This window comes from Catenibacillus scindens (assembly GCF_014202115.1).
Classification (GTDB): Bacteria; Bacillota; Clostridia; order Lachnospirales; family Lachnospiraceae; genus Catenibacillus; species Catenibacillus scindens.
The window spans coordinates 57,672-114,326 of sequence record NZ_JACHFW010000011.1; the positions used below are offsets into that span (position 1 = coordinate 57,672).

General features: G+C 49.2%; 58 protein-coding genes and 1 pseudogene (1 of these 59 cut by a window edge). 43 read left to right on the forward strand and 16 right to left on the reverse strand.

Features of this window, described 5'->3' with window-relative positions:
• The 10 genes from HNP82_RS18680 to HNP82_RS12780 form a co-directional block, all read left to right on the forward strand.
• Positions 1-1,512, forward strand: the 3' portion of a protein-coding gene (locus tag HNP82_RS18680; protein WP_408609661.1) for a VirB4-like conjugal transfer ATPase, CD1110 family. Its footprint begins 1,191 nt before the window's first position; 1,512 of the gene's 2,703 nt are visible here — the last part of the coding sequence; the start codon falls outside the window, past its left edge; its stop codon occupies positions 1,510-1,512.
• 33 nt (positions 1,513-1,545) lie between these two features.
• Positions 1,546-4,062, forward strand: a complete 2,517-nt coding sequence (locus tag HNP82_RS12740; RefSeq protein WP_183775349.1) for a CD1108 family mobile element protein — start codon at positions 1,546-1,548, stop codon at positions 4,060-4,062.
• A gap of 17 nt (positions 4,063-4,079) precedes the next feature.
• Positions 4,080-4,337, forward strand: a complete 258-nt coding sequence (locus tag HNP82_RS12745) for a DUF4315 family protein (protein WP_183775351.1) — start codon at positions 4,080-4,082, stop codon at positions 4,335-4,337.
• Positions 4,327-5,499, forward strand: coding sequence for a DUF4366 domain-containing protein (locus HNP82_RS12750; protein ID WP_183775354.1), 1,173 nt, complete (start codon positions 4,327-4,329; stop codon positions 5,497-5,499). The genes HNP82_RS12745 and HNP82_RS12750 overlap by 11 nt, the downstream gene beginning before the upstream one ends.
• A 51-nt stretch (positions 5,500-5,550) precedes the next feature.
• Positions 5,551-10,512, forward strand: coding sequence for a class B sortase (srtB, locus tag HNP82_RS12755; protein ID WP_330599590.1), 4,962 nt, complete (start codon positions 5,551-5,553; stop codon positions 10,510-10,512).
• A 69-nt stretch (positions 10,513-10,581) separates the two neighbouring features.
• The gene (locus tag HNP82_RS12760) at positions 10,582-11,064 is read left to right on the forward strand and encodes a hypothetical protein (RefSeq protein ID WP_183775355.1); all 483 of its coding nucleotides are present in this window, start codon (positions 10,582-10,584) and stop codon (positions 11,062-11,064) included.
• Between the two features lie 357 nt (positions 11,065-11,421).
• On the forward strand, positions 11,422-12,762 hold the full coding sequence (locus tag HNP82_RS12765; RefSeq protein WP_183775414.1) for an RNA-binding domain-containing protein: 1,341 nt from the start codon (positions 11,422-11,424) through the stop codon (positions 12,760-12,762).
• Between the two features lie 200 nt (positions 12,763-12,962).
• On the forward strand, positions 12,963-13,157 hold the full coding sequence (locus HNP82_RS12770) for a hypothetical protein (protein ID WP_243164763.1): 195 nt from the start codon (positions 12,963-12,965) through the stop codon (positions 13,155-13,157).
• A complete protein-coding gene (locus tag HNP82_RS12775; RefSeq protein WP_316521547.1) occupies positions 13,144-13,911 on the forward strand; it encodes an FAD-dependent thymidylate synthase in 768 nt (255 codons plus the stop codon). The genes HNP82_RS12770 and HNP82_RS12775 overlap by 14 nt, the downstream gene beginning before the upstream one ends.
• Positions 13,908-14,321, forward strand: a complete 414-nt coding sequence (locus tag HNP82_RS12780; protein WP_008394486.1) for a dUTP diphosphatase — start codon at positions 13,908-13,910, stop codon at positions 14,319-14,321. Before HNP82_RS12775 ends, HNP82_RS12780 begins: the two co-directional genes overlap by 4 nt.
• A gap of 182 nt (positions 14,322-14,503) precedes the next feature.
• Here the strand turns inward: HNP82_RS12780 and HNP82_RS12785 are convergent, their stop codons facing one another.
• On the reverse strand, positions 14,504-14,818 hold the full coding sequence (locus tag HNP82_RS12785; protein WP_087219096.1) for a helix-turn-helix domain-containing protein: 315 nt from the start codon (positions 14,816-14,818) through the stop codon (positions 14,504-14,506).
• Between the two features lie 154 nt (positions 14,819-14,972).
• On the opposite strand from HNP82_RS12785, the gene HNP82_RS12790 reads away from it, so the two are divergent.
• From HNP82_RS12790 to HNP82_RS12935, 31 genes and pseudogenes are all read left to right on the forward strand, one after another.
• Entirely contained in the window at positions 14,973-15,500 is a 528-nt protein-coding gene (locus tag HNP82_RS12790; protein ID WP_183775359.1) for an SLOG family protein, read from the forward strand.
• A 92-nt stretch (positions 15,501-15,592) separates the two neighbouring features.
• A complete protein-coding gene (locus HNP82_RS12795) occupies positions 15,593-16,060 on the forward strand; it encodes a hypothetical protein (RefSeq protein WP_183775361.1) in 468 nt (155 codons plus the stop codon).
• A 148-nt stretch (positions 16,061-16,208) separates the two neighbouring features.
• Positions 16,209-16,352, forward strand: coding sequence for a DUF3789 domain-containing protein (locus tag HNP82_RS12800; protein WP_087242977.1), 144 nt, complete (start codon positions 16,209-16,211; stop codon positions 16,350-16,352).
• Positions 16,349-18,457 carry a type IA DNA topoisomerase gene (locus HNP82_RS12805; RefSeq protein ID WP_183775363.1) on the forward strand — a complete coding sequence of 703 codons (2,109 nt, stop codon included), beginning with the start codon at positions 16,349-16,351 and terminating at the stop codon, positions 18,455-18,457. Before HNP82_RS12800 ends, HNP82_RS12805 begins: the two co-directional genes overlap by 4 nt.
• On the forward strand, positions 18,454-18,828 hold the full coding sequence (locus tag HNP82_RS12810; protein WP_183775366.1) for a cysteine-rich VLP protein: 375 nt from the start codon (positions 18,454-18,456) through the stop codon (positions 18,826-18,828). The genes HNP82_RS12805 and HNP82_RS12810 overlap by 4 nt, the downstream gene beginning before the upstream one ends.
• 166 nt (positions 18,829-18,994) lie before the next feature.
• Positions 18,995-19,828 (forward strand): radical SAM protein, encoded by an 834-nt coding sequence (locus HNP82_RS12815; RefSeq protein ID WP_207720622.1) that lies wholly within the window; start codon positions 18,995-18,997, stop codon positions 19,826-19,828.
• 46 nt (positions 19,829-19,874) lie between these two features.
• Positions 19,875-20,933, forward strand: a complete 1,059-nt coding sequence (locus tag HNP82_RS18885; RefSeq protein ID WP_330599594.1) for a hypothetical protein — start codon at positions 19,875-19,877, stop codon at positions 20,931-20,933.
• A gap of 12 nt (positions 20,934-20,945) precedes the next feature.
• Entirely contained in the window at positions 20,946-21,872 is a 927-nt protein-coding gene (locus tag HNP82_RS12825) for a DUF4316 domain-containing protein (protein ID WP_183775369.1), read from the forward strand.
• A 3-nt stretch (positions 21,873-21,875) separates the two neighbouring features.
• Positions 21,876-22,580 carry a hypothetical protein gene (locus HNP82_RS12830; protein ID WP_087180084.1) on the forward strand — a complete coding sequence of 235 codons (705 nt, stop codon included), beginning with the start codon at positions 21,876-21,878 and terminating at the stop codon, positions 22,578-22,580.
• Positions 22,577-22,921 carry a plasmid mobilization protein gene (locus HNP82_RS12835; RefSeq protein WP_183775370.1) on the forward strand — a complete coding sequence of 115 codons (345 nt, stop codon included), beginning with the start codon at positions 22,577-22,579 and terminating at the stop codon, positions 22,919-22,921. Before HNP82_RS12830 ends, HNP82_RS12835 begins: the two co-directional genes overlap by 4 nt.
• Positions 22,922-23,012: 91 nt before the next feature.
• A complete protein-coding gene (locus HNP82_RS12840) occupies positions 23,013-23,414 on the forward strand; it encodes a hypothetical protein (protein WP_183775372.1) in 402 nt (133 codons plus the stop codon).
• A gap of 93 nt (positions 23,415-23,507) precedes the next feature.
• Complete coding sequence (locus tag HNP82_RS12845; RefSeq protein ID WP_183775374.1) at positions 23,508-24,911, forward strand: relaxase/mobilization nuclease domain-containing protein; 1,404 nt, start codon at positions 23,508-23,510, stop codon at positions 24,909-24,911.
• A gap of 72 nt (positions 24,912-24,983) precedes the next feature.
• Positions 24,984-25,199 carry an AbrB/MazE/SpoVT family DNA-binding domain-containing protein gene (locus HNP82_RS12850; RefSeq protein WP_082669688.1) on the forward strand — a complete coding sequence of 72 codons (216 nt, stop codon included), beginning with the start codon at positions 24,984-24,986 and terminating at the stop codon, positions 25,197-25,199.
• Between the two features lie 163 nt (positions 25,200-25,362).
• Entirely contained in the window at positions 25,363-25,596 is a 234-nt protein-coding gene (locus HNP82_RS12855; protein ID WP_058966928.1) for an AbrB/MazE/SpoVT family DNA-binding domain-containing protein, read from the forward strand.
• A gap of 17 nt (positions 25,597-25,613) precedes the next feature.
• Positions 25,614-26,357 carry an ABC transporter ATP-binding protein gene (locus HNP82_RS12860; RefSeq protein WP_058966926.1) on the forward strand — a complete coding sequence of 248 codons (744 nt, stop codon included), beginning with the start codon at positions 25,614-25,616 and terminating at the stop codon, positions 26,355-26,357.
• Entirely contained in the window at positions 26,350-26,991 is a 642-nt protein-coding gene (locus HNP82_RS12865; protein WP_183775376.1) for an ABC-2 transporter permease, read from the forward strand. Before HNP82_RS12860 ends, HNP82_RS12865 begins: the two co-directional genes overlap by 8 nt.
• A 303-nt stretch (positions 26,992-27,294) precedes the next feature.
• The gene (locus HNP82_RS18455) at positions 27,295-27,576 is read left to right on the forward strand and encodes a winged helix-turn-helix domain-containing protein (RefSeq protein WP_330599596.1); all 282 of its coding nucleotides are present in this window, start codon (positions 27,295-27,297) and stop codon (positions 27,574-27,576) included.
• Positions 27,577-27,893: 317 nt separating this feature from the next.
• A complete protein-coding gene (locus HNP82_RS12875) occupies positions 27,894-28,277 on the forward strand; it encodes a GntR family transcriptional regulator (RefSeq protein WP_044940691.1) in 384 nt (127 codons plus the stop codon).
• On the forward strand, positions 28,270-29,130 hold the full coding sequence (locus HNP82_RS12880; RefSeq protein WP_183775378.1) for an ABC transporter ATP-binding protein: 861 nt from the start codon (positions 28,270-28,272) through the stop codon (positions 29,128-29,130). Before HNP82_RS12875 ends, HNP82_RS12880 begins: the two co-directional genes overlap by 8 nt.
• Entirely contained in the window at positions 29,123-29,770 is a 648-nt protein-coding gene (locus tag HNP82_RS12885) for an ABC-2 transporter permease (RefSeq protein ID WP_004056007.1), read from the forward strand. Before HNP82_RS12880 ends, HNP82_RS12885 begins: the two co-directional genes overlap by 8 nt.
• A 10-nt stretch (positions 29,771-29,780) precedes the next feature.
• Positions 29,781-29,903: a hypothetical protein gene (locus HNP82_RS18260; protein ID WP_279288923.1), complete on the forward strand. Its 123-nt coding sequence runs from the start codon at positions 29,781-29,783 to the stop codon at positions 29,901-29,903.
• 23 nt (positions 29,904-29,926) lie between these two features.
• Positions 29,927-30,595: a response regulator transcription factor gene (locus HNP82_RS12890; RefSeq protein WP_183775379.1), complete on the forward strand. Its 669-nt coding sequence runs from the start codon at positions 29,927-29,929 to the stop codon at positions 30,593-30,595.
• Positions 30,592-31,604 (forward strand): annotated as a pseudogene (locus HNP82_RS12895) (sensor histidine kinase). Before HNP82_RS12890 ends, HNP82_RS12895 begins: the two are co-directional and overlap by 4 nt.
• A 109-nt stretch (positions 31,605-31,713) precedes the next feature.
• Positions 31,714-32,481 carry an ABC transporter ATP-binding protein gene (locus HNP82_RS12900; protein ID WP_183775380.1) on the forward strand — a complete coding sequence of 256 codons (768 nt, stop codon included), beginning with the start codon at positions 31,714-31,716 and terminating at the stop codon, positions 32,479-32,481.
• Positions 32,482-32,509: 28 nt separating this feature from the next.
• Positions 32,510-34,435, forward strand: coding sequence for an ABC transporter permease (locus tag HNP82_RS12905; protein ID WP_243164764.1), 1,926 nt, complete (start codon positions 32,510-32,512; stop codon positions 34,433-34,435).
• A 189-nt stretch (positions 34,436-34,624) separates the two neighbouring features.
• The gene (locus HNP82_RS12910; protein ID WP_178042300.1) at positions 34,625-35,113 is read left to right on the forward strand and encodes a winged helix-turn-helix domain-containing protein; all 489 of its coding nucleotides are present in this window, start codon (positions 34,625-34,627) and stop codon (positions 35,111-35,113) included.
• 512 nt (positions 35,114-35,625) lie between these two features.
• On the forward strand, positions 35,626-36,069 hold the full coding sequence (locus tag HNP82_RS12915; RefSeq protein ID WP_178042301.1) for a sigma-70 family RNA polymerase sigma factor: 444 nt from the start codon (positions 35,626-35,628) through the stop codon (positions 36,067-36,069).
• A gap of 628 nt (positions 36,070-36,697) precedes the next feature.
• Positions 36,698-36,928, forward strand: a complete 231-nt coding sequence (locus HNP82_RS12920) for a DUF6870 family protein (RefSeq protein ID WP_004052581.1) — start codon at positions 36,698-36,700, stop codon at positions 36,926-36,928.
• A 144-nt stretch (positions 36,929-37,072) separates the two neighbouring features.
• Entirely contained in the window at positions 37,073-38,692 is a 1,620-nt protein-coding gene (locus HNP82_RS12925) for a recombinase family protein (protein WP_087372193.1), read from the forward strand.
• A 1-nt stretch (position 38,693) separates the two neighbouring features.
• Positions 38,694-40,331 carry a recombinase family protein gene (locus HNP82_RS12930; RefSeq protein WP_183775382.1) on the forward strand — a complete coding sequence of 546 codons (1,638 nt, stop codon included), beginning with the start codon at positions 38,694-38,696 and terminating at the stop codon, positions 40,329-40,331.
• The gene (locus HNP82_RS12935) at positions 40,328-41,860 is read left to right on the forward strand and encodes a recombinase family protein (protein WP_183775383.1); all 1,533 of its coding nucleotides are present in this window, start codon (positions 40,328-40,330) and stop codon (positions 41,858-41,860) included. Before HNP82_RS12930 ends, HNP82_RS12935 begins: the two co-directional genes overlap by 4 nt.
• A gap of 139 nt (positions 41,861-41,999) precedes the next feature.
• Here the strand turns inward: HNP82_RS12935 and HNP82_RS18465 are convergent, their stop codons facing one another.
• Complete coding sequence (locus HNP82_RS18465) at positions 42,000-42,701, reverse strand: site-specific integrase (protein WP_330599602.1); 702 nt, start codon at positions 42,699-42,701, stop codon at positions 42,000-42,002.
• A gap of 159 nt (positions 42,702-42,860) precedes the next feature.
• Here HNP82_RS18465 and HNP82_RS12950 point away from each other — a divergent pair, with 159 nt between their 5' ends.
• Positions 42,861-43,118, forward strand: coding sequence for a hypothetical protein (locus HNP82_RS12950; protein ID WP_183775386.1), 258 nt, complete (start codon positions 42,861-42,863; stop codon positions 43,116-43,118).
• A 43-nt stretch (positions 43,119-43,161) separates the two neighbouring features.
• Here the strand turns inward: HNP82_RS12950 and HNP82_RS12955 are convergent, their stop codons facing one another.
• The 13 genes from HNP82_RS12955 to HNP82_RS13015 form a co-directional block, all read right to left on the reverse strand.
• On the reverse strand, positions 43,162-43,386 hold the full coding sequence (locus tag HNP82_RS12955) for a hypothetical protein (RefSeq protein ID WP_183775388.1): 225 nt from the start codon (positions 43,384-43,386) through the stop codon (positions 43,162-43,164).
• Between the two features lie 42 nt (positions 43,387-43,428).
• On the reverse strand, positions 43,429-44,436 hold the full coding sequence (locus HNP82_RS12960; protein WP_408609660.1) for an NAD(P)H-dependent glycerol-3-phosphate dehydrogenase: 1,008 nt from the start codon (positions 44,434-44,436) through the stop codon (positions 43,429-43,431).
• Positions 44,433-45,059 (reverse strand): glycerol-3-phosphate 1-O-acyltransferase PlsY, encoded by a 627-nt coding sequence (gene plsY / locus HNP82_RS12965; RefSeq protein WP_183775391.1) that lies wholly within the window; start codon positions 45,057-45,059, stop codon positions 44,433-44,435. Before plsY ends, HNP82_RS12960 begins: the two co-directional genes overlap by 4 nt.
• Before the next feature lie 6 nt (positions 45,060-45,065).
• Positions 45,066-46,391, reverse strand: a complete 1,326-nt coding sequence (gene der / locus HNP82_RS12970) for a ribosome biogenesis GTPase Der (protein ID WP_183775392.1) — start codon at positions 46,389-46,391, stop codon at positions 45,066-45,068.
• Between the two features lie 13 nt (positions 46,392-46,404).
• Entirely contained in the window at positions 46,405-47,721 is a 1,317-nt protein-coding gene (locus HNP82_RS12975) for a DUF512 domain-containing protein (RefSeq protein ID WP_183775393.1), read from the reverse strand.
• Complete coding sequence (pgeF, locus tag HNP82_RS12980; protein ID WP_183775394.1) at positions 47,718-48,590, reverse strand: peptidoglycan editing factor PgeF; 873 nt, start codon at positions 48,588-48,590, stop codon at positions 47,718-47,720. The genes HNP82_RS12975 and pgeF overlap by 4 nt, the downstream gene beginning before the upstream one ends.
• Before the next feature lie 7 nt (positions 48,591-48,597).
• Positions 48,598-49,026 carry a YraN family protein gene (locus tag HNP82_RS12985; protein ID WP_330599603.1) on the reverse strand — a complete coding sequence of 143 codons (429 nt, stop codon included), beginning with the start codon at positions 49,024-49,026 and terminating at the stop codon, positions 48,598-48,600.
• Positions 48,984-49,742, reverse strand: coding sequence for a ribonuclease HII (locus HNP82_RS12990; protein WP_183775395.1), 759 nt, complete (start codon positions 49,740-49,742; stop codon positions 48,984-48,986). Before HNP82_RS12990 ends, HNP82_RS12985 begins: the two co-directional genes overlap by 43 nt.
• Before the next feature lie 112 nt (positions 49,743-49,854).
• Positions 49,855-50,493, reverse strand: coding sequence for a signal peptidase I (gene lepB, locus HNP82_RS12995; RefSeq protein WP_183775397.1), 639 nt, complete (start codon positions 50,491-50,493; stop codon positions 49,855-49,857).
• A gap of 308 nt (positions 50,494-50,801) precedes the next feature.
• Positions 50,802-51,644, reverse strand: a complete 843-nt coding sequence (gene ylqF, locus HNP82_RS13000) for a ribosome biogenesis GTPase YlqF (RefSeq protein ID WP_183775399.1) — start codon at positions 51,642-51,644, stop codon at positions 50,802-50,804.
• 2 nt (positions 51,645-51,646) lie between these two features.
• The gene (gene lepB / locus HNP82_RS13005; RefSeq protein WP_183775401.1) at positions 51,647-52,201 is read right to left on the reverse strand and encodes a signal peptidase I; all 555 of its coding nucleotides are present in this window, start codon (positions 52,199-52,201) and stop codon (positions 51,647-51,649) included.
• A 230-nt stretch (positions 52,202-52,431) separates the two neighbouring features.
• Positions 52,432-52,779 carry a 50S ribosomal protein L19 gene (rplS, locus tag HNP82_RS13010; RefSeq protein ID WP_183775404.1) on the reverse strand — a complete coding sequence of 116 codons (348 nt, stop codon included), beginning with the start codon at positions 52,777-52,779 and terminating at the stop codon, positions 52,432-52,434.
• A gap of 91 nt (positions 52,780-52,870) precedes the next feature.
• The gene (locus HNP82_RS13015) at positions 52,871-54,325 is read right to left on the reverse strand and encodes a hypothetical protein (RefSeq protein WP_183775406.1); all 1,455 of its coding nucleotides are present in this window, start codon (positions 54,323-54,325) and stop codon (positions 52,871-52,873) included.
• A gap of 120 nt (positions 54,326-54,445) precedes the next feature.
• Here HNP82_RS13015 and HNP82_RS13020 point away from each other — a divergent pair, with 120 nt between their 5' ends.
• Positions 54,446-56,074, forward strand: a complete 1,629-nt coding sequence (locus HNP82_RS13020; RefSeq protein WP_183775408.1) for an IS1182 family transposase — start codon at positions 54,446-54,448, stop codon at positions 56,072-56,074.
• A gap of 239 nt (positions 56,075-56,313) precedes the next feature.
• On the opposite strand, the gene HNP82_RS13025 is transcribed toward HNP82_RS13020, so the two are convergent.
• Positions 56,314-56,655: hypothetical protein (locus HNP82_RS13025; RefSeq protein WP_207720623.1), on the reverse strand; the 342-nt coding region annotated here is incomplete at its 5' end.

The following is a 56,655-nucleotide window of genomic DNA, read 5'->3' on the forward strand; positions in this document are numbered from 1 at the left end:
CTCAACGCCATTTCCTCAAACCTGATTATGGCGAACCGCAAGCTGCTGAAAAACCCCAATGGACTGTTTCTTGGCACGCCCGGCTGCTTTGCCGGTGATACCCGGATTCTTTTGGCAGACGGCAGCGCTGCCTCCTTTGAGGAACTGCTGGCGCGCGGTGTAGAGGAAATCGAGGTCAAGACTTTTGATGATGAAACCGGCCGGGTTATCACCGCCATGGCGCGGGATATTCGCGTTGAAAAATACGCGGATGTCTTAAAGCAGATCACGTTGGAGGACGGCACCACTTTCCGCTGTACGGAAAGCCATCTCATTATGGATGACGCCGGGGAATACATGCAGGCGGTGGATGTGAAGGAAGGCCAGAAATTGAGCGGCGGCCATACGGCAGTGCGGGTATCGGTGCTGAAACTGCCAAAGAAAGTGCCGGTGTATGACCTTACCGTACCCCGCTATATGAATTTCCTGCTGGAAAACGGCCTGGTCGTCCACAACAGCGGCAAATCATTCAGCGCCAAGCGTGAGATCGTCAATGTATTCCTGCTGACGGATGATTCTATCATCATCGCGGACCCGGAAAATGAATATGGCCCGCTGGTAAAACGCTTTGGAAAACAGGGGCAGGTCATTGACCTTTCGCCCACTTCTTCCAACTATATCAATCCGTTGGACATTAACCTGGATTACAGCGATGACGAGAACCCCATTACATTAAAGAGCGATTTTGTCCTCTCTTTGTGTGACCTGATTATCGGCGGCAAGGATGGGCTTACCCCTATCGAGAAAACCATCATTGACCGCTGCACCCGCCTGGTGTACCGGGATTACCTGCAGGACCCCCGCCCGGAGAATATGCCAATCCTGGGGGACCTGTATGAGCTGCTTCGCAAACAGAGCGAGCCGGAGGCCCAGAATATCGCCACTGCCCTTGAAATCTATGTCAACGGCAGCTTAAATGTGTTCAACCACAGGAGCAATATCGACATGGACAGCCACCGCGTCCTGTGTTTCCAGCTTAAATCCCTGGGCAAAGCCTTAAAAGAGATCGGGCTGCTTATCATGCAGGATGCCGTGTGGAACCGCGTTACGGCCAACCGGGAGAAGCATAAAACGACCTGGTTCTATATTGATGAATTTCATCTCCTTCTCAAAGGCCAGACCGGTGCTTTTTCCGTTGAGATCTGGAAGCGTTTCAGAAAATGGGGCGGGATTCCAAGCGGCCTGACGCAGAACGTGAAGGATCTGCTGGCCTCCCGTGAGATCGAGAACATCTTTGAAAACTCGGATTTCATCTACATGCTGAACCAGGCCCAGGGCGACAGGCAGATTTTGGCGAAACAGCTTGGGATCAGCCCGACGCAGCTTTCCTATGTGACCCACAGCGGCCCCGGCGAGGGCCTTTTGTTTTTCGGAAATGTGATTATCCCCTTTGTCGATCACTTCCCGAAGGACACCAGTTTGTATCAGATCATGACGACCCGCCCGGAGGAAGTCGCGGAGGCCGGGACGTGATAACCTTCTTCACCGCCTGGCGTATGGGAGGTGATGCAGTTGCCAAGAGATGAAGAATTTAGGGCAAAGGAAAAGAAATTTCACAAGATGACCCGTGACGGGCTGGTGGAACGGGGCGCCGCTTCCGGCGAGGAAACCCGTATCAGCGGCCGGGAGCAGGATTTTGATTTGAGGCAGGCAAGGGATTCTCCTGACTCTTTGGAGGACCTTTCGGCCAAAGCCCGCCATACCCGGCAGCAAAAACAAAAAGCCGGGGATAACCCGCAGGCGGAGTCGGTGGAAAATGGGGAGGCTTCCCCTTTGGAGGATTCGCAGCCCCAGGCCCATGAGGACGCCCCGCGGGAGGAACCACGGGAAAAGCCCGGAAGCCGGCGTTCTCGGCATCAGCAGAAATTTTCCGAGTCCAGCAGCGCCAGTGAAGCGGCCGCCGAGCAGCCCCGCACCTCGAAACTTCAATTTGCCGAGGACGAACTGCCGCCGGACGCCCCCGGCAAAAAGCTGGTGAAAGCCCGGCAGAAGGCGGAACGGACCGCCCGGAAGCTGGAACAGGCCGAAGGCAATCTTCCGGCCAGGCGGAAACTGCGGCTGGAGGTGGAGCCGGACGCTGCCACCGGCAATGCCAAACGGCGCTTAAAATTTGAAAAAGAAGTGATCTCCCAACCGGAACACATAAAAGGCGCCAAGCCTCTGCGCCCGGTAAAAAAAGGCGCAAACGCGGCCATCGGATATGCCCATAAGAAAATCTATGAGAATGAACATGAAAACGTGGGCATTGAGGCGGCCCATCGCACAGAGCTGGTGGCGGAGGGAGGGCTTCGCGCCCTGAACCACCGCCGGAAAACCTCCCCTTACCGCAAAGTGGCCCGGCTGCAGAAAAAGACGGTGAAAACCCGCGCAAGGGCGGCTTACCAGCAGGCCCTTCACGATAACCCCAAGCTGCAGAGCAATGTGTTTTCCCGCATGTGGCAGAAGCACCGCTTAAAAAGGGAGTACGCCAAGGCCGCCAGGACCGCCCGGCGCACCGGGCAGGCTGCCGGGAAAACGGCCGCTGTCACGAAAAAAGCCGGAGGCGCGGTTGGGCGTTTTGCCAGCCGCCACCCGGCCCTCTGCCTGATGGCGGCGCTCCTGTTTTTGATCGTTGTCCTGATTTTTTCCCTTTTTTCTTCCTGTTCCAGCATAGGGACAGGCGGTGCCGGCGCGATTGCGGCGTCCAGCTATACCGCGGAAGATCAGGACATCAACAATGCCGAGCTGGTTTATACGGAGTGGGAAACCGACCTGCAGATGCAGATTGACAATGCCGAAGCGGACCACCCCGGCTACGATGAATACCGCTACCATGTGGGCAATATCGGGCACAACCCCTTTGAGCTGATGGGATTTCTCACCGCGTCCTATCAAGCCTTCCAGTATGAGGATATTGAGGTGGTGCTGCAGGAGATCTTTGCCGAGCAGTATTCCCTCGAATTTGTGGAGGAAGTGGAGACCCGCACCCGCACGGAAACCCGGACGGACCCCAGTACCGGCGAGACTTATGAGGTAGAAGTGACCTACGAGTGGCGGATTCTCAATATCAACCTGACGGCCAAATCCTTTACGGACGTGATCGCCGCCCGTATGGACACGGAACAGGCCCAGCTTTTTAATATCCTGATGATGACGAAGGGCAACCGCCAGTATGTCTCTAACGTGTTTGGCGATACCAACTGGCTCCCTTATGTCACAAGCTACTATGGCTACCGCGTCCACCCCATCAGCGGAGAAAAGAACTATCATAAGGCGGTGGATATTGGGATGCCCCAGGGCACGGAGATTTTGGCCGGGCATGACGGCGTGGTAACGCAGGCCGGGGAAGCAGGCAGCTACGGGCTGATCGTAGTGCTGGAGGGTGCCATGGAGGACGGGCGGACCCTTACCACAAAATACGCCCACTGCTCGGAACTTCTGGTGTCTGCCGGGCAGGAAGTCAAACAAGGGGATGTCATTGCCAAAGTGGGCAGCACCGGTGATTCCACCGGGCCGCACCTTCACCTGGAAGTGCTGGTGGATGGGCAGTACCTTAATCCCCTGTATTTTACCGATACCGGCGACCATACCGGGACCAGCCTGATCCCTGGAAGCGCGGGCGGGCCGGAAATCCCCGCATATCCCGGCGCTCCTATGGGTGATGGCGATTATGCGGCGCTGATTACGGAGGCGCAGAAACATCTCGGAAAGCCTTATGTGTTCGGCGCTTCGGGACCAAACAGCTTTGATTGCAGCGGCTTTGTTTCCTATGTCCTCAATCAGAGCGGTGTTGCCAGTGTGGGACGCTCCACAGCCCAGGGGCTTTTCAACATGAGCACCCCTGTTTCCAGAGAGAACGCCCAGCCGGGAGACCTGATTTTCTTCACCGGCACCTACTCGGCGGGCACGCCTGTAACCCATGTAGGGATCTATATCGGCAACGGGCAGATGATCCATGCCGGGGACCCGGTGCAGTATGCCAATATCAATACATCCTACTGGACCGAACATTTTTACGCATTTGGGCGTATCTCAACCAATTAAAGATCGGAGGTAATAAATTGAATCCCAAAATTGACAAACTCGCAAGGGATATTGAAAAAACGGAAAAGAAAATCGCAGACCTGCAAAAAAAGCTGGAGCTTTTCAAAGAGGAAAAGACCCGGCTGGAGAACGAGGATTACGGCGATATTGGCCGTGATTTCCACCTGACCCCGAAGGAGCTGGCGGAATTTTTGAAGGCGCACAGGGCTGGGACCCTTACGGTCCCGGAGGCCGCCCCTCCTGCGGGAGAACAGGAGGCCGGCCATGAAGAATAAAGTGAGGAATGTTCTGGCGGCGCTTGTGCTTTGCATGAGCGCCGTTGCCCTGCCTGTCACCGCTTACGCTTCCACGGGCAGCGATACCACGCCGCCCACCCTTACCGCGGCCTTAAAGGACGATAAGCTGGCGGTGGAGGCCAGCGATGATATGTCCGGCGTGGAGGCGGTGTATGTGGACGGGACCCGGATCAACAGACTTGTCAACGGCAAGGGTACCGTGGCCTTGAAGGATTATGCCGGGGACGGCAAGGAAGTGACGGTTTACGCGGTGGACTATTCCGGCAACCGCTCCAAAGAGGTAAAGCTGGATAACCCTTATTATGAGGAACCGGCGCAGACCCAGGCGGCTTCCTCTGCCGCGCCCCAATCTTCCAGTGGGGAAACGCAGGCTGCGCCTTCCATGACCCCCGCACCTTCTCCTTCGGCAAACAATGCGTCCAGCAGTTCAAGCAATTCGGAAAGCAGCCAGGCCGCCGGGACCCCTTCGACCTCCCAGGCAGAAACAGAGGCTTCTTCTGAAAGCCCTGCCGCGGAGGACGAAACGGAGTCGGCTGTGCCGGAAGGGGCCTTTACCCCGGAAGGCACCGGCACGGTCCTGGACTCAGCCACCGAGCAGGAAGATGATAAGCAGTTTTATACCATCACCACCGCAGACGGAAATGTGTTTTACCTTATCATTGACGGGAAGCGGGATTCGGAAAACGTCTACTTCTTAAATGGCGTTACGGAGGAAGATCTGCTCTCCCTGGCCCAGCAGGATAATGGCGGCGAAAGCGCCATTGAGGTTGTCACCTGCAACTGTACGGAAAAATGCGAGGCGGGCGCGGTGAATACCGATTGCCCGGTCTGCAAAAATGACCTGAACGGCTGCCTGGGCAAAGTGACGGAAGAACCGGTGCCGGAAGAAACCGAACAGCCGGAAGCAGAGCCGGAGAAATCCGGTGGCAATACCGGCATGATTATCTTCCTGGTGATCGCTCTTGCGGCCGCTGGCGGGCTGGGCTACTACTTCAAGATCGTGCGCCCGAAACAGCAGGCGGCTATGGATGAGGACGAGTTCGAGGATGACGGTTACGGTGAAGATTATGAACAGGATTCTGCGTACAGCGATGAGCTCCCTTATGACGAGGACGAAGAATCCACAAAGGACGGCAGATAATGCCGTCCTTCTTGTTTCCCGAAGAAATTTTATGAAAGTGAGGATTACAGCTTGAATACAAAATCTATGCGCGGCCATGGCCTTTCCCGGCTTTTGGCCGGTTTCCTTTGTCTGCTGCTTTTGGTGGGGATCTTACCGGTCAGCGCGTTTGCAGCTTCGGAAGGCCAGCAGGCCAGCTCCGCTTATGGCGATACGGTCATTGGCTCAGACGGGCAGCCCTATTATTCCCCATCTGGCTATTACACGATGACCTACCACGACGATGGTTCCACTTCCTATGTGTATCATGGCGGGAATGTGGCCTACCGTCATTTCGTGCTGAACACGGATGGCGGCGGATTCCGCTGGGTGTACTGCATTGAGAGCGGCATCCGGTTCGGTGATTCAGACGATGGCTATTATTCCGAACAGACGGATAACAGCCAGTATTTCAACCAGTTGCCGGAGGCTTCCCGTCGCGGGATCATGCTGGCCTCCCTGTATGGCTGGCAGCCTGGGGCTTCCCTCCCCATGGCTGGTATCAACGCTGATGACTGGTACATGGCAGCGCAGTGTATCATTTGGGAATACCAGCAGCAGCTCCGCAGCGACGCTGCCAGCCGCCACGACAATGGAAGTGTTGCGGAAAATACTTTCTTCCGCATTGTGCAGGGACGCCCTGCCGAGCAGGTCTATTACTGGATTCTGGAGCAGATCGCTTCCCATTCCACTATCCCTTCCTTTGCCGGGGCAACCGCGGAAAGCGCCCCGGTGCATGAACTGAAATGGGATTCCAATGCCAAGGTTTATACCCTGACTCTGACCGATGCCAACAATTTAAATATCGACCTGGAGGCCCTTACTGCAAGCGGGATCTCCGTGACCCGCAGCGGCAACAGCTATACCTTCACCAGTAAAGAAATGCTGGAATCCCCGGTGGCGCTTCAATTCCGCAAAAATGTGCCTATCGGCGAGGCCATGCTGATCTGGGGGCGCGAGGGCTGGCAGACCATGATGACGGGCGCCAAAGACCCCGTTTCCTTCTATATGCAGATCAAGACGGAAACTTATGGCAAGGCAAAGATCGTAAAGACCAGCGAGGACGGTATTGTTGAGGGGATTCCCTTTACCATCAGTGGCAACGGCGTGGAGGAATCGGTTGTCACCGGCGCGGACGGCACGGTGTCTCTGGATCTTCTGCCCGGCACCTATCTTGTAACAGAGCAGCCCATTGACCGCTATGTGACGCCTGCCGCACAGTATATCACCATTGAGAGCGGCCAGACCGCCAGCGTCCAGTTTTCCAATATCCTGAAGAAGTTCCGCGTGGAAGGCCACAAGGTAGATGCGGAAACCGGCGAGGCCCAGGGGGACGCTTCCCTTGCGGGAGCCGTCTATGGCCTGTATAAAGGCGGGGAGCTTGTAGATACCTTTACCACCGGGCCGGACGGCAGCTTTGTCACCGGCTACTATCCTTGCGGGGATGACTGGACCTTGCAGGAGATTTCCCCAAGCCCCGGCTACCTGCTGGATGAAACGGTGCATGAGGTGGGCGCTTCTCCTTCCCTTTATGAAATCGAGCTGAATACCACGGAAAATACGCTGCCGGAAACGGTGATCCGCGGCAATATCCAGCTTGTGAAGCATACCGATGACCCGGACCCGGATGTATCGGACGAGGAACACAGTGACGACGCCAATGCCGGTATGGTGGAAAAGCCGGAGGAAGGCGCTGTTTTTGAAGTTTATCTGACAAGCGCAGGCAGTTATGAAAACGCCAAAGAAAGCGAGCGGGACATCCTGACGACAGATGCGGACGGCTTTGCCGCCTCCAAGGATATGCCCTATGGCCGCTATACCGTCCATCAGACCGCAGGTGAGGACGATAAAGCCTTTGTGCCGGATTTCACGGTATTTATCAGCGAGAACGGAAAGACCTACTCCTATATCCTGAACAATGACGCCATTACTGCAAGGGTGCGTGTGGAAAAACGAGACGCAGAAACCGGTGAGATCATTCCTATGGCCGGTACGGGCTTCCGTATTAAAGACCTTACCACCGGCGAATTTATCAGCCAGGAGATCTACTATCCCAACCCTGAAACCATTGACGTATTTTACACTTCGGATGAAGGCTGGCTGATGCTGCCGGAGCCGCTGCCCGCCCATGCGTTTGAGCTTTATGAGGTGACAGCCCCGGAAGGGTACGTCCTTTCTGATGAGCCGGTGCCTTTCACAGTAGATGCTTCCGAGGCGGTTGTTACCGTCGTACAGTACAACCAGCCGCAGAAAGCCCAGCTCACCATCAGCAAATCCGGCGAGGTTTTTGCCAGCGTGCAGGAAAACGATGGCCTCTATCAGCCGGTGTACGAGGTCCAGGGACTTCCCGGCGCGGTCTATGATGTGATTGCCGATGAAGATATTTATACCGGGGACGGCACCCTGCGGGCGGCAAAAGACACGGTGGTAGAAACACTGACTACCGGCGAGGATGGAACTGCCCAGAGCGGGCTCCTGTATCTGGGCCGCTACCGTCTGGAAGAACGCCAGGCGCCGGAGGGCATGGTGCTAAATTCACAGCCGGAATATGTGGAGCTGACCTATGCCGGGGAAACGGTGGACGTGACCCAGAGCGCAGCCGGACTTTACGATGAACGCCAGAAGGTCGATGTGACCCTGTTCAAAGCACTGGAAACGGATGAAGTTTTCGGGTTAGGCATGAATGAAGAATACAAGGATATTTCCTTTGGGCTTTATGCTTCTGCGGACCTGACAGCGGCGGACGGCAGCGTGATTCCCGCGGGCGGGCTTCTGGAAGTCGTGGCGGTTGCGCCGGTGGAGGACGCGCCCGGTCAGTATTCGGCTGCCTTTGCCTCCGATCTGCCTTTTGGCAGCTTCTATGTCCAGGAACGCACCACCAATGAAGCGTTCGTGCTTTCCGATCAGCAGTACCCGGTGGACTTCGCGTATGCCGGGCAGGAAACAGCTCTGGTTACGATTGCGGTCAATGACGGCGAGGCCATTTCCAATGAGATGATCCGCGGGCGCATTGACGGCGTGAAATACGGCGAGGACCCCGAAGGCGGTGAGGACCTTACCCTGGAGGGCGCGCTGATCGGCCTGTTTGCTCCCGGCACGGAAGAATTTACCGAGGAAAATGCCCTGCTGGTGACGACTTCCGGGGAAAACGGAGCCTTCTCCTTTGAGGACGTGCCTTTCGGCCATTGGATCATCAAGGAGATTGCCAGCCCTTCGGCCCTGTACTCCATCAGCCCGGAACAGCACCATGTCTATATCGGCACCGATGGGCAGGCCGTTGAAATCGAGATTGACAATACCCTGATCCACGGTACGGTGCAGATTATCAAGACTGAGGCTGTGGACGAATTGAAGTCTATCCAGGAGGACGGGGAAACCCCTTCTGAAAGTGAGGCTGGTGAGACGGCAGAAAGCGCCGATGATGATACCGGCGAGGACACTGCGGGCAATCCATTCCTCCACCGGCTGCCCGGCGCTGTCTTTGAGCTTTACGAGGACACAAACGGCGATAAGGCATTTGATGAAAGCGACGCCCTGATCGGGGAACTGACCGAAACCGATGAAGGGTTCCATGAAATGAGCGGCCTCTTGGCAAAGGGCTATTTTATCAAAGAGAAAATTGCCCCGGAAGGCCACAAGCTGGACCCCAACGCCTACTATTTTGAGATCACCACGGACGGGCAGGTTGTCGTTGTGGAAAATGGTGAGGCTGGCCGCGGCTTCGTGAATGAGGCGTACCGCGGAAACCTGAAAATCACGAAGGATTCCAGTGATGGCCGCAAGGACGGCTTTGCCTTTGAGGTGAAAAGTGAGGATGGCACCTACTGTGAGACTTTCACAAGCCCGGAGGATGGTATCATCCTGATCGAAGGGCTGCGCGTGGGCAAATACACTGTGACCGAGGTGAAAAATAAGGCCAGCGAGGACTATATCATCCCGGATGGGGCCACGGTGGAGATCAAGGCCGATGAAACTGCCGAGGTGAGCTTCTTCAATGAAAAGCCGGAGGAAGAAACCCCGGAAACGCCTGATACGCCGGAAACCCCGGATAACCCGAAAACGCCTTCCAATCCTTCCAAGCCGGTCCCGCAGACAGGCGACGATTATAACCTGTATATCTGGATCGGCGTGCTGGGCGCGGCGGTGATCGGCAGCGGTGTTGCCCTTTTCCTGTGCGCTTACAAGAAAAAGGGACAGAAGGCCAGCCCCGGACGCCGCAAAGCGGCAACCGGCGTGCTTCTGATCTGCATTGCCATGGCAGTGGGCAGCGGCTTTATGCTGGCGCGGGAAATCGGCCAGTACAAGGAAAGCGCCGATACCTATGCCGGGCTTTCGGAATATGTCACCCCGGCTGAAACGGACGGGGAAAATGGGAACGCGGAGGCGCCGGAGAAAACCGGCGCTTCCTCCATTTCTCTGCCCACGGTGGACTTTGAAAGCCTGCTGGCCCAGGGGCCGGATGTCAAGGCATGGCTGGAGCTTCCCGGCACGGTCATTCAGTACCCGGTGGCCCAGGGCGAGGATAACAGCTACTACCTGAAACACTTGTATGACGGTACGGCAAACAAGGTGGGCAGCCTGTTCATCGACTATGAAAACGCGGAGGATTTTTCCGATAACAACACGATTATCTATGGGCACAACATGCGGGACGGCTCCATGTTCTCCACGCTGGTGGAATACAAAGCGCAGGCTTACTATGACGAACACCCGGAAATGTACCTGGTAACGCCGGAGGGCGGCTATGTGGTCGAGGTGTTTTCCGCATTTGTGGCAAGCCCGGAGGAATCCGGCAGCGAAACTTCTCCCTGGGCGCTGGAATGGAAAGACAGCGGCGCTTATACGACCTGGCTTTCAGCGATGCAGGAGCGTTCTGTGATCGAAACGGGCGTTTCCGTCACTTCCAGTGACAAGGTACTGACCCTTTCCACCTGTACCAATGGCGGCGCTGACCGCTTTATCGTCATGGGCAGGCTGGTAGCTGTAACTGAATAACAGATTTTAAGAAGATGGCGCGGGATGACGGTTGCTCCCGCGCCCATCTCTATATATGGAGGATTTGCAATGGTAAATAACATTGTTCCCATTCCCGGATATGTCCATCTCTACCGCTCCATGCTGCGGTTTTACGATATGCCCAGCGCGGAGCTGAAAGAAATGCTCTACCTTCTGAATACCGCAAACCTGGACAGCTACGGCTTCCACCACCCGGAGGCGCATGTGGTCGAGAGCGGCCCGGTGGCCTTCTGCGGCTGGCTGGATCATCGGTATGCCCGCCCTTACCGGACGGAAGTGCAGCTTTATAAATCTCTGCTGGCCCTGAAACGCAGTATTGACCGGGATTGCATTGTCACCTCCCAGCGGGAGGCCCTTCAAATGCTCCGGTGCGTGATCTCCAACCTGGAATACCGGTTTTATAAAGCCTACAACATGGAATTTGAGGATAAGCGCACGGTGTATTCCGATTGCGCCTTCCGGCTGATCCCGCGGGAGGACGAACCCAGTGTGTGCCTGATGCACGATTGGGTGTACCTGCCGAGCGCATAAAACACAACGAATACCGTATTGAATCCGTTGAATGATATTTGTGATTTGTCCCGAATGTTATTTATTATTCGGGACAAATCAACAGCACGCAATTTCGATATGGTTCTTATGGTGTTATTTATCGGTTCAATCGTGTCACTGCCTGGTTAGAAAACTGAATAGAAATGATTGGATATGACAATATTATAAGCGAAAAGGCACCTTTTTTGTGTAAAAAGGCTGCTACAATGCACCCGTTTTCGTGAATCCCATAAAAGTATCGGTTCATAATCGGTTCACAATCGGTTCAGGCTCGTTGACACGATTGAACCGATTTGCTATAATAGGAGCGTTAATATGAATGAAGGAGATGGCAGTATGCTTTTTCGGGAAAGTGAGACCATAGAACTGAAAGAAGTTGTTGTGGACGAAATCAAAAAAGAAATCATTGCTTTTGCTAACTGTGACGGAGGAAAACTGTATATTGGCGTCCAGGATGACGGCACGGTAGTCGGAGTGGATGACCCGGACGGTGTATCTTTGCAAATCAGCAATATGGTACGGGATGCCATCAAACCGGATGTAACAATGTTCGTGCATTACAAGACTATCGAAGAAAATGGAAAAGAAATTGTTGCTGTGGATATTCAGCGCGGAACAGACCGGCCTTATTATCTTGCAAAAAAGGGGATGCGTCCAGAAGGCGTATATGTCAGGCAGGGTTATTCCTCGGTTCCGGCCACCGATACGGCAATCCGCCGTATGATTAAAGAAACGGATGGGGACCGCTTTGAAGCCATGCGCTCTCTGAACCAGGAACTCACATTTGAAGCTGCGAAAAAAGAATTTGATCTTCGGAATGTAGAATTTGGCCCGCAGCAAATGCGTACTTTGAAACTGGTCGATCAGGATAACCTTTATAGCAATTTAGGGCTGCTTCTGTCCGACCAATGCGTCCATACGATTAAAGTTGCCGTTTTCCAGGGGACAGACCAAACGGTATTTAAGGACCGCCGGGAATTTAGCGGGTCGCTGCTGCGCCAGATGAACGAAGTGTATGATTTTATTGACTTTCGCAATCAGACCCGTGCAACCATAGAGAAACTGCTAAGGATTGATGTCCGGGATTACCCTGAAATCGCTGTCAGGGAAGCATTGCTGAATCTGCTGGTTCATCGAGATTATTCCTTTAGTGCCAGCGCATTTATCAGTATTTATGCGGACAGGATTGAATTTGTGTCCATTGGCGGCTTGATGCCGGGAATTGACCTGGAAGATATTATGGTAGGTATTTCCGTATGCCGGAACCAGGACCTTGCGAATGTGTTTTATCGTTTACATTTGATTGAGGCTTATGGTACCGGAATGGGAAAAATTATGAAGGCATACGAAGGCATGGTGGAAAAGCCTGTGATTGAAACCACAAAAAACGCCTTTAAGATCATACTGCCGAATATTAACGCCAAATATGAAAAAGGCGCTGAATCTGTTCTTCCAGCAGAGCCATCCGCACATACTCCTGTTGGCACGCCATTAAGTGCCGGAGAAGAAAAAGTGTTGGAATATGCCCGGACACATGGTGCTGTTACAAGAAATGAAGTCATGGGACTGCTCGAAGTGAGTATCTCTACTGCTGCCAGAGTCCTGAAAAAGCTGGTAAAAAGCAATCTGCTAAAGCAGAATGGAAAAGGCAGAGGCACCAACTATATACCATTATAAATAAACGATATGCTGCACAGCCGATTGGAAAAATCCAGTCGGCTGTTTTTAGTTAGGAGGGATGCTATATTACACAAACAGAAGTCAACGCCGTATTTGACGAGCAGGTGAGGCTTTGTGCTGACACGCTGCAGAAGAAAACCAAGGAATATACCGGGGATGATACGGACCGGCTGGGGGCATTTAAGGCGGCTGCTGCTTTGCAGCACGCAACACCCCAGCGGGCGCTTGCCGGTATGATGGCAAAGCACATCATCTCCATTTATGATATGTGCTTTTCAGACCGGAAAACTTTTGAGCTGGCTGTCTGGGAGGAAAAGATCACCGACAGCCTCAACTATCTGTTCTTACTAAAAGCTGTGATAAAGGAGGAATTGGAACATCAACCAGATTGAAACAAAAATTTTGAACTGCACTGCGGTACAGGAAGCGGAGAAAAACATGGTGTTTGCGGCCAGGCTCACCCAGCGGGGCCATAAGATCCATTCTATGGATGACCTTCTGGCTCTTTATGAGAAAGGCTATACTTCCGAAACGGTCAAACGGATTGCCTCTCTGCCTCATCCTGCCGTACAGAAGTTTTCGGTTATCACGGTGGCGGTTGTGGGCGCCAGCAGGCGTTTTCTGGCGCAGATCACCCGGCACCAAAATGAAGTCAAATTTATCAGCGCGTCCCTGCAATACAGCAATTACGCGGGGCAGGCCGATTTTGTGGTGCCTTATGAAATCCTTACGGCCAGCCAGTGGGTGCATGATTTTTACCTGAAAAAATGCCGGGCTGCCATGGAGCATTACGCGGATATAGGAGCCTGTGGGATTTCCAGGGACGCCGCGGGGTACCTTGCCCCGCAGAGCCTCCGCAATGTGCTGATCATCAGCGCCACGCCTTACCAGTGGAAGCACATGATCGGCCAGCGGACTTGCCGCCGCAATACGGATGAAACACGCTTTGTCCTGCTGAAAATATGGGCGGACCTGTATGCGCTGGACCCGGAACTATTTAGCCCGGAACTTGCCGGTCCCTTCTGCCAGCGGGAGGGATGTCTGGAAAAAGATATGTCCTGCGGCTGCCCGTGTGAAAAAGGGGCGCTGCCTCTTGACCTGCTGCGCCAGGACTATCCTGCCGCACTGGAAGGAGGCCGCCAGTGAAAATCAGGATCATTGATTTCGGGCTGCCGGAGAACCACCGTCCCCTCCGCTCCCACGCCAATGACGCCGGGGCGGATGTCTATATGCCATTTGACTGTACCCTGGAGCCTGGCGGGATCGCTAAAATCCCGCTGGGCTTTGGCCTGGAGGTGCCGGACGGCTATGCTGCCTATGTGTTCCCAAGGAGCAGCCTTGCGGCAAAAGGGGTGGTCTGTGAGCTGCCCCCTGTGGATTCCGGCTACCGGGGCGAAATCCATGCCATTGTCAGCAATGTGGGAAATGAGGCCCGGACGCTTCCGAAAGATTCCAGGATCGGGCAGCTTATCATCATGCCCGTGGTGATCGCGGACTTTGTAAATGACCTGGGCGGCGAACGCGGCAAGGGTGCTTTCGGCAGCACGGGGAAATAACTTTTGTCTTTGTATAAATATTTTCTGTGTGGATAACTTAAAAATAGGGCCAGGTACTATACAGATGTAACCAATCCTATATAATATTGGTTATATCCGGGAGCAAAATACGATTTTAAACCGTTTTATTCCTTGCAAAGAATAGAAAGTGGCCAGCCTCCCTTTTATGTGACTGACCACTTCTATTTTTTACTATTCAGTTCTTTCATAATGCCGAGGATGTAAGACATTGTTTTGGAATCCAGCTTCTTTGCCTCTGTGATAAATTCCTTTAAAGCGGCGGGATTCGGATTGCCTTCATCGAAAAATTCCTGTGGTGTTACGCCCAGGTATTCACAGATATAAAAGAAGGACTGCATAGAAGGAAGCGTTTTCTTGTTCTCCACGTTGTTGATATAGTTGTTGGCCTGTCCAAGCGACAGCGACATATCCCGTGCTGAAACACCCTTCTGCATCCTCAGTTTTGCCAGCCTTTCCGGGACAAAATCTTCGTACACCATAGTCACCTCCCATTCTGTAATAGATTGTACCTTACAGGCTGGCTCTATTCGCTAAATGAAAAGGGGTATTTCTGTTGACACGCTAAATGCAACCTACTAAAATAAGAAATACAGTAGTTTTTAACTATCAGCCATAAGGGAGGCAGGTATCATGGAACAAAAAATATGCGGAGTAACCGGGCACCGGGAGATCCCCGCTGAATATATGGAGCAGGCAGAGCAAGGTCTGCGGGGCGAAATCGAAAAAGCTATTACGGACGGCTATACCTATTTTATTTCCGGCTTTGCTGACGGCGCCGATCAGCTATTTGCCCGGATTGTTCTGGAAAAGGCAAAAGAAAATCCGGCGCTGCGCCTGGAGGCAGCAATTCCTTACCGCAACCGCTATAAGCGGCTGATGGAGGATGGGCAGACCAAAGCCATGCTGGAGGCATGTGCGAAGGTTGCAGTTATCAGCGAGGAATGGGCTTCCAATGTCTATATGAAGCGCAACCGTTATATGGTAAGCCAGGCAGACCGGGTGATCGCTGTCTATGATGGACGGGAAAAAGGCGGCACGGTGTCCACGATCCGCATGGTCCACGCCCAGAGAAAAGAAATGCGGGAGGTCCCTGTGGGGCCTTATCTTCCTGAAAACATGATAAATCTTGGATATTTCAGGAACGCTTCGGGTAGATAAGGATTTGCCAGTGTGGTAAAATAAGAAACATAAGTGGACAAATTGGAATTTGAGGCGAAAATTAACAATAGTAAAGAGAGGAGTATAACGCAATGAGAAAAATGATTGTTGGTACATTGCTAGTCGTTTTTCTTTTGTCTGGATGTTCAAATGCTATGGCAGATATTTATGACAATGAAAGCAAAATAACCAGTGATACAAATTCCTTTAACCTTGATGGAATTGAGCAAGAAATTGAGGGCAATAGTTATAATGCTACAATAGAAAAAATGGAAGGCATGGATACTGTATGGACGCTGGATACAGAAGAAGAAACAACTGTTGACATTTCGTATGATATAACCTTGTATAACGGGAAAATTAAAGTGGCATTGATTTATCCAGATGGAGAATTAACTACTTTAGCGGAGTGTAAATCTAATCAGGATAACAGTAGTAATAGCACTTCGCTTACTTTGCCACAAGGTGAATATCGAATAAAAATAATTGCCGGAGAAAATACAAAATTTGATATATCATTATCAATTACAGATGGTTCATTTCACGAATTAGGATTATGACAAATCCTAAGTTGTCAAACAAAAACTAAATACTATGAATTTACGCCGCAGATCCTTTCTGCGGCGTTTTCTATATAGCCCCGGCGCAAAGGTGTCCTTATCCCTTTGCGCTTTTTTCATAATTCAAAATTTAAAGGAGGTGCGGCACATGTGGGGCGCAGTATCACATTTTCTGTCTTTCACGCTTGGCACAATCGCAGGCGTAACTTTAATGTGTCTGCTGCAGGCCGGAAGGCAGGCAGACGAGCAGTTTACAAAATTCTTTGATAAAGAGGGAGGTTCGGACGAATGAAACTTGTGGTAGCCGAGAAACCCAGCGTGGCCCAATCTTTGGCTGCGGTGCTGGGGGCAAAAGAGAAAAAGGACGGGTATCTGGAAGGCGGCGGCTGGCTGGTGTCCTGGTGCGTGGGCCATCTGGTGGAGCTGGCCCAGCCGGAAGCCTATGGGGAGCAGTACGCCAAATGGCGGTATGCGGATCTGCCCATCCTTCCCGCCCATTGGAAATATGATGTGGCAAAGGATAAGAAAAAGCAGCTTGGCGTCCTGCGCCGTTTGATGGAGGATAAACGTGTAGACGCTGTGGTGTGCGCTACTGATGCCGGCCGGGAAGGGGAACTGATCTTCCGGCTGGTCTATCAGCAGGCCGGGTGCAGCAAACCCATTCTCCGGCTTTGGATCAGCTCTATGGAGGACGCCGCTATCCGTGATGGATTTGAACACCTGCGGCCTGGTGCGGACTATGACTTGCTTTACCAGGCGGCGCTCTGCCGGGCTGGTGCAGACTGGATCGTGGGGATCAACGCCACCCGGCTTTTCTCTGTCCTGTATGGCGACACCCTGAATGTGGGCCGGGTAATGACGCCGACGCTGGCGCTGATCGTCCAGCGGGAAGATGCGATCCGTTCTTTTAGGAGCAAGCCCTTCTATGTGCCGGAACTCGCCTGCGGAGGATTTACCGCTGCCGGGGAAAAGCTGGAGGACAAGGCGGCTGCGGAAGCGATACGGGCAGATTGTGACGGAAAGCCTGCCGTGGTCCGCAAAGTGGAGCGGCAGAAAAAGACTGTCCAGCCGCCCCGCCTTTATGATTTAACTACCTTGCAACGGGAGTGCAACCGCTTGTATGGCTTTACTGCCCAACAGACTCTTGATTATCTGCAAAGCCTGTATGAGAAAAAGCTGGCGACCTATCCGCGAACAGACAGCCAGTATATCACAGCGGATATGCAGGCCACGGTTGGTTCTCTGGCCCTTTGGCTGTGGCAGAATATGCCTTTTGGCAAGGACAGCACCACGGCGCCGGAGCTGGAAGGGATCATTGATGACAGCAAGGTAACGGACCACCATGCCATTCTCCCCACGGTGGAGATGGCCCGCACCGACCTGTCTGCTTTGCCTGCCGGTGAGCGGGATGTCCTGATGCTCCTTGCCTGCCGCCTTCTCTGTGCTACCGCCCAGCCCCACCGCTTTGAGGCGGTGCTGGCAGTTTTGGAGTCCGAGGGCCACACATTTACCGCCAAAGGGAAAACAATTCTGCATGAGGGATGGAAAGGCATTGAACAGGCTTTCCGTGCCAGTCTGAAACAGAAACAGCCGGAGGACGGCGATGAAAATACGGCCCGCCTGCCGGAGCTGAAAAAAGGACAGAGCTTTGAAAAGGCTGCCGCCACGATCCGGGAAGGCAAAACCAGCCCACCTAAGCACTACACAGAAGATTCTCTGCTCGCAGCTATGGAGACAGCCGGCGCGGAGGATATGCCAGAGGACGCCGAGCGGAAAGGACTGGGCACTTCGGCCACCCGTGCCGCCACACTGGAAAAGCTGGTGTCCACGGGATTTGTCCAGCGGAAAAAGAAACAGCTTTTGCCTACGGATAAGGGCGTCAACCTGATTGCCGTCCTGCCCAATGTGATAAAATCCCCGGCGCTCACGGCAGAATGGGAGTCCATGCTGAAACAGGTGGAACGCGGAGAAATGACGGCTGACGCTTTTATGGAAGGGATTGCCGGTTTGATCCGTGACCTGATCCGGCAGAACACCGCCCCTGATCCTGCCTATTCCTCTTTGTTCGGAAGCAAAAATGCAGCCAATCGTGAAGCTGTCGGGACCTGTCCCCGGTGCGGCGGCGCTGTCTATGAGGGGAAGAAAGGCTTCTTCTGTGAAAATGAAGGCTGCGCCTTTGCGCTATGGAAAGAAAACCGGTTCTTTTCCAGTAAAAAGAAAACTATCACAAAAACTGTTGCCGCGGCGCTCTTAAAAGAGGGCCGCGTTTCCATGTCCGGGCTTTTCAGCGAGAAAACCGGCAAAACCTATGACGCTGTGGTGGTGCTGGACGATACCGGCGAAAAGTATGTGAATTTCAAGCTGGAATTTCCACAGCAGCGGGGACGGAGGAAATGACCGGCCCGCCGCGGGAGCTGACCCGCTCCGAGCGCGCAGCGATCCGAAGGCTGGTAACATGCTTATGCGCCAACTATGACGAGCGGGAAAAGCTCTGTCTCCCCCTGGACTGCCCCTGCTATATGCTTCATAAATGGTGGACCGGCGGCCTTTGCCGGTATTTTGAGCGGTCTGTGCTGCCGGTTGAACCGGCTCTGGAAGCAACTCTGACGGGAAATGATACTTCCCAGCGCCAGAAAAAATGCCCGGTATGCGGGAAGCTGTATCTTCCCACGACCAGCCAGGCGTATTGTTCTGACGCCTGCCGGACCTGGGCCAGACGGGACGCGGATAAAAAACGTAAGCGCTGGATTCGCCAGCACAAGGGATGATATGTCTGCAACTTAGCCTGTTTATGCCTTGATTTATAAGGCTTTCCGGCCTCACTTTTACAGGCGGCAAGAGATTTATACTCTGCCCCTCCATAGGAAGGTTAAGTTGCGGACAAAAAGGTAAATGAACCCAACCGGATAATCAACTTTTAGGAGGGATGTGTATTTGAAGATTGCGCGTGTATTTCCACGCCGTACCAAAGCAACGCCAGATGATCCTCTGGCATTTACCGGCCCGCCGCCAAGGGGCGGCCTGCTGGATATAGAAGAAGTGCATGTTTCTGTGGCCTTTACCTATGACATGGAGAAAGCGTGCCAGCTTGCCGAACAGTGGATGAAGCTGGGCGTCCCCGTCCACATGGGCGGTCCTGCCTTCAATATGCCTGGCGGTGATTTCGTGCCGGGGATGTATCTGAAAAAAGGTTATGTGATCACTTCAAGGGGCTGCCCCAACCGCTGCTGGTTCTGTTCCGTCCCCCGGCGGGAAGGCGGAAGGCTTAGGGAACTGCCGATCACCGAAGGAAATATAGTGCTGGACGATAACCTGCTTGCCTGTTCCCGGCAGCATATTGAAGCGGTATTTGAAATGCTGGGCAGGCAGAAAGAGCGTCCGGCCTTTACGGGCGGGCTGGAGGCCCGCCTTCTTCGGTCCTGGCATGTGGACCTTCTGCGGGAATCCAGGACGCAGCGCATGTATTTTGCCTATGACACCCCGGATGATTATGAGCCGCTTGTGGAGGCCGGGCGGCTTTTGCTGGCCGGAGGATTTGAGAGAAAATCACATAAAGCCTGCTGTTATGTCCTGATCGGCTACCGGGGCGATACCATGGAGGCAGCGGAAAAACGTCTGCGGGACGCCTGGGAAGCCGGATTTATCCCTTATGCCATGCTCTACCGGGATGAAAAAGGCATTGTAGACAGCGAGTGGAGAAAATTTCAGCGGCTTTGGGTCCGTCCGGCGATTGTAATGAGCCAACTGAAAGAATCTGACGGGAGGTGATGATACGGAGAAGGAAAAACTTGAAGTCGTGCCGGTAGTCCCCGCAATGATGAAGCTGGATGTGGCGGTCCAGGCTTTTGATATGCAGGATATTTCAAACCGGCGCTTTATGTACAATCCCAAGACCGGTATTTTAGTTTTGGGCCAGCAGTACGGGAAAACAAGAGGGTTGCCCGGCAGCCATGCCGATGATCTGGCTCAGGCCGGAATCAAAAACGGCTTTGATGATTTTGTGCGCGGCTGGGTGGGCACTGGAAAAAACTATCCCGCAGGGATTATTCATTTTGCCCCCAATGTGGACGCCCAAAACATTTCCCTGTTCAACCGGGCGTTTGACACTTTAGAAATGTTTCAGCGCAACGGTGCGCTTCCCGATACCGTAGTCCGGGGATTTGGCAGGCAGTGGGAACAGGCGCTTTCCGAAGTCCTTTACCCGGCTCATAACGAGAGGATCTCAAACCAGGAGGAATCTATGGAAATTCAGAATATCACGGCGGAGGACCTTCGCCGTATGGAGGATAAAGAAGGGCTTGTTTTGCAGGGCTGCGGCGGTGATCCTGGCGAATGGGTCCAGGGGATCAATGACCTGTTGGCGCAGAAAGGGATTCTTTTGGAAGGAACCACTTTTACCCATGTGAGCGTATTCCAAAATGAGGGGCTTACCTGCCTGCTGTTCCCTTTTGAGGATGTCAAGCTGGATATAGGGAAACTTGCCATGTGGCGTCTGCAAACCCATGATACTTTTGGCGGCACCTGGTTATCCGATTATATCGACAACCGCCTGGGCCATGAACCGGCGCAGGAAGCGCCAGGGAAACCGGATTGCCCGCTGATCGGCCAGGACGGGAACATTTTCAACCTGGTAGGCATTGCTTCCCGCACTCTCAAAACCCATGGGATGCCAGAACAGGCGAAAGAAATGGCGGACCGGGTATTTTCCTGTGACAGCTATCATAAGGCGCTTTGTATTATAGGGGAATATGTCAATATCACTTCGGCTGACCGGGAGGCCGGGCGGCCTCACTCTATCCGGCAGCAGCTTAAAAATAATAAAGCCCCGGAAACGGCTGCCCCTAAAAAGGCGGCAAAGGAGCCGGAACGATAAGGAGGATGTGAAATGGAACAGGTATATGGAGTTTGGGCGGTAAGAAGTGCCGCTTCCATGTTCGGCCATGCGGAAGCATGGTGCAAAGAAGATGGCCGCCCCCTGGAATTTGAATCCCTGGAGGCGGCCCAGGCTTATGCCCTGGAATTGAACCGTAAGGCAACGGCCAATGTCCGTTACTTTGTCAAAGAGAAGGAGCCGGAGCCAAACGCTGTAAGAGTCCCCGCCTCACAGCCGGATATAGAAGCTGTCGGCCCGGTGGACCGTGCGCCGAGAAATGAGGTTGCAGAAAAACATAATGAGATCCCCGGCAGGCAGATGGCGCCGGAGGCGGACCCGGTTGTGGAGATCCGTTCTGCGGTACACAGCAACTATGCCAATATGGTCGCCATGCTTGCCGCTGACAATAAGGTATATCTTGGCCGGGAGGAACGCTATTCCTTTACCCCAGGCCAGCCGGGAAGCTATGACAACCGGGACGGCTCTTTATGTTTTGTGAGCGATATGCCGGAAATGTATTATTTCCTCTATGGGGAAGGCTGGTCGCACTCACAGGAGGAAATGCTGGACCGGGGGCTGACGATGGATCAGTATATGGAATTTGCCCGCCTGCAGGAAGGTGTTCTGCGGCAATTCACCCCGCGCCGGGAAATCCTGTTTGCGGGCCAGCCCTTCCAGGCGCCGGAAAACTATCTTCGCAACGCAGAGCTGGATCTGGAGGGCGAAAAGGGCAACTACAACATGATTGACGGCATTGTGAATAACGACCCGCCGGTCCGGGCCGACCTTACCGATGGGCAGACCCATGAGGAAATAAGGGAGCTGGCCCCGGAAACGCTGCCCAATGAGAAGCCTTCGATCATGGAAAAGCTGCGGGCAGACCGCACGGGGCATGAGGCCCGTGGTTTTCAGCCTTCCCCGCCGGAAAGGGGGCTTTAAGGCTTGAAGCTGAAATTTGAAAATGTGGATGTGGAACAATGCCTCCGCTCTGTTATGGAACGGAACACAAAGCATTATCAATCTGATTTTGAATATGATGTTGGCAGCATGGAGCGTATCGCCCAAACAAAGCACCCGGAGCGTACCCCGCTGTTCTGGATGTCCCGCCCCTCCGGGACATGGTGCTTCCGGGAGCGGGATGTTTTTATCCGGGATTCCGATGCGTTTTACACCTGGCAGTTTTACAAAGATACCCGTGATACGATTCTTGCGTACACGGTGGAGATCACCGGCATGGAAGGCGCTGCAATCAAGGGAAATCTCTATACGCAGGATTACAGGGCTATGGCGGAGCATATTGAACGGACCGCCCTTCCCGCTGCGTCCGTGACCGTCCAGTTTGAAGGCCAGAGCGAGCCAATGGAATTTCGCTATGCGTATTACCATGAGCATAAGCTGTCCCTTCACGCCCAATTTGGCAAAGCCGAGAAATTCCGGCTGGAGCCGGCTGTTCCGGGCCTGCTGCGCGGGATTCTGGCAAGCGAACAGGAATACCGGCATAACTTTATACCCGGCGTGTTTGAAAATCACCTGGATCAAATGATTGCGGCGGAAAAGCGGTCTGTTACCCACTTTCTGAAAGAGGCTGCCGCAAATGCTCCTCGTCCGGCTCCTAATAAAAAGACAAAGGAACAGCCCCAACGATGAAGGCCCCGAAAGAAAGACGCAGCGCCCAGATTCACATTTTGATTTCCGAACAGGAAATGGATAAGATCAGGGAACGCATGGCGCAGGCCGGTATCACGAACACTTCTGCCTTTATCCGTAAAATGGCGATTGACGGATATGTGATCAACCTGGATCTGTCCGAAGTCCGGGAGCTGACCCGGCTGCTGCGTATCTGCTCCAACAATCTGAACCAGTACGCACGGAAGGCCCATGAAACCGGAAGTATCTACGGGGCGGATATTGCAGATCTGCAATCCCGCATGGATGGGCTGTGGGAAATTGCAAAAAAGCTGCTGACAGAATTTACAAACATTCCATGAACATTCAAAAAAACGGTTGCTTTCCTGTGGCCCGGAGCGGTAGAATTTTCATAGAAGGAAAAAACCTGTTTTTTAGAAGGGAGGCCATCGTATGGGCGCTGCTTTACTGGTCGTTGGCTTAGAATTGTTGATCGGCATTGTGATCGGACTGATTGTGACGGTGATCGGGCTTTTTTGGGGAAACATCATTGTTTTTGACAGCATTGCGCTGGCAATCCTGGCGGGCTTTCTTTCCCACGGGCTTTTAGGGGTTCATCCTGCCCTGGCGGTTGTGATTGGCATTGCTGTCCTTTTGGGGCTTCTCCTGCTGCACTGTACCCGCCCCGGCTTCTGGCTGATCGGCGGCGGGCTGTCCGTTGTTTGGGGATTTATTTTTGCTACCATGGCCTATGAATTTTCCGGCAAAGATATGGTATGGACCTATGTAGTGTGGGTGCTGGGAGCTATACTGGTCTTTGCCCTTCACCTGCGGGCACGGTATAAAATTGCATAAGGTAAGGATTTGGCCCGCCGAGCAACCGGCGGGCCGCTTTTTTTATTACATTGAAATGTTTTGACGGCGTATATTTTTCAAGGGAGGTGGACAATGGCGACCACAAGGCTGATGCCCTTGCATATCGGAGAGGGACGCTCCTTCTCTACCGCAATCGAGGACATCATTGATTATGTAGAAAATCCAGAGAAAACCGACTATGGAAAGCTGATTTATGGCTTTGCGTGTGATACCCGTACAGCGGACGCGGAATTTACCTTAGCCAAGCGGCAGTATATCCACCAGACCGGCAGAGTCCGGGGTGCGGATGACGTGATTGCCTACCATTTTCGGCAGGCGTTTAAGCCGGGTGAAGTGACGCCGGAGGAAGCCAATCAGATCGGCCAGGAGCTTGCTATGAGACTGACGAAGGGAAACAACGCTTTTGTTGTCTGTACGCACATAGACAAGCATCATGTCCATAATCACATCATCGTAAGTGCGGTAAATCTGGAATGTACCCGGAAATTCCGCAACTTCTGGGGTTCCTCATGGGCTTTGCGCCGGATCAGCGATAAGCTGTGTCTGGAACATGGCCTTTCCATTGTGGAAGATCCCAAGCCCAGCCGCGGTCATTATGGGAAATGGCTGGGTGATGGAAACAAACCGCTATCCTTTCAGAACCAGATCCGGCGGGCTATTGACGCCGCCCTGGAGCAGTCCCCCTCCACCTTTGAGGATTTCCTGAAAATTCTGGAAGCGTCCGGCGTGGAAGTCACCCGGCGCGGGAAATCTGTGAATTTCCGTGTCTCCGGTCAAAAGAAGCCTACTCGCTGCAACACTCTGAAAGGCGACTACACGGAACAGGCCATACGGGAAAGGATTGCCGGAACCTATATTTCCTCTGTTCATCCCAAGCAATCTCATTCTTCGGTAAGGATGCTGATTGATATTGACGCCGCAATGCGTTCCGGCAAAGGCGCCGGTTATGAGCGTTGGGCCAAAGTATTCAATGTGAAGCAGCTTGCGAAAGCCGTGGCTTACCTGAAAGAGCATGGGGATATGAGCTATGAGGACCTTCAAGCAAAGTCCCAGGCCACGACTTCCCGGTTTAATGAGCTTTCCACGCAGATCAAAGATATGGAGAGCCGTTTGTCTCAAAATGGAGAATTACAAAAACAGATCGTCAACTACTCTAAGACGAGGGCTATCTATATTGAGTACCGGAAAGCTGGTTACAGCAAAAAGTTCCGGGCCGAGCATGAGGCTGACATCCTGATCCACCAAGCAGCGAAGAAATACTTTGACAGCCTGGGTGTGGAGAAACTGCCTGCCATAAAGACTCTGCGGGAAGAATATGCCGAAGTGCTGGAGGCCAAAAGGAAAGCCTATGCGGAATATAAGCAGGTACGGGAAGAAATGCGGGAGCTGCAAAATGTGAAAGCCAATATTGATTATCTGCTGGGACCATCTAAAAATGAATATAGTCAAGATAATTCAGAGAGACTACTTGTTTGACATTGTTCCGATCATATGGTAGAATTTTTTTTACAAGTAAAACTACGTTCTCCCCGGAAAGGAAGTGAAACAATGGGAAAGGAAAAGCCAGTAGAGGGAAAGTTTGTTACTTCGGTCAAAGTCGGGCCAAAAGGACAGATCATTGTCCCGAAAGAGGTTCGGGATATGTTTAATATCCAGCCGGGCGATATGCTGTTGATGTTGGCCGATGTCGAACAGGGCATTGCTATCCAAACATTCAATACCACGAATGAAATGTTTGAAAATCTGTTTCCGGGAAAGAAATAATTTATGGAGAATATATTACCGCGCTTCATTTCGAGGCGCGGTGTTTTTTTGGCGCAAAAGTAAAACTTGTAAAACTTATATTGACTTTCACTACTTTGCGCGCTATAATGCAAGTGCAGTGTTACAAGTAAAACTTGTAACACAAGAAAAAGGAGGAAACCGGATGACAGAAGAAAAAAAGAATAGTACGTCTGTCGGGAAAAACCGTTACATGGCTACCGTCAAAGTCGGTTCAAAAGGTCAGATTGTCATACCGCAAAAGGCACGACAGCTTTTGCACCTAAAACCGGGCGATATGCTCCTGATGCGAGCTGATAGCTCCCTCGGTATTGCCATTCAACCACTTGATATGGTTGGCGATTTGTTTGACGATCTTTTCCGCACATCACCTAACTAATTTTTAAGGAGGATTTTATGAGATTACTTGAAGTAGAGGGGTTGACGAAAAAGTACCCCAAATTCACATTGAAGAATGTTTCGTTCTCTTTGGAACAAGGGAGAATTATGGGCCTGATCGGTAAAAACGGTGCTGGCAAAAGTACAACGCTTAAATCCATACTCAACATGGTTTACCCGGACAAAGGGTGTATTAAAATGCTCGGTCACGATTTCCGGCAGGATGAAGAAAGCTGCAAACAAAATGTCGGTGTGGTTTTAGGGAGTATTCAGTTTTATCAAGACAAAAAACTGCAAACGATTACCGGCGTGACGAAGCGTTTTTACCAGAACTGGGATGATGCCGCATACCGAAAATATATGTCTATGTTTGAACTCGACGAGCAAAAACAGGTAAAGCAGCTTTCAGAAGGCATGAAGGTGAAATATTTAATTGCCCTTGCGCTTTCGCATGACGCCAAACTGCTTATTTTCGACGAACCGACCAGCGGCCTTGACCCTGTGGCCCGTGAGGATTTGTTGGAGCTTTTTCAGCAGTTGGTAAAGGACGGGAAAAGAAGCATTTTATTTTCTACGCATATCACTTCGGATTTGGACAAATGCGCTGACGATATAACCTATATCAAAAATGGTGAAATCATCGCCAGCGCGGATAAGGCTTCCTTTATTCAGGCTTTCCAATCCCTGAAAGCTCCCGGCGAAGATAGCCTGAATTTGGAGGAAATCATGGTGAGAAATGAAAGGGGGACTTATAATGTCTAATTTACTCTATAAAGAGTGGCATCTTGCCGTACATTCTGTTGTATATCTGTTCCTGCTGATCGGGGCGTTGCTTCTGGTTCCCGCATATCCGTATGGCATGATCTTTTTCTTTGGTTGCCTCGGACTATATTTTACTTCCCAATTTGCCAGAGAAAATTCCGACGCCTTTTACACAGCTACGCTTCCCATCAAAAAGCGCCATGTAGTAAAAAGTAAATGCCTGCTGTTCGTTAGTATCGAGATTGCACAACTTATTATCTGCATACCGTTTTCAATCATCCGCTTGTGGACGCTCCCTGACGGCAATCCTGTTGGCATTGAGGCGAATGTAGCATACTTTGGATTTGGCCTGATTGTCTATGCCATATTTAACTTTCTGTACCTAACTGTGCTTTTTCAGTCTGCATACCAAGTAGGCAAGGCGTTTGTAATTGCCATTATCCCGGCAACTGCGGTAATCGCGTTGATGGAATATAGCGTACACCTGCCGTCATTTACATGGCTTGATAGCTTACAGACAGGCGATTTGATAAGGCAGCTTCCTATATTGGGCATCGGTATCTTGATCTACATTTTCGGCAACATTTTGACCTATCGCGTTGCATCGAAACGTTTTGAACATGTCGATTTGTAAATGGCTGATTTTATTGCAAAGGATATTTTTTGTACTTATCAAATCGCAATAAATTAAGCATTTAGAAAGGGGTGATAGTATGGGAAATTAGCCGTATTGGATTTGCAAGAATCAGGCAGGAAAATTGGAGAAAAATTGTTTGCTCTGCTTTCCTCCAATCAAAAAAAAGAGCTGGCTCAGTTTGTTCGCGACTATGAGACTGGTAATATTCCGGCTGATGTCTCATATACACCGCTTTTTCGAGGTCAGTATTTTATCCCGCCGCAGGCAGATCAGCCGTTAACAGAGATCCGGGAAGGTGACTTGTATTTCTGCTTAGAGCAGCACCTTGTTACTGTCCGGGGGCAGGTGATTCCGCTGACGGTCAAGGAGTTTGAAATTTTTGCTTTGCTTATACTGAATCCAAAGCGGGTGTTTACCTATGAAATGCTGCTGGATCTGGTATGGCATGAGGACTACACCTACTATTCCCGAAAGGCAATCAACAACCATGTAAGCAACCTGCGAAAGAAAATTAGGATTGCCCCGGATCTGCCGGACTATGTAAAAAGCGTGTACGGTGTAGGCTATAAATTCGATATATGAAAAAGGAAGCTGCAGAGCAATTACCAACTCTGCAGCTTTCCTTTTGAAGATTTTTTTAGCGTCCGCAGGACGCGTGGCCGTCACCGAAGGTGGCGATCTTGGGGGCTTGGGGGTTATCCCTCAACAAGCATTTTGGCCGGTGCAATCCGGCCAAAATCGCAAAACATGTATATGTTTGCATTGCTTGCCAATTTGTCTCGCCTGCCTGTCGATTTTGTAATTGTAAACTTTTTGATATGTATTGTCTTCTTCTGTTACGCGTGTTATACTGTTATACATAAAAGCATAACAGTTAAAACAGGAGGGGTGAGGATGGATTGAAACTAATTATTTCAAATGTATCAGGCGTACCTATTTACGAGCAAATTAAACAGCAGGTCAAAGCCGCTATCCTGTCAGGAGAACTAAAAGAGGAAGAAGCCTTGCCTTCTCTCCGCACTCTGGCAAAGGACTTAAAGATCAGTGTTTTGACAGTTACAAGGGCCTATACAGAACTGGAACAGGAAGGGTTTGTCAAGAATGTTCAGGGTCGCGGTTGTTTTGTACTTGGCAGCGGTTCCGAACTTATGAAGGAGCAGCTAATTTGCAAAGTAGAAAATAGCTTAACAGAAGCTATAAAAGCAGCAAAAATTGCTAACCTATCTAATGAGGAACTACATCATCTTTTAGATATTTTATTGGAGGCGAATACAGATGACTAATTACTTGGAAGTAAAAAATCTGTCAAAATCTTTCGACAGTTTTCAGCTTCATAACATTACTTTTACGCTCCCCAAAGGCTATATCATGGGGCTGATCGGGCCGAACGGTTCCGGCAAAACAACTACAATCAAGCTCATTCTGAATATGCTCAAACGCAACGGCGGAGAAATCAAAATCATGGGCTTGGACAATATCGCTGACGAACAGAAGGCAAAAGCCGAACTGGGCGTTGTGTTTGATACCAACTATTTCAGTGATGATTGGAAAGTTTCTGAGGTAGAAAAATCCATCTCTGTTTTCTATCCCAACTGGAACTCGGAGCGTTTTAGTGAGATGCTACGGAAATTTCATATCGCTCCGACCAAAAAGGTCAAAGAACTGTCAAAGGGGATGCAGATGAAGTTGATGCTGGCTTGTGCGTTCTCCTATGACGCAAAGCTGCTGATTTTGGATGAACCTACCAGCGGACTTGATCCAGTTTCCAGAGATGAATTGCTTCAGATTCTCTCGGAATACATTGAGGACGGAGAACACAGCGTTTTATTTTCCACCCATATTACTGGCGATTTGGAACGAGCTGCTGATTATATCACATACATCAGCTATGGGGAACTTTTTTTCACCGGCAGCAAGGATGAATTTGTTGATATGTTCCGCATTGTTAAGGGTGGTATAGATGAACTTTCCGCTGATCTACAAGCGAAGGCGATTGGCGTTCGTACTTTCCCGACTGGCTTTGAAGCTCTGGTAAAAACCGAGGATATTGGCTCATTTACTGCATTGGACATTGAACCGGCTACCATTGACGAAATCGTTGTGTTTACAAGCAAGAAAGGTGAGGATTATGAGTAATATATTGAAAGCTACAAGACTGGATTTTTCCCTTGTAAAACCGTATGTCAAAGTGATTGGGTTTACTATGCTTCTCCCCATCGCTTTTGCAGCAATCAACCGCTCTATATTGACAGGAGTTTCTTTCGCCATGTGCTTTATCGCCATGACAACCGGCTATACCTTCTCCGTCACAGAAAAAAATAGCATGGAACGCCTATATGGTATTTTGCCTGTAAAGAAAAGTGAAATGGTGATGGGACGGTATCTTTTTGTTATTGTGCTTGGAGTTATCGCTTTGGTGGTGTCCCTTATCACACAGCCGATTGTATTACAGGCATTGGGAGAAACCGTTGAACCGTTTGGCATTATCAGCGCGGCCATTGGCGGCCTGTTCTTGTTTGCGCTTTACACGGTATTTCAAATTCCCGGATATTACAAATTTGGCTCTATCAAAGGCCGGGTGTTTATGTATATTCCAGTTGCAGGATTTTTAGTGACTTTGTTTCTTCTTCCTAAACTGCCCGCTGATAACCCCATTATCAACGCGATTGCCAGTTCACCTGTGCTGCTTCTCACTCTTGCGATTGCGCTGGTGGTTGTTATGTATGCTGTGTCGATCTGGTTCTCTGTCCAGATTATGAAAAATAAAGAAATGTGAGGTGGATAGTATGGATTTCACGATTTTAGCAGTAGTGCTTCTGATTGGTGTTGGTATTCCTGTTCGGAATAAACTTATCCGTAAATATCGGGAGGAAAAAAAGAAAAAAGACGAAGCCAATAAGGATCGTTGAAGCCAATTTGACCGGGAGATAAAATGAAACAAAAAATATTTATTATCGAAGATGACCCGTTAATACGGAACGAACTGAATACCCTGTTGCAAAGCAACGGTTATGAAACAGCAGCACCGGAGCTTTTTTCTAATGTGATTGACCGAATCAAAGCTGAACAGCCACACTTGATTTTACTGGACATCAAGTTGCCGGGAACCAGCGGCTTTTCTCTCTGTACTCAAATACGCACTTTCTCCGATGTGCCAATCATTTTTGTGACAAGCTGTAATACCGATATGGATGAACTCAACAGCATTATGCTCGGCGGCGACGCCTTCATCACCAAACCCTATAACATGGCAATCCTGCTTGCTAAAATTGCATCACTGCTCAAGCGGGCATATCCGGCACAGCAAAACGAACAGTTGACTTATGGCGGTGCAATTCTACATCTGGAATCCAGCAGTTTAGAATATGAGGGACAGAGAGTGGAGCTGACCAAAAACGAGTTAAAAATCCTCTACTACCTGTTCAGAAATGCGGGTAAAATCTGTTCCCGCGGTGATATTGTCGAGTTTTTGTGGGATAACCAGTTGTATGTAGATGACAACGCTTTGAGCGTCAACATCAATCGTATCCGTGAGAAGCTGGCAGGTATCGGATTGAAAGATTTTATCAAAACGAAGCATCGGCAGGGGTACACACTATGAATGGAAAACTGTATTGGAAAAACCGGTTGCCTTTCTTGCTGACCAATTTGGTTTGTATGATCGCGCTCACCGTGTTCCTATTTGTGATCGGTAATTCTCTGTCCGCTGTTCTGCTGATCCTTATTGCATGGATTGTGATTGTATCGGTAGGACTGGGTTTTACTTATTGGAAACGAAAACGACAGATGCAAAGGCTCCTGGACATGACTGGACAGCTTTCGGAACGCTATCTGATTTCCGAAGTAATGGAGTTACCAGAGCAGGCAGAAGATCAGGTCTATTATCGGATTTTGAAAATGGCCGGGAAGTCTATGCTGGAGCAGATCAGCGAAGTTAAGCGGGAGCGCCTTGAATACAAAGAGTACATTGAGCAGTGGATACACGAGATTAAAACACCCATTACCGCCATGAAGCTGCTGTGCGAAAACCATCGGACAGACTGGACAAAAGAACTTCTACTGGAACTGGAAAAGACCAACCGCTTCACCGAGCAGGCTCTTTACTATGCCCGCAGCGAACATACGGAAAAAGATTACTCTGTTCGGGAAATGGCACTGTCCAATGTGGTGCATCAGGCGATTGCGGATAACAAATACTTGTTGCTTCAAAATGGTGTGCATTTGAAAGTGGAGGAAATGCAGGATACAGTTTATTCCGATGAAAAATGGGTGCGGTTTATTCTGAACCAGTTAATTGCCAATGCGGTCAAGTACCGATCCGAGCAGCCGGTCCTCCATTTTCCGCCAGCAGGCAGCAGGATCAGGTGATCCTTGTGGTGGAGGACAATGGGATTGGAATTTCCTCTGCTGACTTGCCGCGTATCTTTGAAAAGGGATTTACCGGGCAGAACGGGCGCATTGTTCAGCAGTCCACGGGGATTGGTCTGTACCTGTGCAAACGGCTCTGTGAAAAATTGGGTATTGGCATTACAGCGGACTCATCGGAACACGGCACAGCCATTTCCCTTTCATTTCACATTAACTGTCTAATTCAAGAAGTGCAGGGCTGAAGTTCTGCACTTCTTACATTTTTGTTAGAACTTCGTAAGAAAACTTGATACAAACAATGCTTGCGTTATTTTACAATAGAAACAGAATAGAAACAGAGGTGATGGCATTATGAAAGAAGTTTTGAAGCTGGATCATATCCAGAAGTATTATGGGAATGGCGGGAATATCACAAAGGCGATACAGGACATCAGTTTTTCCGTTCAGCAAGGGGAATTTGTGGGGATCATGGGCGCGTCCGGTTCCGGTAAGACTACCTTACTCAACTGCATTTCCACCATTGATACAGTCAGCGCGGGACATATCTATTTGGATGGAACCGATGTAACCGAGATCAATGAAAAAGAGATTGCCCGGTTTCGCCGGGAAAATCTCGGATTCGTGTTTCAGGATTTTAATCTGCTGGATACTTTGACCATCAGTGAAAACATTGCCCTGGCACTGACCATCAATCAGGTTCCCGCGGGCGAGATTGACGGTCGGGTGAGGGGAATGGCCGTAAAACTGAACATCACGGATATTCTGGACAAATACCCCTACCAAGTGTCCGGCGGTCAGAAACAGCGGTGTGCTTGCGCTAGGGCAATCATCAACCAGCCCAAACTGATTTTGGCGGATGAACCTACCGGCGCTTTGGACAGCCACTCGTCCCAAATGCTGCTCTCCACCATCCAGAGCATCAACGAAACGCTTGGAGCAACAATATTGATGGTGACGCACGATGCCTTTTCTGCAAGCTACGCCAACCGTATCCTCTTTTTGCGTGACGGTGCGATTTTTACAGAGATTCTCAAAGGCGGCGATTCTCGCAGGACTTTCTTTAACAAAATTTTGGATGTCCTCACCATGATGGGAGGGGGCGTGAGCGATGTACTCTAAACTTGCATTTCGGAATATCCGCAGGAGTTTGCGGGATTATATCATCTACTTTGTGACGCTCACCCTGACGGCGGCGCTGATGTACTCCTTCCTGGCGCTGGGATTCTCACCAGACATTCTCGCCATGACGGAAAATATGTCGATGCTTACCACGGGCATTTTGATACTGTCGGTACTAATCGCCTTTATGTCCTCGTTTGTCATCGGATATGCCATTCGGTTCATGCTGGGTCAACGGAAAAAAGAATTTGCCGCCTATGAACTGATGGGCATGGAGGTGAAAACTGTCCGCAATCTGTTTTTGGTGGAAAACGGCATAATTGGCGGAGTGGCTTTTTTGCTGGGGACTCTGGTCGGAACCGGGCTATCCGGGCTATTGAATCAGGTGGTCCAGAATATTTTTGAGATTCCGCACACCTACCGGGTCTTGTTTTCTTTCCGCGCGTGGGGAATGACCTTGTTTTTCTTCATCTTGATGTATGGATTCGGAATGTTTCGCGCCGCAAAGGTTATCCGCCGACAGAAGGTAATTGATTTACTTTATGATAACCAAAAAAACGAGGAAATCCGTTTTCAGTCTTTACATCGAAGCGTTCTGACCGGTTTACTCTCCGTCGCCGCTATGATTGCAGGTGTGATTCTGCTGGAAAAAGGACTTCATATTCAGACCAATGAAGCATTGTTGTACTTTGGCGGTGCCTGTCTGCTGATTCTTGTGGGTGTTTATGAGCTGCACCGGAATATCCCGGTCTTGCTGTACCAATTCGCAAAACGAAACCCACACCGGAAATATCGAGAAGAAAATCTGTTTTTCCTGGGGCAGATCGGTAGGCGCATCCAATCTTCCGGGCGCACAATGGCCGTTGTGGCAATCTTGCTGACGATTTCCCTTGCAACGATGTTTTTGGGATTGACGATGGGTGCAGGCTATAAAGCCAACATGGAGGCGTATTATCCCTATGACGCCGGAGTCGCTATTGACGCGCCATTGACAAAAAATAGCATGGATTCCGTCCTCTCCTTTGTAGACGAACGCTGCAAGGTGGAGGACAGCGTAACCTATTACTTGTATGCAGTCCCCGATGAAGCCATTGAAGCCTTGTCCTTGTCTGACTATAACCACCTGCGGGAGATTTTGGGGCTTTCTCCTGTTTCCATAAACAACAACGAATTTTTTGTTCACTGTGATACATGGAACTATATGGATGACATTCGGCAGAGATTGGAACAGCAGCCGGAAATCACATTGAACGGACAGACTTTGACCGTAGCGGAAACGCCGATCCTGACTGAACCGATGGAACAGTATCAAATGGCTGGAACAAATGGGTATGTACTTGTCCTGCCGGATGAAGCGGCTTCCCAGCTATCAGGGGAGAAAATCCGGCTGGTAATGAAGCTGGAAGGTGGCGGATACCCGGAGTTGAGAAGCGAACTAAGACAGTTTTTGAACAGCGGTAAATGGCTGCCAGACATCCAACCCGGACAGGAACTGCCGGAAAGAGTGACGATGGGGGTAACGGTAAAAGCGTGGGGGGTTGCCAATTCACTGACTGGATTCACGACGCTCTCCTTTTGCGGGTTATATTTGAGCATCATTTTCATTATTCTTTCCTGTTCAGTGCTGGCTTTTGAGCAGCTTTCCGCCATAGATAAAAACCAAAAAAATTATGCTGTAATTGACCGGCTGGGCGTATCAGCCCAGAAGCAGGCTTCCCTGGTCCGTAAGGAATTATCCACTGTGTTCTTGATTCCGTTGTTTTTCCCCATCGTTCTTACCATCCTGCTGGTTGTGGGGACGCAGTTCATCTTCGGGGAAGCAATTTTGCAGGCGGGGCTTGTGCTGTTCTATGGCGTAATAACGATTCTGTTGTTCTGCGCCATATACTTGACCTATTTTGGCGCAACAATGTTCCTGTTCAAAAAAGTTATTCTCCGGCCTGAAATGAGATAATGAGATAGGAGATAAGATGTTGGATTATATTTTTCCAATAAATCATTGAGGAAAAATCTCACTGCAAAAGCAAACGTATAACTCTGAATCGTATATTAATTCAAGAATTGATTTAGGAATAGTCTTTTTCATTAAGTATAGGACAATTTAGGTGTCGTCAGGAGGTGATGAGATGGGAAATTAGCCGTATTGGATTTACAAGATTCCGGCAGGCAGATAGGTGAAAAACTATTTGCCCTACTATCATCCAATCAAAAGAAGGAGTTAGCTCAGTTTGTTCGTGACTATGAGGCTAGCAATATTCCGACTGATGTCCCATGCACAACACTCTTTCGAGGCCAGTATTTTATCCCGCCGCAGGCAGATCAGCCGTTGACAGAAATCCGGGAAGGTGCTTTATATTTCTGCTTAGAGCAGCGCTTTGTTACTGTGCGGGGCCAGATAATTCCGTTAACGGTTAAGGAATTTGAGATTTTTGCTTTGCTCATACTGAATCCAAAGCGGGTGTTCACCTATGAAATGCTGCTGGATCTGGTATGGCATGAGGACTACACCTACTATTCCCGGAAAGCAATTAACAATCATATAAGCAACCTGCGAAAGAAGCTCCGGGTTGCCCCCGATTTGCCAGATTATGTGAAAAGCGTCTATGGAGTGGGCTATAAATTTGAAATATAGGAAGGGTGCGGTCTCTGCCGCACCCTTAATTTTCGCATTTTCGTTGCTGTGTGAATAATACCTGTTTTTGTCGTATTTTGTTGATTAAATTCAGTAAATCCATGACACTTCTGGAAGAATTATAGCACTTCTCCCTATATAATGCCCCAAAATGAGGGAGGTGGACATAATAAGTAAATCTGCTCTCCTTCACTAAAGGAGGGCATGGAAAATGCTGCCGAGGTCAGAATACCGGCCTCGACATAGCCGGTCATATAAAAGAGATTCAAACCCCGTAATCCTGCGATGGATTGCGGGGTTTTTCTATTCGACAGGATTTTGCATTTTCCATCCTGCTCCGTCAGATAGTGACGGAACACGACAGGCACAGCTTACCGCTGTACGGTGGGCGCTCCTTTTTACATATAAGGCGCAGGACAAGCCTGCCGCCGGACTTGTACGGTGTAGATCACCGCCCCTCTGATTTCGATTTGCCCATTAACCCACTCAAAAATCGAAATTGGAGGATTACCATGAAAGAAATCAATCTGCGGGATTATTACCCGTTTTATACACAGGACGCTATTGTTGAAGTACCGGACGAAGTGGCAGCCCTTCTCCATGAATTAAAATTAGCAGAGGCAGCTTCTTTTCTGCGTACATACCGGCACAAAGCATACTTTTCTCTGGATTACGATGTCAATGTGGAACGCGATGCCCTGGTGGTTGTTCTGACACCGGCTGAAATCCTGGAACAGAAAGAAGAAAATGCCCGGCTCTATCAGGCGATTGCCTCTCTTCCGGAAAAACAGCGGAACCGGATCACTTCTCATTTCCTTCTTGGCATGAGTATATCGGAAATCGCAAAGAGTGAAGGCTCCGGCACAAGCTCTGTGTATGAAGGAATCCAGAGAGGACTTCGGCGTCTGAAAAAAATTTTGAAAAAAATGGAGTCAGACCCCGAAAAAAACGCCTAAAAATGAAATGAATAATAGAGGGACATATTCGGCGGGACAATCCTGACGGGTGTGGCCGGCAACACATGTTCCGGCCCGGCCCATCTATAATACTGTCACGACTGCCACGCCCCTCGCTTGTTCTTTGACAACTGAATATACGGTGCCATAGGTACTTTCCCTGTATTCCGAGCGGCAAATGGAGCGGCGCGATGACAGGCGGCTTTAAGGAGGTGATGAAGCCCAGCCGTCCGAGCGATCCACGCTATCCATTGATCTGGCTGTGGCAGGCCAGACGCGATGACTGATACAGGGCATAATGATACTTTCTCACGACCCGTCAAAGACTTGGGGGGAGTCCCTTCTGTGTTCGTTAGCTCTGGCGAAGCGACGGCATAAGCAGGGCTATGATGCGGTAAAGCTGGCCGCAGCCTGTGGCATCCCCGGCCCGAAAACGGGCCTGCCGGGGGGCGTGACAAATACGGCAGTAACCTAAAAACATCCATGCCGTTGTTTTGATTTTTGAGCAGCGGCATGGATTCCTACAAAATCGAAATCAGATACCATGAGGCCGGGCCGCTCTTTCAGTGTGTCCGGCCTTATTCATGTGATTTTGATGATTCAGTATGAAAGGAAAGGAGCTGCTGTTATGAGTCACACACCGGCATATACGGTCATTCAAACACCGGAGGCAGATAAACTTGCCGACATCCGGGATGTATCTGTTAATAAGGATTTGCCGCGAGAAGAAAGGATTGCCGAGTTTATTCGGCAGATCCGGGACCCGTATCATTTCAAATGCGGCAGATTTGTTGTCCGGGCAAGTTTTTCCCAGGAAGGTGCCACCCTGGAGGAATGTCTGCGCGGAATCCTTCGCTGAAATTTGCTGATTTTTTTCATTTTGGGGGCTGATTTTTCCCGCATGGAGCGTTATAATAAACATGGAAAAGGAATTGAATACCGATAAGCAGACTGCACTCCTTGAATTGCGGGGATTTTTCCGTGATGAAAGGAGTGTTTTTCTATGCAGGTTTATAAGGCTGCCAAATATATCCGCTTATCTTATACGGATGACAAATCAAATGAAAGCAACAGTGTCGGCAATCAACGAAAGCTGATCGAAGATTTCGTGAGCCGTCACCCGGAAATCGAGCTGGTCTCTGAAAAGGTAGACGATGGGTACAGTGGGGTTATCTTTGACCGTCCGGCTTTTAAGGAAATGATGGATGACATCATGGAAGGAAAGATCAACTGCGTCATTGTCAAAGACCTTTCCCGTCTTGGTCGAGAGTATATTGAGACTGGCCGCTATATGCGCCGTGTCTTTCCGGCCTATGGCGTGAGGTTTATTGCCATCAATGACAATATTGATACTCTTAATGAAAGCGCAGGCGATGACCTGACTGTATCAGTAAAGAACATTATGAATGAAGCCTACGCACGGGATATTTCCATCAAGACGAGAAGTTCTCTGGAGACAAAGCGCAAGAACGGTGATTTCGTTGGAGCTTTCCCAGTTTATGGCTATCGTAAATCCGAAGAAAATCATAATCTTCTTGTGGTAGACGAATATGCTGCCCAGGTGGTGCGGAGCATTTTCAGGATGCGCCTGGAAGGATTCAGCCCCTACGCCATCGCTAATGAGCTGAACCGGCTGGGTACACTCTCTCCCCTGGCATATAAAAAGTATTATGGCCTTCCCCATGCCAAGAAAGGCTATACAGACCGGAAGGATTGCCGGTGGTCGGCAAATACCGTCACCCGGATTTTGCAGGATGAAACCTATACCGGCACACTGGTCCAGGGTCGAAAAGGTTCTCAGCACTTTAAGCTGAAAGAGATGGAGAGCCGCCCTTCCTCCGAGTGGATTCGCGTGGAAAATGCTCACGAAGCCATTATTGATCGGAATGATTTTGACCTGGTACAAAGGATTCGCAACCTGGACACCCGTACATCTCCCCAAAAAGATAAAGTCTATCTGTTTTCCGGCATACTGGTCTGCGGCTGCTGCGGAAGCCGGATGGTACGTAAAACCAACCGCTATAAAGACAAAGAGTATCACTATTACTATTGTCCTACCGGAAAGAAGAATGGGTGCGCTCATCCGGTCATGGTAAAGGAAAATGAGCTGATGGAGTGCGTGCGGGACAGCCTGAAAGGGTTTATTGCCAATGTAGTCTCTCTGGATGAAATCTTATCCGGCATAGACCAGAGCCGTATCAACCGTGAGCTTATCAAAGAGTATTCGCGGCAGATCGCCCAGAATGAGCAGCAGTTGGAGAGGATTCGTCAATATAAAATGAAACTGTATGAAAGTATGGTAAACGGATTTCTGGACAAGTCGGAGTTCCTTTATAACAAAAGCAGTTATAGTGCCCGGATTACCCAGCTTGAACAGGCGATTGCCGCTCTTAAAGAAAAACGGGCGGATGTTATGGAAAACCGGAGTGAAAGGAATCGCTGGATTGAGAATTTTAAGCGTTTTTCCGATCTGGAAGAACTTGACCGCAAGGCAATCATCCAGCTTGTGCAGGTTATCACAGTGCTGGGGAAAGACGAATTGCAGATTCAATTTAATTATCAGGACGAATACGAAAAAGCACTTGCCCTGATTACGCCGGTACAGGAAAGGATGGTGGTCTGAAATGGCAAGAAAAAGCAGGAAGCATAATACAGCGCAGGCTGCCATGCCTGTTTGCCCGTTTACCAGTACGGCGCTGTATATCCGGCTGTCTGTGGAGGATAACAATAAACGTGGAAATTCTATCGAAACTCAAAAGCTGGTTCTTGAAAAATTCCTATATGGGAAGCCCGAACTGCGTCTTTACGACATCTATATCGACAATGGAGCAACAGGCACGAATTTCAACCGTGACGGCTTCCAGCGGATGCTTTCGGATATTGAATCCGGCGAAGTAGGCTGTGTGATCGTCAAGGATCTGTCGCGCCTGGGACGCAATGCCATTGACACGGGATATTACATTGAGCGTTATTTTCCTTCCCATAATGTCCGGTTCATCAGCGTTACGGATCAATTTGACTCTGAAAACCCTGATAATCTCCACGGCGGTATTATCCTTCCGCTGAAAAATATGATTAACGAAGCCTATGCGCTGGACATAGGACGCAAGATAAAGGCCCAGGCCCGTCAGGATATGAAAGAGGGCAAGTATGTGGGTGGCAGGGCGCCATTTGGATATATGAAAGACCCTGATGACTGTCACAAATTGATTATTGATCCGGTGGCGGCTCCTGTGGTACGCCAGATTTTCCAGTGGGCTTATGAAAAAGTCCCTCTCAATCGGATTGTATTGCTGCTTAATGAGGGTGGCTATCCCTCCCCAGGAAAGTATAAAATGCAGACCGGAGAGATCACCCATCAGGCATTGGCTGGTCGTGGTTACTGGCAGACCTGGACGGTTTCTAAGATTTTGCAGGAAGATAAGTATACTGGTGACATGGTGCAGGGGCGGACCAAAACCGTTCTTCATCGGCAGGTGCCCGCAGGCGAGGAAAACCTGATTGTGGTTACTGGCACCCATGAGCCTATTGTTTCCAGAGAGATTTTTGATGCTGTCCAGAAGTACCGGGCAGAAGTGGCCGAGGAAAGCAAGAAGCACCCGGTTATTCCATATACGCCCAATATTTTCAAGGGGCGGATTTTCTGTGGAGACTGTGGGAGAAGCCTGCACCGGCAGCGCCAACAATGCAATGGTTCATATCGCTTCCACTGCCTGACCCCTACCAGGGTACATAAAGATAAATGCGCTGGTGTTTCCATCAGCGAAACCGAGCTGATCGCAACGGTGCTGGACATTCTTAAAAGGGAATTAGCCGCCGTTCTGGGGGATTATGCGCTGCTTCTGAACGACAACATTCAAAAACAGGAAAAAGAGGCTGCCACCCGTGAGAAAATCAACCGGGCAAAGTTACAGCTTAACCAAAGTCGTGAGTTTTTGCAAACTCTTTATGAAAGTCTGATGAACGGAGCGATTGACAGCGAAGAATATTTCGTTTTGAAAGCGACTTACGAAGAACAGATGCAGGCGGCCCAAAAAGAGCTTTCCTTTTATGAAAACCAGTCTGCCGTCCGTCAGAAACAGACCGAAAAGTGCAAGGACCTGGAAAAAGACGAGCAGGAACTTTTGGCCGGAGGCTCCCTGACTGCCGCTCTCATTGAGCGTTTGATTGAGCGGATCACGGTCTACCCGAATAAACAGGTAGATGTAAAATTTACATTCCGTACGGAATTTGAGGCGTTTAAGGAGGCGGCGGCAGAATGAAAAAGTATATGATTGCTCTTTATATCCGTCTTTCTTTGGAGGACGCCAAAACAGATAGTATGAGTATTTCCAGCCAGCGAAGCATCCTTCGGGAATATGCCTCTGAACTGCCTGAATATACCAATGCGGAACTTATGGAGTTTGTAGATAACGGGTACAGCGGGGCAAACTTCGAGCGCCCTGCTGTGCAGGAATTACTTGACCTGGTACGGGCCAATCGGATTGACTGTATCATGGTAAAAGATTTTTCCCGGTTTGGTCGCAACAGTTTGGAAACCGGCTACTTTATCGAGCGGGTATTTCCGTTGTTCCATACCCGCTTTATTTCTGTCAATGATGATTTTGACACCCAAAAGTTAAAAGGTGATACCGGAGGTATGGAAGTTGCCTTCAAGTATTTAATCAGTGAGTATTACAGCCGTGATATGTCGGTAAAGACCAAAACGGCCAAATACCTGAAATTCCAGCGTGGCGAATGCCAAAGTAAAATCTGCCCTTACGGTTATCGCAAAGGGGAAAACGGACGGATGGTGCCGGACCCGGAGACTTCCGAAGTAGTCCAGAAAATTTTTGAATATGCCGTAAATGGCATGAACGCAGCCGATATTGCACGGGAGCTTTCCCGTCAGCAGATTCCTACGCCCGGAGAACATAAGGCCCGAAAAGGAATTAAGACACACGATGTTTCAAGAACTCACGGAATGTGGTGCAATTCTACGGTGCTTCGGATTCTTGCTGACGAACGATATATGGGCACTTATGTGATTGGCAAAAGAGAGGTTACGGAAATTGGCGGCCACAAGATGCGGAGCAAAGCGGAAAGCGACTGGATCAAAATACCGGACCATCATATACCGCTGGTGAATGAGGAAATCTTTTCAAAGGCCAATGCCTCTATTCAGCGTTTTAAGATTCCAAACAGGAAAAAGCACAACTATCTCCTGCGTGGGAAGGTTATCTGTGGATGCTGTAAACATGCCCTGCACCTGGCAAACGGGACATCTTACCGGTGCCGCTTTTCCAGCACGATTCCCTCACTGGACTGCTATAATATTCATATCCGAGAAAAAGAACTGAACCAGCTTGTTTATGAATTACTGTGCAAACAGTTCCAGGTAGCATTTGGCGTTGACAGCTTAGCGGATCTCCGTAAGGTAGATACCGTTGCTTTACGTCAAGCTGACTTTGACCGGCAGATTTTTGAACTGCAGGAAGAAAAGCGGAAGCTGTATGAATCGCTTGTTTCCGGGGGGATTCCGCTCCCGAAATATAAGGAGCAAAAAGAGCAGATCAGTGAAAGGCTGTTGGAAGTGCAGAATACCAAAGCGGTTGTCATGGCCCGTCTTGAAGCCGAACAGGAAGAACGGCACCACCAGCGCCAGCAGATGGATATTTCCCGGATGCTGACGGAAAGCGATGGGCTGACTTCGGAATTGGTTGATCTTCTGATTGATAAGATTTATGTTTACCCTGATAAACGGGTGGATGTTGAATTTAAGATAAGGGACAGTTTGGCAGCTCACAAATGAGGGAAAGGGATTGATTATGCGGATTGCGTTTTATTACAGAAAAGGCAACACAACTTTTGGCTGTATGCTGCCGGAAGAAAAGGAACGACTTCATGTTTTTTTTGCCGCCGAACAGAAACGGGAGGCGGCAAAATCCCTATCAAGAAAGCTGGATCATGGGGACAAGAAAAAATAAATATTTTTTTGTCGTGGGCTTGACATAAGGGTGGCGCAGGGCATGAAAGTTTCGATAAGGAAGTCCGCATTGTGTTAAATATTTTTTATAATTAATCTGATATGTTCTTGGATCTAAAAAGACTTTATCCTGATCAGAAATAATGCAGAAATTTTTACCAAACTGTTTTTTCTTTTTGCACAAAATCTTCCATAAATGGGTAGGGATTGGTATATCCCGGACAGCAGTCTGGGTTTTTGGTGTGCCGATAATAATCTTGCTGGCATGTTCCTGGCCTTTTAAGTAGATTCGCTGAACAGTTCGACGCACATGAAAAACTTTTAAATTTATGTCAATATCACTCCATTGAAGGGCACATATCTCCCCAAGACGCATTCCGGAATATAGGCATATAAAGATCCCCAGCTTCTTTGGCGTCAGATCGCTGAGTAAATACTTTTCCAGAATGCGCTGTTCCGCGGCAGAAAATGTCTGTGTTGGCTTGATAATGTTGCTGTACAGGTTCTTTCTCAGGGATTTTGGTTCAAGCGTTCCCTCACCAATCTCTGCCGACTCTATAATCAGCTCAAAGTTGGGGAAAATTATGACACTGCGCCCAAAGTTATTCAGATTTCTACGATCGGTTTTCAGCTCTTTGAAAGAGAAAATCTTTTCTATTCCCGAAATCTCTTTATGGACAGATCAACTTATCGGATCTATAGTAACAATTTCTGTCTAAATGTGCTATCATTAAAGCAGATAGAAAACGCAACTCAGCAAGACTGTAACAGCGGCCTCTATCAGTGGGGTCAGTTGTTTTTAGCAAAGACATGAGAGAAATTAAAGATGTTGGCAGAGAATAATAATACCTTTAAAGAAGTGGAATACTCAATGAAAAACCTCTCTCAGAATGAGGATGTCATAGATATTTGTCATATGGGAGAATACGACCGGCAGATACGGGAATTTATTGAAAGAAAGCGGGAAAGGGAGTGGCAGAAAGAAAAAGAGGAATTACTCTCTGAAAACAGAGGTCTGGAAGGAGAAATTCTAAGGCTTAAAGCTCAGTTGGCCCAGTACAAAAAATCAGAGCAAAAAGGATAATAATCTTAGAGGATGGCAGCCTCACCGGAACCATCCTCTCTTCTCATAATTTTTTTAACTCATCCATCATAGCGGGCCTATTTTTATACAACTGCCGCCAGTCGTTGGCGATCTGCGCCGCTATTTTCCCGCCACCCTGGATTTTCAGGCTGCAAAGCAGCGAGACCAGCGTGCGGTATTTTTTACGGTCGCCACTATATGACGCCATTTTGTTCAGCTCAGACCGGTATTTTTCCAGAATCTGCTGTGGATAATCCTTTTTAAGCACATTTGTATATGCCTCTAATTTTGCCAGCCCATACCCTTCACCTCAGCCAAATTCGCCTTTGCGCTCTCTCCGAAGGAGATCGTTCATGGCGTCCGGGGCGGATTTGCCTTCAAAGAGAACCGCATTGACCTCATCCACAATAGGCATAGTCACGCCGTATTTTTTGGCAAGCTTTTTGGCAGCGCGGGCAGAGTACACGCCTTCAACTACCATTTTCACCTCATCCATTGCCTGCTGGGCCGTATAGCCTTTGCCGATCAGTTCACCGGCATTGTGGTTGCGGCTGTGGCGGCTGGTACAGGTCACAATAAGATCACCGATACCGGACAGTCCGGCAAAGGTTTCCTGGCAGCCTCCGGCAGCCTGGCCCAATCGGGTGATCTCAGCAATCCCCCGGGTCATTAAGGCAGCCTTTGTATTGTCTCCAAGGCCCAGACCGTCCACAACGCCGGCAGCCAAAGCGATAATATTTTTCAAGGCACCGCCAAGCTCAATGCCAATCATATCCTGGCTTGCATAAACCCGAAACACATCGTTCATAAAAATATCCTGGACAAAACGGGCGGTTGCGTCAGAGCGGGCGCCGGCCACAACTGTGGTGGGCATCCGCCGCCCAACTTCCTCCGCGTGGGAGGGGCCGGACAACACAGCCACATCCGCCCACGGAATCTCCTCTTTAATAATATCCGTCATCGTATTCAGGGTGTTTTCCTCAATACCTTTGGCCACACTGACAATCACCTGTCCTTCCCGCACCCAGGGGGACGCACTTTTTGCCGTTGAGCGGATAAACACACTGGGGACAGCAAATACAAGCAGATCTCTGTCCTTGCATGCTGACGGCAGGTCATCTGTAATAAGGATGCTGTCCGCAAGCCTGACGCCAGGAAGTTTTGCTTTGTTTTCACGGTTTTCATCAAGAAGCCGGACTTCCTCCTGCAGGGCGGACCATAGAGCCACATCATGACCATTGTCGCAAAGAACACAGGCCAGAGCGCAGCCCCAGCCGCCAGCGCCGATGACACTCACTTTTCTTTTCACTGACGTCACTCCTTTACTTTCTTTTTCTTCCTGTCAAAACGGTTCTCTGTACCGTTGATCAGCCTCTTAATATTAGACCGATGGCGCCAGAATGCCATAGCACAAAACACAAGACTAACAATAAACAGGTGCCACTGTCCCGGATGAAAGATCAGAACGCAGATAGGAAAGAGAGCCATCAGTACCAGTGACCCTACAGAAACATATCTTGTAATAAAAAAGGGAATGAAAAAGCCCAGTAAACCAGGAATAATAAAACGCACATCAAAGGCCGCCATAACACCGCTAGTCACAGCGATCCCCTTTCCCCCTTTAAATTTCAGATAAAAAGGATAATTGTGACCTAAAACGACGCCAAAACCGGTGTACATCGTCAAAAGCAAATTATCCGGTGACTGAGGATAGATCACATAGCGCACCAGCAAAATAGCAAAAATAGCCTTCAGGGCATCTCCGGCGTAAGTGATATACCCGGCTTTTTTGCCGAGAACACGCATAGTATTCGTGGTTCCCACATTCCCGCTGCCGTATTTATGAATGTCGATGCCGTGGAGCCGGCCATAAAAATAGCCAGTCTGAAAGCATCCGAAAACATATCCGATAATCAGACATATGATAATCTCATGGACCATGAAAATCTACTCCTTTTCCTTCCGTTCGCGGTAAATAAATCTTAACGGGGTACCTTTAAACCCAAAGGCTTCCCGTATTTTATTTTCAATATATCGGGTGTAGGAAAAATGGGTCAGCTCTTTGCTGTTAATAAAGATTACAAAGGTTGGCGGTTTTACGGAAACCTGAGTAATATAGTAAAGTCTCAGTCTCTTGCCCTTGTCTGAAGGCGGCTGCTTCATAGCCACAGCTTCAGAGAGAATCTCATTGAGAACGCCGGTTCCCACACGCATAGCGTGATTTTCAATGACCGCGTCGATAGTCTCGTAAAGGCGGTTTAAGCGCTGTCCGGTAAGGGCAGAGATAAACAAAAGTTCCGCATAAGGCATAAAGGCCAGCTTTTCCCGGATCTCATCGGTAAATTTATAAATGGTCTTATCGTTTTTGGGGATGGCGTCCCATTTGTTGACAGCGATAATCATACCTTTGCCCCGCTCATGGGCAATGCCGGCAATCTTGCTGTCCTGCTCAGTTACGCCTTCTGTAGCGTCAATGAGCAGGACAACCACATCCGCCCGCTCCACAGCGGCAACAGTCCGGATAATGCTGTATCTTTCCAGGTCCTCTTTGATCTTGCTTTTACGGCGCAGGCCGGCAGTGTCGATAAACACATATTCCTTGCCGTGGTACTTCACTGGCGTGTCAATAGCGTCTCTGGTTGTTCCTGCAATATTGGAGACGATCACCCGGTCCTCTCCTACCAGTTTGTTGACCAGAGAAGACTTACCCACATTGGGCTTGCCTACAACAGCAATCTTGGGACGATCGTCCTCCTCTTCCTGAGTATTATCTTTACTAAAATACTTTGCCACCTCATCCAGCATATCTCCCAGTCCCAGACGGGAAGCTGCGGATACAGGAACAGGATCGCCAATGCCCAGATTATAAAACTCGTACACATCAGGCATCAGCTTTTCAAAGTTATCCACTTTGTTGACAACCAAAATTACAGGCTTGTGGGAACGGCGCAGCATATCCGCAACCTTAAAATCCGCGTCCACAAGGCCCTGACGCACATCGGTAATAAACATAATCACATCGGCGGTGTCTATAGCCATCTGGGCCTGCTGGCGCATACTGGATAAGATCAGGTCGCTGCTCTCCGGCTCAATTCCTCCCGTATCAATTAATGTAAACTGCATATCCAGCCAGGTCACATCGGCGTAAATACGATCCCGGGTCACTCCCGGCGTATCTTTGACAATACTGATCTGCTGGCCCGCGAGGGCGTTAAATAAAGTGGATTTCCCAACATTGGGACGTCCAACAATAGCTACAATCGGTCTGCTCATTCTATCTCCTTTTCTACTCACCTAATACTTTTATAATCAAATCATCTCCATTAGATTTTATAATATCTACTGGAACTTGTAAAGCCTTTTCAATGTCCCCGGTGGTCATGTCATCCAGAAGGACATTCTCTCCGCTGCGCAGCATATTGCACGGCAAAAGCAGGACTTCGCCCAGATCTTTCCCGGAAAGCTGGGCCACAATATCCTGTCCCGTGATCAGGCCGGTCACAGTAATGGATTCTCCAAAAAAATGGTTGACCACACAGTGGACGTCCACCCGGACGTTTGGATATTTTTCCTGAAGTTCATCTAAAAGCTGCCGGATATATCCGCTGGCCAGGACGCCGCTGACAACTGAGACATGGCGGCTGCGGCCGTCGCCTTTGTGCCGGCTTAACTCTGCCTCAAACTCCTCCATGAGCAGGCGCATCATGCCAATCCCATTTTCCAGCTGTCCGTAGCCGTCGTATTCCTCCTCTGGAGGAATGGGCCGCCCGGCCATAATATACCACTCATCCCCGGCATAGACAAAACGGTTGTCGTATTCCTCCAAAAGGCGCTGCTGCCACCCCTGGATCTGATCCAGGACTGCTTTCGCGTCCTCGCTGTTAAAAGGTTCCACCGGGTAAAGTCCCTCCCGGTATTTTGTAAAGCCCATAGGCACCACAGAAACCCCTTCAAGATAGGGCATAAAGCGGGAAAGATCTTCAATAGTCCGGTCCAGATGTTCCTTATCATTAATATTTTTGCACAAAACAATCTGTGCATTCATTTCAATCCGCCCGTCATATAATTTTTGAAGCTGATCCAGAAGTTTTCCCGCAAACCGGTTGTGGAGCATCATACACCGCAGATCCGGTTCTGTTGTGTGGACAGAAATATTAATCGGCTCCAGGCGGTACTTAATGATCCGGTCCAAGTCTTTGTCCTTCATGTTAGTCAATGTAATATAGTTGCCCTGGAGAAAGGACAGGCGGGAATCGTCGTCTTTAAAATACATGGTCTCGCGCATTCCCGGAGGAAGCTGGTCGATAAAGCAGAAGATACATTTATTGGCACAGGAGCGGTAATTGTCCATAAGGGAAGACTCAAAAGTCAGCCCGAGATCTTCGTCGTAATCTTTTTCAATCTCAAGCTCCCACTCTTCGCCGTTTTCTTTAATGACGCTGAGGACAATGTTTTCGTCATTGATCAGATACTGATAATCAAAAATATCTTCCATGACCTGGCCGTTGACCATATACACCGCGTCCCCGGGCTCAAGGTCCATTTCCTGGCCAATACTTCCCGGCGCTACTGATGAAATAATGTGCAGATATTTTTTACTCAACCTAAAGCTCCCTCCTCTCTGATCATCATAAAACCTGCCAGGCTTCCCCTAGCTGTCCCAAGGCTTCTGTGGGACCACAAAATGTCCGGATGGCAATGGGTGCAGAGGCCGCTGACATGGATCTGTTCTCTGGGAATCCCAGCCTCACTCAGCACCCTCTCATTGGCCTTCCAAAGATCCAGTAAATATTTCCCCCCACCTTTTGGCCGGCAGAAAACTTCCCATGGCCGGGCGCCGAAAGCGTCTTTAAAGGCCATGGCCACATCTTCGCTGACTTCATAGCAATCCCCACAGATACTTGGCCCGATCACCCCGACAAGATTCTGGGGATCACAGCCATAGTGTTCCCTCATAGCTGCCACTGTAGCGGCTCCCATGCGGGCCACCGTTCCCCGCCATCCGGAATGACTGGCGCCGATAACCTTTTTATTTTTGTCCACCAAAAAGAGAGGAACACAATCAGCAAAAAAAGTGACCAGAGAAACATCCGGCTCATTCGTAATCAACCCGTCAATATCCTGATAGTCCGTATCTTTGATAATACCTTTTCCCCAATCCTTTCTTCCCACGGGCAAAACATTGACTGTGTGGGTCTGACGGGCAAAAACCATTTTTTTCCAGTCCATATCTACAGCACGTCCAAAACGGCGAAAATTTTCCCGGACTGCTCCAGGATCATCTCCCCGGGTAAAGGACAGGTTCATAGATTTATAAATCCCCTCACTGACGCCGCCCTCCCGTGTGGAAAAGCCGTGGGCCAGCCACGGGATATCCTCAAAACATTTAAACCGTATCACAGGCACATCCTGGGCCCCGTAAACCACATGGGCCTGAGATGATTCTAAAATTTTATCCAGCGGTTCCATCATGACCTCCTTATTCTATATAGAAAGCATTTTCATAAATTTTCACAGTGCCGCCCCATATGGCTACTACATCAAAGCGGACCGGGGTATCTGGGGGAAGTTTTTTCTCCATCATATACCACCGGGCGGACTGAATGATCCGGCGCCGCTTTTTCAGATCCACAGACTGTTCCGGCGCGCCCTTCTTCTGGCCGCGCCGATATTTTACCTCAATAAATACAAGATAATTTTCGCATCTGGCAATAAGATCAATCTCCCCTAAAGGGCAACGGTAATTGGTGCAAAGGATCTCATAACCTTTTTGGGAAAGGATGGCGGCCGCCGCCGTCTCATAATAACTGCCCCGGGCCCGGAGACTGGAAGTTTTTCCTGCCTCCGTCCCCTGATCCGGAGCATTTATCGTAAATTTCCGATAAAGTTCCTTCGGTGGATAGGTGATGGGCCATTGTTTCGGATATAGTCCATATGCTCCTTTGTCCCATAGCCTTTATTCTGGGCAAAACCATAACCGGGATAGAGCTGATCATATTCTACCATCATCCGATCTCTGGTCACTTTAGCAATGATACTGGCTGCGGCAATGGATAGGCTTTTAGCATCCCCTTTGATAATGGGTACCTGGGGGATCGTCACCAGAGGGATAGTCACCGCGTCGTTTAAAAGGAGCCGGGGCTCTACAGACAGTTTTTGGATGGCCTGGCGCATAGCCTCGTAGGTGGCCTGAAGGATATTTATCTGGTCAATGCGCTCATTATCCACAATCCCCACCCCAACGCTCACAGCTTTTTCCATAATCTCATCGTACAAAGCTTCCCGGCGCATCGGCGTCAGTTTTTTTGAATCATTTAAATATAAAATCCGACAGTCCTTTGGAAGGATCACCGCGGCGGCAGCCACAGGCCCGGCCAGAGGTCCCCGCCCGGCCTCGTCAATCCCGGCAATATAAGGAACCTGACTGTATTTTTTCTCGTAAATCGCCATCGCCTCAAGGCGGGCGTACTCCTGTTCCAGCTTCTTTTCCTGATTTTTTGCTTTTTTGATCAGAGCCTGAACGCCGCTGCGGGGATCTTCCTCATAGAGCTGACAGAGATCTTTAAGGCTGGCGCCGCTGGCAAGCTGAAATTCCTTTTTAATTTCCTGAATACTTTTGGGCATAACTTTCCTCCTATAAAAAAAGAAGACCAAAACCGGGACAGCAGCGGCCACCCAGGCTTTGGTCTTTAGAAAATGAAATCCTGCTCCACGAAGACATTTACCGGCGTAAAAATCACTGGTGTTGTAAGAAACCAATCTTGTCCAACGGCCAGATTCTCAGCCACGCCCGCCCGGAAATCTGACTGCGCTTTATATTTCCCACAGCAGGATATCTGCTGTCCTCACTATTATTCCGGTTGTCTCCAAGGACAAAGTACTCATCATCGCCAAGAACAATTGGTTCGCCGGCAAGGCCCGCGTTTTCCATAACCGCGTTGCCATAATGCTCATCCAGAAGTTCCCCGTCAATATAAACATATCCATCAATGATCTGGACTGTCTCACCTGGAAGGCCGATGATCCTCTTAATATAATGTTTTCCCGGATCTTCCGGATAAGGGAACACAATAATATCATACCGCTGTGGGTCTGTAAAATAGTAGGACACTTTTTCAACAATAAGATTATCTCCATCCTGAAGTGTCGGAGTCATACTTGTCCCGATCACTTCCGTACGGACACCTACAAATCTTACAATCAGAAAAGTGATCACTAAAATAACAGCGATATATCCCACAAAGCTTAAAATTTCCCGGCCTACAGATTTTTTCTTTACTTCTTTTTTCCCCTTCGGGGACTTTCCCGTCTCCTGTGACTGTTCAGAAACTCTGTCATCTAAGGACCCGTCATTCTTTTTTTCAAAATCTTCCATTGATCATCAAATCCTGTCTCACAACTCATGGAGTCTTATTTATTTAATAGGAAACGTCATAATAATTTTTATTATGACGTTTCCAGCGCCGATTTTTGCTGCGCAAAGCGCAGATCTTTCCTTGCAAAAATCGTGCGCATCCCTCCGGAGGGTTTTTAGTAAACGAAAAATATATTTGTCGTTTACTATAACAGTTCAGCCATCAGGGATGGCGGGCTGAACTGTTATTTTCGGGCAGTGAGCCAAGCGGACGCGTCTGCGCGTCCGTTTGGCAAACGCCGCGAGGGTCAAAGCTTCAGACCTGCCTTTTACACCGGAAGGTCTAAGGTGATCGCGCCAAGGCGAGCGCTTCTGAAGTCATCTAAGAGCAGCTTTGACGCCTTTGCCGTATCTGGAGCGCCGCCTTTTTGCAGGCATCCCCTTGCCAGGGCGATCTGCTCAATAATCTCTATTTTATCACGTTTTTCATCAATATTGTAGCGTTTTTCCAAAATTCCCGGATAATTATCCACTAAAAATCCGGTCAAATTCCACGCCAGCTCTGTAATATCCAAAAGATCATCTTTGATAGAACCGATGATGGCAAGTTTCATCCCCACGGTCTGATCCTCGAATTTAGGCCACAAAATCCCCGGTGTATCCAAAAGTTCCACATTTTTATTCAGACGAATCCACTGCTTTCCTTTTGTGACTCCCGGTTTGTTGCCGGTTTTGGTACAGGCTTTGCCCGCGTATGTATTAATAAATGTGGATTTGCCAACATTGGGAATACCGACAACCATAGCTCTCACAGGACGGTTAATGATTCCCCGTCTCCGGTCTCTCTCGATTTTTTCCCGGCAGGCTTCCTGGATGATCCCGGTCACTGATTTCACACTTTTTCCCGTGCGGGCGTCCAAGGAATGGACATAAAAGCCCCTGTCCTTAAAATATTGTTCCCACGCCTGTGTTTTGGCCCTGTCCGCCAGATCCGCCTTATTTAAAAGAATGAGGCGGGATTTGCCTTTGGCAAGCTGGTCAATATCCGGATTTTTACTGCTCAAGGGAACTCTCGCGTCAACCAGTTCCACAACAATATCAATCAGCTTAATATCTTCCTGCATCATCCGTATAGCCTTGGTCATATGGCCCGGATACCACTGTATATTCATGTCTAACCTGCCTTTCCTACAATCTGGTCTGTGCTGATATTTCCCACTGCGGCGTTTCGGCTATCTTCGCAGTGATTATAATTATCGCCGATGACAAAATATTCGTCAGATCCGAGAGTGATTTCCTCGGAAGCTCGCCCGGCGTTTTCTATATATTCTGTATTAAATTTATATTCCAAAGGCTCATCGTCAATATAGATCACACCATCCGCGATGCGCACAGTCTCTCCGGGAAGTCCCACTACTCTCCGTACATAGTAGCGGTTCATGTTGTTCTGACCCATATTAAAAACGATAATATCCATGCGCCTTGGCCTGCTGACTTTGTAAATCAGGCGGTTGACTCTCACCGCCGCGTTGGTCTCTATGGCCGGCGTCATCGCGTCACCGTCAACGATAACTTTTGTTCCAAACATCCGTGCCGCGCCAAATCCAAGAAACGCGGCTATAAGAAAGCCAAGGATGATCCCTGTCACCGTAAGGATCTTGTGGGGAATCCCCATGGCTCTGATCTTTCTCTGTAATTTTCTCCGCTTTCGCGCAAATGTCTGTGCCATATGTCAATCTCCTGTATAAAGTCCGGACGCCAATCTGTTTTCCAGGTAAGCATATGAGACAAGCGACAAAAGGTCATGTGGGCTGCGCTTGCGCAGGCAAGCATGACTTTATGGCGCGCAAAACACCGAAAAGCAGCCATTTTTCGCAGAAAAATGAGCGGACCGGAACTTTCATGGTAAAAAAATGGGACAACTACATAACGTACCTGTCCCAGATTTTTAAAGCCTGATTATTTTACTAATTCTTTAACCTTAGCAGCTTTACCAATTCTATCTCTTAAATAGAACAGTTTCGCGCGTCTTACTTTACCCCGTCTTACAACTTCGATCTTCTCTACAACCGGAGAGTGGAGAGGCCATGTCTTCTCAACGCCAACGCCGTTGGAGAACTTTCTTACAGTGAAGGTCTCGCGGCTGGAGCCGTTCTGTCTTTTAAGAACTGTGCCTTCAAATACCTGTGTTCTCTCTCTGTTTCCTTCCTTTACTTTTGCGTATACTTTTACAGTATCACCTACGTTAAATTCCGGAACATTTGCCTTTAACTGAGCATCTTCAATGCTTTTGATAATATCGTTCATCTTGTGTGAACCTCCTTACAATATTAGATGTTCTTAATGCTTAACTTCTCTCGAATACGCAGCAGAGGACCATCCTATTTCTCACAACGATTTACTTTACCATAGATTGGGACAAATTGCAAGAGATTTTTTTGTATTCTTCAAAGGGCATGGGCCAGGGAACATCTTCATAGCTGACCCATCCTTTCCACGCTCTCGGATCGGTGTAAATATTCCCCAGGGAAGCCCACACATTCCATGTAAATTTCAGAAGTTTCCATGTACCATTTTCCTTGCGGAAAACATGCTGATACTTACACAGGTTCATCATCGCCGGGAAGGGAAATGTATAATCTCCGGTCATCTGACTGGTATCTGTGCAGCACTGATCCAGCCATTGGGCATAAGCCAGCGTTCCATCCTCGGATATTTCAATGAGAGGCGCCATCGCGCTGTGAATGATTGGCGTTTTATAACGGTTGTTTTTATAATTGCTGTCCATACGGAGACAATCTTTAAGTACCTGGTCATAGCCTGTTTTTATTCTCTGATCATCTTCTCCAAGCCAGAAAAAAAGTTCATCCTTAGCCTGGGACATATATTTTGGCACAAACTCCTGAAGCCGTCCCACCTTTAACCGGTCTGTCCATTCTGGCATCAGACTTTCAATAGCAAATATATCCTCTGCCGATGGCGAACCGGGTAATCTGGGAACAGGTGGACGCCAGTGCTGCCGGGGACTGGCTTCCCTGACCTTTCTTGGTTCAAACACTTCCCTGGCCAAAAATTCTTCATCCCGGATCAACCACTCGTTATTTTTCTTTATGAAAGATACCTTCATAAGTCCGATCTGTCGTACCGCGACAAAACCACTGCCTTCCATATCTCTGGAAATATCAAAGCCCATAACAAGCCACTGTCCTTTGGCCTGATCACTTTCGTAAACCTGGATCACCGGAGCCACCGGAATGGGGACAAATGTAAGGGCATCTCCTTCCCTGGATTCCCAGGTATGTGCCTTTCTGGAAACCAACTGCTCGATTTGTACAAATTCTTCCCCATTTATCTCTTTTAAATCATCCCACATTAAACATTGCCTCTCAACAATGTTCTTTTCCAGACGGCATTTCCACGGCAGCCAATTCACAGCCATATATCCATCCATACGGAGGATCTTTACCTGATGATCTTCCACGATAAAATCGCAGTCAAACCGATAAAAGGAAGGTACCGCTTCCAGATCTTTGTTATTCATATGACAACTGTATTTGAATGTAAATGCCTCCCACATTCCCTTCCCCCTGTTTTTGTATGTCCGGTATGCTTTTGAATTTAATATAAAGATTTCTGCAGGCATCTCCCCCATCTGATACCGTTCTTCCATTTCACAAAAAACTTTGCTGACCGATGAAAAACCTTTCACATAAAGCTGCTTTTCCGGTAAATTCAGACAGACATCTTTGTCTTGTGAAAACAACATGGCACATTTACTGTATTTTCCAAGATAAATATATTGTACAAAACACCCCATAACATTTTGCATACATGCGATCATATCTGTATTCATATTCATGCTCCCCCGAAAAGGGGGCTGTCGCACTAAGTAATTAGTGCGATGGCCCCTTTTCTTCCTAATAAACCAAATGCCGGGCTAAACAAAGCCCGGCAAAAGGTGTAAAATATAGTTATGGAAAAATCAAATATTTTACAAAAAGATTATACTCTGAATCAAAACGGTTATCAATTAAAACTTCCATTAAATATTGATTGCATCATACCGAAAGACGATTCTGTGCGGCTGCTGAGTCAGTTTGTGGAGGAGATGGATTTGTCTGACTTATATTCGACGTATCAGAGGATACCCGAAAATCCGTCACCGCGCACCATCCTTAAGGTTGTGTTGTATGCTTATATGAACGGGGATTTTTCTTCCCGCGATATGGAGGAGGACTGCCGCAGGGATATTAACTTTATGTTTCTGCTGGAAGGCGCGCCTGTGCCTGACCATGCAACTTTTGCCCGTTTCCATACCCTGCATTTCGCATTGTGTTCGAAAAGGATCCTGGCCGCTGTTACAAAGTTCCTTTACAGTATTGGGGAAATTTCAGGAGAAGATATTTTTATTGACGGAACAAAGATCGAGGCTTATGCGAATAAATACACCTTTGTCTGGAAAAAGGCGACAACAAAAAACCTGGAAAAACTTCTAAAGAAGCTTGCAGCCTTTGTAGAATCCTGCGAGGAAATGTATAGACTGAAGATTGTTTATCAGAATAAAATCACCGTAAAGCACCTGAAAAAGCTCCGGAAAAAGCTGTACAGGCTGAAAGCGGACGAGGGGATCGAGTTTGTACATGGGACAGGGAAAAGGAAATGCCCATTGCAGAAAAGTATTGAAACACTGGAGCAATATCTGGAGAAGCTCAAAGAGTATACCCAGAAACTTTATGTTTGCGGAGAGAGGAACAGTTATTCAAAGACAGACCATGATGCGACTTTTATGAGGATGAAAGAAGACGCAATGGGGAACGGTCAGCTCAAAGCCGGATATAATATCCAGCACGGTGTAGACTCTGAATATATCACCTGGCTTACCGTAGGACCGCAGCCTACGGATACTACAACACTGATCCCATTTTTTAAGGATCTGGAAGAATACGTAGATGATTTTAAATACCAGAGAGTTACGGCGGATGCAGGATATGAAAGTGAAGAGAATTACGCTTATCTGGAGAAAGAAAAGAAAGAGGCATTTATCAAGCCGACGAATTATGAGATCGGGAAAAAGCGTTCTTATCAAAACGACATCGGCAGGGCAGAAAATATGAAATATGATTCGCAGTCGGACACCTACACCTGCCACAACGGGAAAAGACTGAAAGTCAGTAAGATAAAGAAAGAAAAAACAAAGACAGGATATGAGAGAGAAACGACCATTTACAGTTGTGAAGACTGCAGCGGATGTCCCTACAAAAAAGAATGTATCAAAGGGAACCATTGTAAAGTTCCATTCGAAGACAGAACGAAAAATTTGTATGTTTCCCGGAAGTTCAATCAGTACCGTGAGGAAGACCTGGAGAGGATTACCAGTGAAAAGGGGATTGTGCTGCGGGTGAACCGTAGTATCCAGTCCGAAGGAAGCTTTGGTGATCTGAAAGAGGATACAGGCTTCCGAAGATTCCGATACCGTGGAAAAGCGAATGTAGAAGCGCAAAGTATTCTGCTGGCGATTGCACATAATGTCAGGAAGCTACATCAAAAAATCCAAAACGGAAAAACCGGGACACATCTGTTTGCGTTAAAGAAGAGCGCATAAATTTAGAAGGTTCAAAACGCCAAACAGACAGGGAAGGGGAGGCCTGCGCTTTTTCAAGCAGAAAGTCAAAAATAGGCGGATCATCTGGATATTTCTCTGAAATAAGCAGCAAAAGAAAGAGGGGTATGTCACATGAGGAATTTACTTCCTCATGCGACATGCCCCTCTATAATATAATGGCAGCTCTTAAGTGGCTCTCTACGCATTCCCGAGCTGTTTTCAACGATAGTCCTTGCGGATTAATTCTCATTTTGTTTTTTGGCACGGAAAAGGATCATCAAAAGGGCTCCCCCAGACACCAGCAGGAGTGCCCACCATACCAACGGCTGTCTGTCATCTCCTGTCTGGGGAGACGAACCGCCGGACTGAGACGTGTCACCGGGTTGAGACGTGTCGCCGGGCTGGGACGTGTCGCCGGGCTGGGACGTGTCGCCGGGCTGGGATGTGTCCCCGGGCTGGGATGTGTCCCCGTCAGAGGGCTGGCCGGAGCCATCCTCGTCCGGGTCAACCGGCTCTACAGGCGTATTGATCCCGTCTGTCTCTGCCAGCACATAATAGCTGTTGTGATTGGTGGTAAATGT

Coding starts and splice junctions, on each gene's coding strand:
- HNP82_RS12740 (WP_183775349.1), top strand. CDS start 1,546: ATGCAGTTGCCAAGAGATGAAGAATTTAGGGCAAAGGAAAAGAAATTT.
- HNP82_RS12750 (WP_183775354.1), top strand. CDS start 4,327: ATGAAGAATAAAGTGAGGAATGTTCTGGCGGCGCTTGTGCTTTGCATG.
- HNP82_RS12760 (WP_183775355.1), top strand. CDS start 10,582: ATGGTAAATAACATTGTTCCCATTCCCGGATATGTCCATCTCTACCGC.
- HNP82_RS12765 (WP_183775414.1), top strand. CDS start 11,422: ATGCTTTTTCGGGAAAGTGAGACCATAGAACTGAAAGAAGTTGTTGTG.
- HNP82_RS12790 (WP_183775359.1), top strand. CDS start 14,973: ATGGAACAAAAAATATGCGGAGTAACCGGGCACCGGGAGATCCCCGCT.
- HNP82_RS12795 (WP_183775361.1), top strand. CDS start 15,593: ATGAGAAAAATGATTGTTGGTACATTGCTAGTCGTTTTTCTTTTGTCT.
- HNP82_RS12800 (WP_087242977.1), top strand. CDS start 16,209: ATGTGGGGCGCAGTATCACATTTTCTGTCTTTCACGCTTGGCACAATC.
- HNP82_RS12805 (WP_183775363.1), top strand. CDS start 16,349: ATGAAACTTGTGGTAGCCGAGAAACCCAGCGTGGCCCAATCTTTGGCT.
- HNP82_RS12810 (WP_183775366.1), top strand. CDS start 18,454: ATGACCGGCCCGCCGCGGGAGCTGACCCGCTCCGAGCGCGCAGCGATC.
- HNP82_RS18885 (WP_330599594.1), top strand. CDS start 19,875: ATGATGAAGCTGGATGTGGCGGTCCAGGCTTTTGATATGCAGGATATT.
- HNP82_RS12825 (WP_183775369.1), top strand. CDS start 20,946: ATGGAACAGGTATATGGAGTTTGGGCGGTAAGAAGTGCCGCTTCCATG.
- HNP82_RS12835 (WP_183775370.1), top strand. CDS start 22,577: ATGAAGGCCCCGAAAGAAAGACGCAGCGCCCAGATTCACATTTTGATT.
- HNP82_RS12840 (WP_183775372.1), top strand. CDS start 23,013: ATGGGCGCTGCTTTACTGGTCGTTGGCTTAGAATTGTTGATCGGCATT.
- HNP82_RS12845 (WP_183775374.1), top strand. CDS start 23,508: ATGGCGACCACAAGGCTGATGCCCTTGCATATCGGAGAGGGACGCTCC.
- HNP82_RS12850 (WP_082669688.1), top strand. CDS start 24,984: ATGGGAAAGGAAAAGCCAGTAGAGGGAAAGTTTGTTACTTCGGTCAAA.
- HNP82_RS12855 (WP_058966928.1), top strand. CDS start 25,363: ATGACAGAAGAAAAAAAGAATAGTACGTCTGTCGGGAAAAACCGTTAC.
- HNP82_RS12860 (WP_058966926.1), top strand. CDS start 25,614: ATGAGATTACTTGAAGTAGAGGGGTTGACGAAAAAGTACCCCAAATTC.
- HNP82_RS12865 (WP_183775376.1), top strand. CDS start 26,350: ATGTCTAATTTACTCTATAAAGAGTGGCATCTTGCCGTACATTCTGTT.
- HNP82_RS12880 (WP_183775378.1), top strand. CDS start 28,270: ATGACTAATTACTTGGAAGTAAAAAATCTGTCAAAATCTTTCGACAGT.
- HNP82_RS12885 (WP_004056007.1), top strand. CDS start 29,123: ATGAGTAATATATTGAAAGCTACAAGACTGGATTTTTCCCTTGTAAAA.
- HNP82_RS18260 (WP_279288923.1), top strand. CDS start 29,781: ATGGATTTCACGATTTTAGCAGTAGTGCTTCTGATTGGTGTTGGTATT.
- HNP82_RS12890 (WP_183775379.1), top strand. CDS start 29,927: ATGAAACAAAAAATATTTATTATCGAAGATGACCCGTTAATACGGAAC.
- HNP82_RS12900 (WP_183775380.1), top strand. CDS start 31,714: ATGAAAGAAGTTTTGAAGCTGGATCATATCCAGAAGTATTATGGGAAT.
- HNP82_RS12915 (WP_178042301.1), top strand. CDS start 35,626: ATGAAAGAAATCAATCTGCGGGATTATTACCCGTTTTATACACAGGAC.
- HNP82_RS12920 (WP_004052581.1), top strand. CDS start 36,698: ATGAGTCACACACCGGCATATACGGTCATTCAAACACCGGAGGCAGAT.
- HNP82_RS12925 (WP_087372193.1), top strand. CDS start 37,073: ATGCAGGTTTATAAGGCTGCCAAATATATCCGCTTATCTTATACGGAT.
- HNP82_RS12930 (WP_183775382.1), top strand. CDS start 38,694: ATGGCAAGAAAAAGCAGGAAGCATAATACAGCGCAGGCTGCCATGCCT.
- HNP82_RS12935 (WP_183775383.1), top strand. CDS start 40,328: ATGAAAAAGTATATGATTGCTCTTTATATCCGTCTTTCTTTGGAGGAC.
- HNP82_RS12950 (WP_183775386.1), top strand. CDS start 42,861: ATGTTGGCAGAGAATAATAATACCTTTAAAGAAGTGGAATACTCAATG.
- plsY (WP_183775391.1), bottom strand. CDS start 45,059: ATGGTCCATGAGATTATCATATGTCTGATTATCGGATATGTTTTCGGA.
- der (WP_183775392.1), bottom strand. CDS start 46,391: ATGAGCAGACCGATTGTAGCTATTGTTGGACGTCCCAATGTTGGGAAA.
- pgeF (WP_183775394.1), bottom strand. CDS start 48,590: ATGATGGAACCGCTGGATAAAATTTTAGAATCATCTCAGGCCCATGTG.
- HNP82_RS12990 (WP_183775395.1), bottom strand. CDS start 49,742: ATGCCCAAAAGTATTCAGGAAATTAAAAAGGAATTTCAGCTTGCCAGC.
- lepB (WP_183775397.1), bottom strand. CDS start 50,493: ATGGAAGATTTTGAAAAAAAGAATGACGGGTCCTTAGATGACAGAGTT.
- ylqF (WP_183775399.1), bottom strand. CDS start 51,644: ATGAATATACAGTGGTATCCGGGCCATATGACCAAGGCTATACGGATG.
- lepB (WP_183775401.1), bottom strand. CDS start 52,201: ATGGCACAGACATTTGCGCGAAAGCGGAGAAAATTACAGAGAAAGATC.
- rplS (WP_183775404.1), bottom strand. CDS start 52,779: ATGAACGATATTATCAAAAGCATTGAAGATGCTCAGTTAAAGGCAAAT.
- HNP82_RS13015 (WP_183775406.1), bottom strand. CDS start 54,325: ATGAATACAGATATGATCGCATGTATGCAAAATGTTATGGGGTGTTTT.
- HNP82_RS13020 (WP_183775408.1), top strand. CDS start 54,446: ATGGAAAAATCAAATATTTTACAAAAAGATTATACTCTGAATCAAAAC.